Source organism: Streptomyces sp. NPDC048197 (genome assembly GCF_043202395.1).
Classification (GTDB): Bacteria; Actinomycetota; Actinomycetes; order Streptomycetales; family Streptomycetaceae; genus Streptomyces; species Streptomyces siderophoricus.
Window position 1 is genome coordinate 1 of the sequence record NZ_JBIDAJ010000001.1, and the last position, 56700, is coordinate 56700.

At 69.7% G+C, this 56700-nt stretch carries 58 protein-coding genes (1 of these 58 only partly in view); 32 read left to right on the forward strand and 26 right to left on the reverse strand.

Annotated features, from left to right (window positions below; all coding sequences use genetic code 11):
* Positions 1–226: 226 nt before the first annotated feature.
* Positions 227–1816: a D-alanyl-D-alanine carboxypeptidase/D-alanyl-D-alanine-endopeptidase gene (gene dacB, locus ACGF4C_RS00005; RefSeq protein WP_393561975.1), complete on the reverse strand. Its 1590-nt coding sequence runs from the start codon at positions 1814–1816 to the stop codon at positions 227–229.
* An 86-nt stretch (positions 1817–1902) separates the two neighbouring features.
* Here dacB and ACGF4C_RS00010 point away from each other — a divergent pair, with 86 nt between their 5' ends.
* The 9 genes from ACGF4C_RS00010 to ACGF4C_RS00050 all read left to right on the forward strand — a co-directional run bounded on the left by ACGF4C_RS00010 (position 1903) and on the right by ACGF4C_RS00050 (position 10733).
* On the forward strand, positions 1903–2394 hold the full coding sequence (locus ACGF4C_RS00010) for an inorganic diphosphatase (RefSeq protein WP_030414975.1): 492 nt from the start codon (positions 1903–1905) through the stop codon (positions 2392–2394).
* A gap of 428 nt (positions 2395–2822) precedes the next feature.
* Positions 2823–4790 (forward strand): ABC transporter ATP-binding protein, encoded by a 1968-nt coding sequence (locus tag ACGF4C_RS00015; protein ID WP_393561976.1) that lies wholly within the window; start codon positions 2823–2825, stop codon positions 4788–4790.
* On the forward strand, positions 4787–6271 hold the full coding sequence (locus ACGF4C_RS00020) for a phytoene desaturase family protein (protein WP_393562793.1): 1485 nt from the start codon (positions 4787–4789) through the stop codon (positions 6269–6271). The genes ACGF4C_RS00015 and ACGF4C_RS00020 overlap by 4 nt, the downstream gene beginning before the upstream one ends.
* Before the next feature lie 310 nt (positions 6272–6581).
* On the forward strand, positions 6582–7343 hold the full coding sequence (locus ACGF4C_RS00025; RefSeq protein ID WP_393561977.1) for a class I SAM-dependent methyltransferase: 762 nt from the start codon (positions 6582–6584) through the stop codon (positions 7341–7343).
* A 41-nt stretch (positions 7344–7384) separates the two neighbouring features.
* Positions 7385–7732, forward strand: coding sequence for a helix-turn-helix domain-containing protein (locus ACGF4C_RS00030; protein WP_362137173.1), 348 nt, complete (start codon positions 7385–7387; stop codon positions 7730–7732).
* A 72-nt stretch (positions 7733–7804) separates the two neighbouring features.
* Positions 7805–8818, forward strand: coding sequence for an alpha/beta fold hydrolase (locus ACGF4C_RS00035; RefSeq protein WP_393561978.1), 1014 nt, complete (start codon positions 7805–7807; stop codon positions 8816–8818).
* Positions 8819–8820: 2 nt separating this feature from the next.
* The gene (locus ACGF4C_RS00040) at positions 8821–9402 is read left to right on the forward strand and encodes a hypothetical protein (RefSeq protein WP_393562795.1); all 582 of its coding nucleotides are present in this window, start codon (positions 8821–8823) and stop codon (positions 9400–9402) included.
* Between the two features lie 127 nt (positions 9403–9529).
* Positions 9530–9712, forward strand: a complete 183-nt coding sequence (locus ACGF4C_RS00045; RefSeq protein WP_362137175.1) for a linaridin family RiPP — start codon at positions 9530–9532, stop codon at positions 9710–9712.
* A 142-nt stretch (positions 9713–9854) separates the two neighbouring features.
* On the forward strand, positions 9855–10733 hold the full coding sequence (locus tag ACGF4C_RS00050) for a hypothetical protein (RefSeq protein ID WP_393561979.1): 879 nt from the start codon (positions 9855–9857) through the stop codon (positions 10731–10733).
* Between the two features lie 70 nt (positions 10734–10803).
* Here ACGF4C_RS00050 and ACGF4C_RS00055 read toward each other — a convergent pair whose 3' ends face one another.
* Positions 10804–12486: a threonine/serine exporter family protein gene (locus ACGF4C_RS00055; protein ID WP_393562797.1), complete on the reverse strand. Its 1683-nt coding sequence runs from the start codon at positions 12484–12486 to the stop codon at positions 10804–10806.
* A 464-nt stretch (positions 12487–12950) separates the two neighbouring features.
* Positions 12951–13661 carry a DedA family protein gene (locus tag ACGF4C_RS00060; protein WP_393561980.1) on the reverse strand — a complete coding sequence of 237 codons (711 nt, stop codon included), beginning with the start codon at positions 13659–13661 and terminating at the stop codon, positions 12951–12953.
* 221 nt (positions 13662–13882) lie between these two features.
* On the opposite strand from ACGF4C_RS00060, the gene ACGF4C_RS00065 reads away from it, so the two are divergent.
* A complete protein-coding gene (locus ACGF4C_RS00065) occupies positions 13883–14251 on the forward strand; it encodes a YbjQ family protein (protein ID WP_030414965.1) in 369 nt (122 codons plus the stop codon).
* Between the two features lie 64 nt (positions 14252–14315).
* On the opposite strand, the gene ACGF4C_RS00070 is transcribed toward ACGF4C_RS00065, so the two are convergent.
* Positions 14316–15074: a MerR family transcriptional regulator gene (locus ACGF4C_RS00070; RefSeq protein ID WP_393561981.1), complete on the reverse strand. Its 759-nt coding sequence runs from the start codon at positions 15072–15074 to the stop codon at positions 14316–14318.
* Positions 15075–15188: 114 nt separating this feature from the next.
* Here ACGF4C_RS00070 and leuE point away from each other — a divergent pair, with 114 nt between their 5' ends.
* The 4 genes from leuE to ACGF4C_RS00090 all read left to right on the forward strand — a co-directional run bounded on the left by leuE (position 15189) and on the right by ACGF4C_RS00090 (position 18839).
* Entirely contained in the window at positions 15189–15890 is a 702-nt protein-coding gene (leuE, locus tag ACGF4C_RS00075) for a leucine efflux protein LeuE (protein ID WP_393561982.1), read from the forward strand.
* A 291-nt stretch (positions 15891–16181) separates the two neighbouring features.
* Positions 16182–16811, forward strand: coding sequence for an NAD(P)H:quinone oxidoreductase (wrbA, locus tag ACGF4C_RS00080; RefSeq protein ID WP_393561983.1), 630 nt, complete (start codon positions 16182–16184; stop codon positions 16809–16811).
* Between the two features lie 16 nt (positions 16812–16827).
* Positions 16828–18243, forward strand: a complete 1416-nt coding sequence (locus tag ACGF4C_RS00085) for a glutamate decarboxylase (protein WP_393561984.1) — start codon at positions 16828–16830, stop codon at positions 18241–18243.
* 119 nt (positions 18244–18362) lie between these two features.
* Entirely contained in the window at positions 18363–18839 is a 477-nt protein-coding gene (locus tag ACGF4C_RS00090; protein WP_393561985.1) for an SRPBCC domain-containing protein, read from the forward strand.
* Between the two features lie 56 nt (positions 18840–18895).
* Here ACGF4C_RS00090 and ACGF4C_RS00095 read toward each other — a convergent pair whose 3' ends face one another.
* From ACGF4C_RS00095 to ACGF4C_RS00110, 4 genes are all read right to left on the reverse strand, one after another.
* The gene (locus ACGF4C_RS00095) at positions 18896–19537 is read right to left on the reverse strand and encodes a PadR family transcriptional regulator (protein ID WP_393561986.1); all 642 of its coding nucleotides are present in this window, start codon (positions 19535–19537) and stop codon (positions 18896–18898) included.
* Between the two features lie 177 nt (positions 19538–19714).
* Positions 19715–20263, reverse strand: a complete 549-nt coding sequence (locus ACGF4C_RS00100; protein WP_393561987.1) for a DinB family protein — start codon at positions 20261–20263, stop codon at positions 19715–19717.
* A 538-nt stretch (positions 20264–20801) separates the two neighbouring features.
* Positions 20802–22259, reverse strand: a complete 1458-nt coding sequence (locus ACGF4C_RS00105) for an aldehyde dehydrogenase family protein (protein ID WP_393561988.1) — start codon at positions 22257–22259, stop codon at positions 20802–20804.
* 104 nt (positions 22260–22363) lie between these two features.
* Complete coding sequence (locus ACGF4C_RS00110; RefSeq protein ID WP_393561989.1) at positions 22364–23227, reverse strand: helix-turn-helix domain-containing protein; 864 nt, start codon at positions 23225–23227, stop codon at positions 22364–22366.
* 313 nt (positions 23228–23540) lie between these two features.
* Here ACGF4C_RS00110 and ACGF4C_RS00115 point away from each other — a divergent pair, with 313 nt between their 5' ends.
* Positions 23541–24035 carry an ATP-binding protein gene (locus ACGF4C_RS00115; RefSeq protein WP_393561990.1) on the forward strand — a complete coding sequence of 165 codons (495 nt, stop codon included), beginning with the start codon at positions 23541–23543 and terminating at the stop codon, positions 24033–24035.
* Positions 24036–24182: 147 nt separating this feature from the next.
* Here the strand turns inward: ACGF4C_RS00115 and ACGF4C_RS00120 are convergent, their stop codons facing one another.
* From ACGF4C_RS00120 to rpmG, 5 genes are all read right to left on the reverse strand, one after another.
* Positions 24183–24422 (reverse strand): DUF397 domain-containing protein, encoded by a 240-nt coding sequence (locus ACGF4C_RS00120; RefSeq protein WP_030801570.1) that lies wholly within the window; start codon positions 24420–24422, stop codon positions 24183–24185.
* 275 nt (positions 24423–24697) lie between these two features.
* Positions 24698–24961, reverse strand: a complete 264-nt coding sequence (gene rpsR / locus ACGF4C_RS00125) for a 30S ribosomal protein S18 (protein ID WP_362137190.1) — start codon at positions 24959–24961, stop codon at positions 24698–24700.
* Between the two features lie 80 nt (positions 24962–25041).
* Positions 25042–26190, reverse strand: a complete 1149-nt coding sequence (locus tag ACGF4C_RS00130; protein ID WP_393561991.1) for a CobW family GTP-binding protein — start codon at positions 26188–26190, stop codon at positions 25042–25044.
* The gene (locus ACGF4C_RS00135; protein ID WP_310728319.1) at positions 26190–26441 is read right to left on the reverse strand and encodes a type B 50S ribosomal protein L31; all 252 of its coding nucleotides are present in this window, start codon (positions 26439–26441) and stop codon (positions 26190–26192) included. Before ACGF4C_RS00135 ends, ACGF4C_RS00130 begins: the two co-directional genes overlap by 1 nt.
* A 5-nt stretch (positions 26442–26446) precedes the next feature.
* A complete protein-coding gene (rpmG, locus tag ACGF4C_RS00140; protein ID WP_030801565.1) occupies positions 26447–26611 on the reverse strand; it encodes a 50S ribosomal protein L33 in 165 nt (54 codons plus the stop codon).
* A 120-nt stretch (positions 26612–26731) separates the two neighbouring features.
* Here rpmG and ACGF4C_RS00145 point away from each other — a divergent pair, with 120 nt between their 5' ends.
* Positions 26732–26959 carry a hypothetical protein gene (locus tag ACGF4C_RS00145; RefSeq protein ID WP_393561992.1) on the forward strand — a complete coding sequence of 76 codons (228 nt, stop codon included), beginning with the start codon at positions 26732–26734 and terminating at the stop codon, positions 26957–26959.
* 55 nt (positions 26960–27014) lie between these two features.
* Positions 27015–27224 (forward strand): Sec-independent protein translocase subunit TatA, encoded by a 210-nt coding sequence (gene tatA / locus ACGF4C_RS00150; protein WP_393561993.1) that lies wholly within the window; start codon positions 27015–27017, stop codon positions 27222–27224.
* Between the two features lie 24 nt (positions 27225–27248).
* Here tatA and ACGF4C_RS00155 read toward each other — a convergent pair whose 3' ends face one another.
* The 9 genes from ACGF4C_RS00155 to ACGF4C_RS00195 form a co-directional block, all read right to left on the reverse strand.
* Positions 27249–28094: a nitrilase-related carbon-nitrogen hydrolase gene (locus tag ACGF4C_RS00155; RefSeq protein WP_393561994.1), complete on the reverse strand. Its 846-nt coding sequence runs from the start codon at positions 28092–28094 to the stop codon at positions 27249–27251.
* 170 nt (positions 28095–28264) lie between these two features.
* Positions 28265–28528 carry a hypothetical protein gene (locus ACGF4C_RS00160; RefSeq protein ID WP_393561995.1) on the reverse strand — a complete coding sequence of 88 codons (264 nt, stop codon included), beginning with the start codon at positions 28526–28528 and terminating at the stop codon, positions 28265–28267.
* The gene (locus ACGF4C_RS00165) at positions 28525–29136 is read right to left on the reverse strand and encodes a chaplin (RefSeq protein ID WP_393561996.1); all 612 of its coding nucleotides are present in this window, start codon (positions 29134–29136) and stop codon (positions 28525–28527) included. Before ACGF4C_RS00165 ends, ACGF4C_RS00160 begins: the two co-directional genes overlap by 4 nt.
* Positions 29137–29284: 148 nt before the next feature.
* A complete protein-coding gene (locus tag ACGF4C_RS00170) occupies positions 29285–29680 on the reverse strand; it encodes a rodlin (RefSeq protein WP_393561997.1) in 396 nt (131 codons plus the stop codon).
* A 475-nt stretch (positions 29681–30155) separates the two neighbouring features.
* Positions 30156–30557: a rodlin gene (locus tag ACGF4C_RS00175; RefSeq protein WP_393561998.1), complete on the reverse strand. Its 402-nt coding sequence runs from the start codon at positions 30555–30557 to the stop codon at positions 30156–30158.
* A gap of 342 nt (positions 30558–30899) precedes the next feature.
* Entirely contained in the window at positions 30900–31187 is a 288-nt protein-coding gene (locus tag ACGF4C_RS00180; protein ID WP_393561999.1) for a hypothetical protein, read from the reverse strand.
* Positions 31188–31454: 267 nt separating this feature from the next.
* A complete protein-coding gene (locus tag ACGF4C_RS00185; RefSeq protein ID WP_393562798.1) occupies positions 31455–31715 on the reverse strand; it encodes a chaplin in 261 nt (86 codons plus the stop codon).
* 362 nt (positions 31716–32077) lie between these two features.
* Positions 32078–32476, reverse strand: coding sequence for a rodlin (locus ACGF4C_RS00190; RefSeq protein ID WP_393562000.1), 399 nt, complete (start codon positions 32474–32476; stop codon positions 32078–32080).
* Positions 32477–32719: 243 nt separating this feature from the next.
* Positions 32720–32965, reverse strand: a complete 246-nt coding sequence (locus tag ACGF4C_RS00195; RefSeq protein ID WP_393562799.1) for a chaplin — start codon at positions 32963–32965, stop codon at positions 32720–32722.
* 260 nt (positions 32966–33225) lie between these two features.
* On the opposite strand from ACGF4C_RS00195, the gene ACGF4C_RS00200 reads away from it, so the two are divergent.
* From ACGF4C_RS00200 to ACGF4C_RS00210, 3 genes are all read left to right on the forward strand, one after another.
* Positions 33226–34296: a DNA glycosylase AlkZ-like family protein gene (locus tag ACGF4C_RS00200; protein WP_393562001.1), complete on the forward strand. Its 1071-nt coding sequence runs from the start codon at positions 33226–33228 to the stop codon at positions 34294–34296.
* Positions 34297–34463: 167 nt separating this feature from the next.
* The gene (locus ACGF4C_RS00205) at positions 34464–36146 is read left to right on the forward strand and encodes a bifunctional 3'-5' exonuclease/DNA polymerase (RefSeq protein ID WP_393562002.1); all 1683 of its coding nucleotides are present in this window, start codon (positions 34464–34466) and stop codon (positions 36144–36146) included.
* A 71-nt stretch (positions 36147–36217) separates the two neighbouring features.
* Positions 36218–37393: an alpha/beta hydrolase gene (locus ACGF4C_RS00210; RefSeq protein ID WP_393562003.1), complete on the forward strand. Its 1176-nt coding sequence runs from the start codon at positions 36218–36220 to the stop codon at positions 37391–37393.
* Between the two features lie 337 nt (positions 37394–37730).
* On the opposite strand, the gene ACGF4C_RS00215 is transcribed toward ACGF4C_RS00210, so the two are convergent.
* Positions 37731–38327: a TetR/AcrR family transcriptional regulator gene (locus ACGF4C_RS00215; protein ID WP_393562005.1), complete on the reverse strand. Its 597-nt coding sequence runs from the start codon at positions 38325–38327 to the stop codon at positions 37731–37733.
* Positions 38328–38501: 174 nt separating this feature from the next.
* On the opposite strand from ACGF4C_RS00215, the gene ACGF4C_RS00220 reads away from it, so the two are divergent.
* A complete protein-coding gene (locus ACGF4C_RS00220) occupies positions 38502–39413 on the forward strand; it encodes a spheroidene monooxygenase (protein ID WP_393562006.1) in 912 nt (303 codons plus the stop codon).
* Positions 39414–39803: 390 nt separating this feature from the next.
* On the forward strand, positions 39804–40196 hold the full coding sequence (locus tag ACGF4C_RS00225) for a RidA family protein (RefSeq protein ID WP_388964553.1): 393 nt from the start codon (positions 39804–39806) through the stop codon (positions 40194–40196).
* 243 nt (positions 40197–40439) lie between these two features.
* Here ACGF4C_RS00225 and ACGF4C_RS00230 read toward each other — a convergent pair whose 3' ends face one another.
* Complete coding sequence (locus ACGF4C_RS00230) at positions 40440–41282, reverse strand: arylamine N-acetyltransferase (protein WP_393562007.1); 843 nt, start codon at positions 41280–41282, stop codon at positions 40440–40442.
* A gap of 301 nt (positions 41283–41583) precedes the next feature.
* On the opposite strand from ACGF4C_RS00230, the gene ACGF4C_RS00235 reads away from it, so the two are divergent.
* Positions 41584–41763, forward strand: a complete 180-nt coding sequence (locus ACGF4C_RS00235; RefSeq protein ID WP_393562009.1) for a hypothetical protein — start codon at positions 41584–41586, stop codon at positions 41761–41763.
* A 55-nt stretch (positions 41764–41818) separates the two neighbouring features.
* Here ACGF4C_RS00235 and ACGF4C_RS00240 read toward each other — a convergent pair whose 3' ends face one another.
* Positions 41819–43072 (reverse strand): acyltransferase family protein, encoded by a 1254-nt coding sequence (locus tag ACGF4C_RS00240; RefSeq protein WP_393562801.1) that lies wholly within the window; start codon positions 43070–43072, stop codon positions 41819–41821.
* A gap of 13 nt (positions 43073–43085) precedes the next feature.
* Here ACGF4C_RS00240 and ACGF4C_RS00245 point away from each other — a divergent pair, with 13 nt between their 5' ends.
* Complete coding sequence (locus ACGF4C_RS00245; protein ID WP_393562011.1) at positions 43086–43214, forward strand: hypothetical protein; 129 nt, start codon at positions 43086–43088, stop codon at positions 43212–43214.
* A gap of 444 nt (positions 43215–43658) precedes the next feature.
* On the opposite strand, the gene ACGF4C_RS00250 is transcribed toward ACGF4C_RS00245, so the two are convergent.
* Positions 43659–44543 (reverse strand): glycerophosphodiester phosphodiesterase, encoded by an 885-nt coding sequence (locus ACGF4C_RS00250; protein ID WP_393562013.1) that lies wholly within the window; start codon positions 44541–44543, stop codon positions 43659–43661.
* Positions 44544–45339: 796 nt separating this feature from the next.
* On the opposite strand from ACGF4C_RS00250, the gene ACGF4C_RS00255 reads away from it, so the two are divergent.
* The 8 genes from ACGF4C_RS00255 to eccCa all read left to right on the forward strand — a co-directional run.
* The gene (locus ACGF4C_RS00255; RefSeq protein ID WP_393562014.1) at positions 45340–46071 is read left to right on the forward strand and encodes a response regulator; all 732 of its coding nucleotides are present in this window, start codon (positions 45340–45342) and stop codon (positions 46069–46071) included.
* Positions 46068–47489: a sensor histidine kinase gene (locus tag ACGF4C_RS00260; RefSeq protein WP_393562016.1), complete on the forward strand. Its 1422-nt coding sequence runs from the start codon at positions 46068–46070 to the stop codon at positions 47487–47489. The genes ACGF4C_RS00255 and ACGF4C_RS00260 overlap by 4 nt, the downstream gene beginning before the upstream one ends.
* A gap of 297 nt (positions 47490–47786) precedes the next feature.
* Entirely contained in the window at positions 47787–48080 is a 294-nt protein-coding gene (locus ACGF4C_RS00265) for a hypothetical protein (RefSeq protein ID WP_393562018.1), read from the forward strand.
* An 877-nt stretch (positions 48081–48957) separates the two neighbouring features.
* Positions 48958–49446, forward strand: coding sequence for a hypothetical protein (locus ACGF4C_RS00270; protein WP_393562020.1), 489 nt, complete (start codon positions 48958–48960; stop codon positions 49444–49446).
* Positions 49447–49699: 253 nt separating this feature from the next.
* Entirely contained in the window at positions 49700–49978 is a 279-nt protein-coding gene (locus ACGF4C_RS00275) for a hypothetical protein (RefSeq protein WP_393562021.1), read from the forward strand.
* 173 nt (positions 49979–50151) lie between these two features.
* Positions 50152–51507, forward strand: coding sequence for a type VII secretion integral membrane protein EccD (gene eccD / locus ACGF4C_RS00280; protein ID WP_393562023.1), 1356 nt, complete (start codon positions 50152–50154; stop codon positions 51505–51507).
* Positions 51508–51564: 57 nt separating this feature from the next.
* Positions 51565–52800 carry a MinD/ParA family protein gene (locus ACGF4C_RS00285; RefSeq protein WP_393562024.1) on the forward strand — a complete coding sequence of 412 codons (1236 nt, stop codon included), beginning with the start codon at positions 51565–51567 and terminating at the stop codon, positions 52798–52800.
* 57 nt (positions 52801–52857) lie between these two features.
* Positions 52858–56700 carry the 5' portion of a type VII secretion protein EccCa gene (gene eccCa, locus ACGF4C_RS00290; RefSeq protein WP_393562026.1) on the forward strand. Its footprint extends 132 nt past the window's final position, so only the first 3843 of its 3975 coding nucleotides appear in the window; it begins with the start codon at positions 52858–52860; the stop codon falls past the right edge of the window.

Sequence of the window (56700 nt, forward strand, 5' to 3'; positions counted from 1 at the left end):
CCCCAACGGGAGGGGACGGGCCGGAGGGGCCGGTTGTGTGGACGTAAAGCGTCAGCAGTCCACACAACCGGCCCCGGAGGTCCGTCACCGCACCCGACACCCACCCAGCCCGCCGCAGGCGCAACGGCGAGCAAGCCCGACGGCGGGACAGACAGCTACGTACGGAGACGCCGCAAAGCGCAACGGCGAGGCACCACCACGGCGCTGCAGCCGAGTACGTGGGAAGTCAGCGACACCCGCAATTGGCCACGGCGGAAGCCAAGTTGTCCAGTGCCCGTTGCGCGCCCGCCGCATCGGTCGTGCCGGTGGTCATGAAGGAGAAGACCAGCAGGCGGCCGTCGGCGTCGACGACCGTGCCGGCGAGGGTGTTGACGCCGGTGAGCGTGCCCGTTTTGGCGCGGACCGCGCCGGCGCCCGCGCTCTGGCCCGTGTAGCGGTTGCTGAGGGTGCCGGTGAAGGCCGCCACCGGGAGGCCGGTGACCACGGACCGCAGGGCCGGGTGGTCGGGCGCGGCGGCCTGCAGCAGGAGGCGGGAGAGCAGCGCGGCGGACACCTTGTCGTCGCGGTCCAGGCCGCTGCCGTCCTTGAAGACCGCGCCGGCCAGCGGCAGATGCTGGCGGGCGAGGGCGTGGTGGACGGCCTCGGCGGCGCCGGCGAAGCTGGCTGGCCGGCCGGAGCCGAGTGCGGCCTGCCGGGCCAGCGCCTCGGCGATGTCGTTGTCGCTGTAGGTGAGCATCCGCTCCACGAGGGAGGAGAGGGGGAGGGAGTGGACGGCGGCCAGCCGCTGGGCGTGGGCGGGGGCCTTGGTGCCGTTGGGGGTGCCGTCGACGGTGATGCCGCGCTCGTGGAGGAGGTCGGCGAAGGTGCGGGCGGTGGCCCCGGCGGGGTCCGCGTCGCGGGGCGCCGGGCCGTGGTCGCTGTCGTCGAGGCGGGCCTCGTCGGTCATCAGCGCCGTGACCGGGGCGAGGTTCTCGTTGGGGCCGATGGGGTGCTCGACCGGCCCGGAGTAGGCGGAGGCGTCGTACCCGAGGTGCACGGTCGTGAGGTGCCGCTGCTTGAGCGCGCGGGCGGTGGCGTCGGCCAGGGTGCGGAGGTTCGCGGGCTGCTCGGCGGCGGTGGGCTGCGGGGCGCGGACGGTGAGCGTGGGGTCGCCGCCGCCGACGAGGACGATGCGGTCCTTGCCGGCCGTGACGACGGAGGTGTCGATGCGGTGCTCCGGACCGCGGGCGGACAGCGCGGCGACGGCGGTGGCGAGCTTGACCGTGGAGGCCGGGATGGCGGCCTTGCCCTGGCCGGACCCGAAGACCTCGCGGCCGGCCGCGACGTCCACCACGGAGGCGGTGCGCAGCGGGCCCAGTGCCGGGTCCTTCAGCAGCGGTGCGAGGGCGTCGGCGAGCCCGGCGCCGGTCGGTACCGGTGCCGCGCCCCGGCCGGTGCCCGCGGCGGGGCGGACGCCGAGCGCGGGCAGCACGGGCGCGGCGCTGGGCGCCGGACGGTCGGGCTCCGCGGCGTGATGCTCACCACTGGATCCGTCGACCACCGCCGCCTCGGCGCGCTCGGCCGTACGCTGACCGGAGTCCCACGGGCCGGCCGCCGCCACCGCGACGAGCGCGACCGTCAGGCCGGTGGCTGCGGAGACCGCCGTCAGCCGCCAGGTCTGCTGGGTGTGCCGCGGGGTGTCCTGCCAGGCCTGCCGTACGGTGCCGGCCGCCGCCCGGGCCGAGCGCCCGGCCGCGTCGGCCGCGTCCCGTGCGGTGCGCTGCGCCGAACGCTGCGCCGACTGCCATCTGACCTGCCATTTCCTGGTCTCCGGCACCTCGGACCAGCCCCTTTCGCCACCACACACCTGCGTGGGGGACACTTAATCACCAGACGTATGTGTTGATCATGGAGGAGCCACCCGTGGAGTTCGACGTCACCATCGAGATCCCGAAGGGTTCGCGGAACAAGTACGAGGTGGACCACGAGACCGGTCGGATCCGCCTGGACCGTCGACTCTTCACCTCGACCAGCTACCCGGCGGACTACGGCTTTGTCGAGAACACCCTGGGCGAGGACGGCGACCCGCTGGACGCCCTGGTCATCCTGGATGAGCCGACCTTCCCCGGCTGCCTCATCAAGTGCCGCGCCATCGGCATGTTCCGGATGACGGACGAGGCCGGCGGCGACGACAAGCTGCTGTGTGTCCCGGCGTCCGACCCGCGCGTGGAGCACCTGCGTGACATCCACCACGTGTCGGAGTTCGACCGCCTGGAGATCCAGCACTTCTTCGAGGTCTACAAGGACCTGGAGCCGGGCAAGTCCGTCGAGGGCGCCAACTGGGTCGGCCGTGCGGACGCCGAGGCCGAGATCGAGGCCTCGTACAAGCGCGCCGAGGCGCACGGCGGGCACTGATCGAAGCACCCGGGCGCCGGTCGGCGCCCGGTGATTTTCGTACGCGAACGGGCGGCATCCATCCGGGTGCCGCCCGTCGTCCGTTCGGTGCGCGCCCCGCGCCGGGTCCGCGCCGCAGTGCGCAACACGCCGGCGGCCGGCGAAATTCCCGATCACCGGTAAAAAGCGGGGAAGGAAAAGTAAAGTCTGCGTGCGGCGGCCGTCCACTCGGCGATTCATTACGAAATAAGCGCGAGATAAATTAACTTACGCCGGCCGCGTCCGCGTCCCGCCTATTCCGCGCATCGCGCTCCCGGCGGCCAATTAACCCATAACTTGACAGTGCACGGCGGTGCTAGCTTCGCCGTCTTGACGAGAGCACCCCAATAGGCAAGGCGGTTCTCTGGGTCGCGCCCGGCGCGACCGTCGTCAAAGCGGGGGGAGCACTCATGGCAGATCGCGTGGGCCGCGCAAGCCAGAGGAGCAGGAACAGACCACGCGACGGCAAACTGGTCGCCACGGTCTTCCGACAACACACGAAGTTGCTGGTCACAGGCGTGGCACTGGGCCTGGTGGGAGTGGCCGCCTCGCTCACCCAGCCGGTGGCCATCGGCCGCCTGATCGAGGCGGCGGGCCGCGGCGAACCGCTGGGCACCCCCATCGCCTGGCTCGTCGCCCTTTTCCTGGCCGGCGCGCTCCTCACCTCGCTCCAGGCCTATGTCATCGGCCGGGCCGGGGAGAACATCGTCTTCGACGTCCGCCGGCTGCTGACCGAACGTCTGCTGCGCGCCGATCTCACCGCATTCGGGAAACGGCCGCAGGGCGATATCTTCACCCGCACGGTCACCGATACCTCACTGGTGAAGATCGCCCTTTCGCAGAGCCTGACCCAGCTGATCACCAGTGGCGTCACGGTGCTCGGCGGCGTGGTGCTGATGTTCACCATCGACGTCGGACTGATGGTCATCACCCTGGGCTGTCTCGGCGCCGCCAGCGTCGTCTCCCTTCTACTCGCCCGGAAGCTGCGCAAGGTGGCGATGGAGAACCGCGACGACATCGGCGCGTTCGGCACCGCTGTCCAGCGCGTGCTCTCCGCCCTGCCCACCGTCAAGGCGTCCCGCGCCGAGTCCCGGGAGGCCGGCCGCATCGGCATGCTGGCCGGCCGGGCCCGGCGGTCCGGCATCCGGGGCACCGCCTACGGCGCCCTGCTGACGCCGGCCATGAACGTCGGCACGCAGGGCGCGCTGGCCGTCGTCGTCGGGGTCGGCATGGCCTGGGTGGCCCGCGGCGAGATGACCATGGCCGCCCTGACCACGTTCATCATGTACCTGTTCCAGCTGGTCTCTCCGCTGGTGATGTTCTTCATGGCGGTGGGCCAGTTCGTCCAGGGCCGGGCCGCCATCCAGAAGGTCGACGAGCTGGCCGCCATGCCCCAGGAGGGCAGCGGAACGGTGGACGCCTCCCGGGCCGCGCCGCTGGCCCTGCCGGCCCACAGCCGGGCGGCGGTGGAGTTCCGCGACGTCCGCTTCGGCTACGAGCGCGGCGACGACGGCGGACGGACCCAGGTCCTGCACGGCGTCTCGTTCGGCGTCCCGGCGCGCGGGCTGACCGCCGTCGTCGGGCCGTCCGGCGCGGGCAAGACCACCCTGTTCCAGCTGATCGAACGCTTCTATCCGGCCGGCGGCGGCACCATCCTGGTCGGCGGCCGGAACATCGAGGCCCTGCCCCTCGACTCGCTGCGCGGGCTGGTGGGTTACGTCCAGCAGGACAGCGCGGCGATGCGCGGCACCGTCCGGGAGAACCTGACCTACGCCAGCCCCGACGCCGGTGAGGACGACATCCGGCGGGCGGTGGAGATGGCCGGGCTCGGCAAGGTGGTGGCCAATCTCCCGCAGGGCCTCGACACCGAACTCGGCGACCAGGGCAGCGGGTTGTCCGGAGGTCAGCGCCAACGCCTGTGCATCGCCCGCACGTTGCTGCAGAAGCCGGCGGTCATGCTGCTGGACGAGGCCACCTCTCACCTCGACTCCGACTCCGAGCGGGACTTCCGTGACGTCCTGCAGCGGGTCTCCCGGCACTGCGCGGTCATCGCCATCGCCCACCGGATCTCCACGGTGATCGACGCCGAGCAGATCGTGGTGCTGGAGGACGGCCGGGTCCGGGCCACCGGCCGGCACCAGGACCTGATGACGCGCGATCCGCTCTACCGCCGGCTGGCCGGCTCCCAGCTGCACGCCGACTCCGGCGGCCGTGTCCCCGCCCAGGCCCAGGCCCCGGCCCGCTACCCGGACCGCACGGCGCCCCGCGACACGGAGACCACGCTCTCCCTCTCCCTGGCCTTCGGCGGGCTGCCGCCGGCCACCCTCAACGAGCAGACCATCCGGCTCCGTCCGATCAGGAGCGACGAGCAGTGGTGAACGGCACCGACGTGGCGATCGTGGGCACCGGGCCCAACGGACTCGCGGCCGGGGTGGTGCTGGCCCGCGCCGGCCTGCGGGTGGCGCTGTACGAACGGGCCGACACCATCGGCGGCGGGCTGCGCACCGCTCCCCTCTTCGACAGCGGAGTGCTGCACGACCTCTGCTCCGCCGTCCACCCGATGGCCGCCGCCTCCCCGTTCTTCCGGGCGTTCGGCCTGGCGGAGCGCGGCGTCGAGCTGCTGCAGCCCGAGATCGCCTACGCCCATCCGCTCGACGGGGGCCGCGCGGCCCTGGCGTACCGGTCGCTGGCCGAGACCTGTGCGCACCTGGGCGCCGACGGCCCGCGCTGGCGGCGGCTGATGGCGCCGCTGGTGGAGCACAGCGACGGCATCGTCGGCCTGATCATGAACGGGCAGCGCCGGCTGCCGCGGGACCCGGCGGCGGCCCTGCTGCTGGCGGCCCGGGTGGCGGTGCACGGCACCGCGCTCGGTGCGAGGTACTTCCGCGGTGCGGAGGCGGCCGCCCTGCTCACCGGGGTCGCCGCCCACGCGGTCGGCCGGCTGCCGAGCCCGGCGGGCGGCGCGGTGGCCGTGCTGCTGGGCCACCTCGCGCACGGCTCGGGCTGGCCACTGCCCCGCGGCGGCAGCGCCCGCATCGCCGAGGTACTGGCCGCGGACATCACCGCGCACGGCGGCGTCTTCCACACCGGTCACGAGGTGACGGACCTCGGCCAACTGGACGGCGCCCGCGCGGTGTTGCTCGACACCAGCCCCAAGAACCTGCTGGCGCTCGCCGGCGACCGGCTGCCCCGTTCCTACGCGCGCGGCCTGGCGCGGTTCCGGTACGGCCCGGGCGCCGCCAAGGTCGACTTCCTGGTCTCCGAGCCGATCCCCTGGGCCGATCCCGCGGTCGGCCGGGCCGGCTCGGTGCATCTGGGCGGCACCCGCGCCGACATCGTCCGGCAGGAGACCGCGACCGCCCACCGGATCCGCACCCGGGAGCCCTTCGTGCTCGTCGTGGACCCGGCGGCGACCGATCCGGGACGCGCACTGCCCGGGAAGCGCCCGGTGTGGGCGTACGCGCATGTGCCGAACGGCGATCCCACCGACCCGTTCGAGCTGGTGCGGGCCCGCATCGAGCGCTACGCCCCGGGTTTCGGGGACACCGTCCTCGCGCACCGCTCCGTGCCCGCCGCGTCGTACGAGGCCTACAACCCCAATTACGTGGGCGGGGACATCGGCACCGGCGCGATGACGCTGTACCAGAGCATCGCCCGGCCCGTCCCGCGCCTCGATCCGTACCGCACGCCGCTGCCCGGCGTCTTCCTGTGTTCCTCGGCCACCCCGCCGGGGCCCGGCGTGCACGGCATGTCCGGCTATTTCGCGGCGCTCTCCGCGCTCCGGCATTGTTTCGGTATACGCAACGCAGCCGATGTGTCACTCTCGCCGACACCGCGCCAATTCAGCCCTGCGCACTAATGCAGGAACACTCATCTGTTTCGTCGTCAACCACCCCCAACGGCCCGTGCAGGCATGGGGATTGCGCCAGATAATCGATTGCCAGCCCGCAGACGTGGCTGATATTGTTCGTTCTAAAGTTACTCCCCCCACACTTCGTTGAGACGTCATCAGGGGATCGGCATCAGCTGCTGGTCTGACCAACCATGCAGACGGCTGCGGTTCTTCCGCCCGGCCGCCCTTCGCTGGCGTATCACGCCTTGCCTCGCTCTTCGTCTTCTTGACGTTCCCCGGGCATCGACAGTGGGGGCAAAAGAGAGGGGAAGCTCGGGTGGAAAACGGGGTCCAGGACATAGGCTACGGGCGGCAGTTCGAGGGTTGGTACGACCGGCTGATCCCGGACGACGCCATTACCGCCGCCGCCGTCGAGGGGCTGGCGGCCCTCCATCCCGATCCCGAGGGGGGAACCCTTGAGTTCGGCGTCGGCACCGGCCGCATTGCCCTCCCGCTCTCCGGGAAGGTCGGCCACATAACGGGCGTGGACTCCTCGCCGGAGATGCTGGACACGCTCCGCGTCAAACTGAACGACGGCGCCGGGAACGTCACTCCGGTGCACGGCGACATCCGCACCTACACCTCGGAATCCCGCTATGCGCTGGTGTACTGCGTGTGCGCGACGCTTTCGTGCCTCACCACGCCCCAGGACCAGCAGCAGGCCGTCCGGCGCGCGGCCGATCTCGTCGCCCCCGGCGGCCGGCTCGTCATCGAGACGCACAACAAGCCGCCGATCCTGGCCATGCACGAAGGCCTCACCCGCACCACCTACTTCCTGCCCCACCCGGAGCCCGGCACCGGCGTGCAGACCCACTCCACCCTGCTGGAGGGCGGTCTGTGGCACTGCTCGCACATCCTGTACCAGGCCGACGGGACCACTCGGGTCGGCTCCGAACTCACCCGGCTGACCACGCCCGAGGACATCGACGGCTATGCCCTGGCGGCCGGGCTCACGCCCGAATCCCACCTCGCGCACTGGGACGGAAGTCCCTACAGCGAACGCGCCCCGATGTTCATCTGCAGTTACCTCAAGCACTGAGGGCAGCACCCAGAAAAACGGATGACGAAAGAGGATCGCACGTGGGACGTCCTCCGATATTGCCGGCAGACAAGAAATTCGCTCTGGTACTGAGAGTGGTGACCGGCGAACTGACCGCAGCCGAAGCAGCTCGCGAGGCAGGAGTCTCCGAGCAGTCCGTCTCGAACTGGCGCCGGCAGTTTATTGAGGGGGCCCGTAATGGCCTCGCCGGTGAGAGTGGCAAGACTTCTGAAAATGCCTCCCGGACAGCCGAACTCACCCAAGAGATCGCCAACCTGAAGGCCACGATAGGCGAGCTGTACATGGAACTCCGGAAGCACACCCGGAGCGCCGGGGTCCGTGTACCGATGCCCCGCGGGCGGACGCACCCCGCACAAAGAGTCAATTAACTCGTTATTTTATCCGGGAACCGCGTGTTAGGTTTCTCGGCAACAGCCACTTCGAATTCGGGGGAGGGGAATGTGGCGTCTCTTGAGCGCCAATTCGCCGTCGGCATGGCCGGTCTGGCCGGCGCCAGCCTTCTGACCGGTGCGGTAACGCGATTCACCGGTAAGCGCGAGCGTGCGCGCCGTTACCTGCTGCACGAGAGGCCGGACGGCAGCCTCGTCGAGGTTGACGTCCATATTCCTCCGCAGGCGCAGCGCGCCGTGCTGTTCGACAACGGTATGGGTGCGCCCCAGGAATACTGGGACTGGATCTGCGGCGCACTTCCCGCAGACATGGGATACGTGCGGTTCAACCGTCCCGGTTACGGGCTCAGCACGCCGTCCACCCAATACGGCCTGGAGCCGCACTTCGAGCTCCTGCAGGAGCTGCGCGACACCTACATCGCCGACCTTCCGGTCGTCCTGGCCGGCCACTCCCTGGGCGGATACTTCGTCGCGGCCTACGCGGCACGGCATCCGGACGCGGTGCAGGGCGTGACCCACGTGGTCATGATCGACGCCACCGAAGTGGTCAGCCTGCGCCACTCCCGCCGTACCGATGTCGACCGGTGGTCCCACCAGCGCATGCTGATGGAGCAGGTGTTCGCGGCGACGGGCCTTTCGGTCTTCCGCCCCGCCATGAACGCGCACCAGCAGTACCGCCCGGAGGTCAACCGCAGCTACACGGCATTCCTGGCGAACCCCCGCACCTGGGCCAAGGCCTACCGGGAGTACCGGGACGCCATGACCTATCCGGAACTGACCGATCTGGACTGCCCGTTGACCGTCGTCACGGCGGAGAACAACTTCGGTGACAACACCCTGCACGCCGGGATCCAGGCCAGGCTGGCCGTCATCTCGGACCGGGCCCGGCACCACTTCGTCAACGGCTCCGACCACGAGTCCATCCTCGCCGTGCAGCCGCACGCCGAAGAGGTGGCGGAGCTGATCGCCGGCGAACCGCCCTCCGGTCCGCTCGGACCGTCGTGGCAGCCGTCCACGTCCACCAAGAAGCGCCCGGCCGCGGAGCGGGAGGAGGAACTCACGTGATCATGAAAGTGAACACCGAACGGGTCAAGACCGTCGCCGTGACGGCGTCACTCGCCGCATGGCTGGCCGCGACGGCCGTGGCACAGATCCCCGAGCAGCGCTTCGACAACCTCATGCGCCGCGGCAAGGTCTGGATCCCGACCCCCAACTGGCGCTTCTTCGGGCCGAACCCCGGCACCAAGGACAACCACCTGCTCTACCGCGACATCGTGGACGGCAAGCCCGGTGAGTGGACGGAGGTGCCGATCGTCCGCGACCGGCCGTGGTACGCACTGGCCTGGAACGCCCGCAACCGGGCCCCGAAGGCCCTGTTCGACGCCACCCAGCACACCCTCGCCCAGGCGGTCGCCTTCGGCTCGGACGTGCTCCCCGTGACGACGGCGTCCGGATACCGGCTGCTGGCCCGCTACATCCAGCTCCACCTGCCCCACGCCGAAGGCACCACGCACAGCCAGTTCATGCTGCTGCATTCCTTCCCCACCAGCCCGGAAGACCGGCACATCGATCCCGTCTTCGTCTCCCTGGAATTCCCTCTGGACGGAGACGTCACCCCTGCCAACGCCCCATCTTTGCTAGCCGCATAGCGAGCCGATCAACCCTCTCGACTGGAAGCTGCGAGCTCACTCGGCACCTTTGCCGCGTGAGTCCGCGCCCTCCCGCCGAACGGCTGGAGAACTCGCTCTGAGATTTTCTGAGAGAAAGAGGAAACACATGTCCATCGTGGCTGACTTCGCCAACACCGAGCTGGCCGACGTGACCCCGGGCCGCATCGGCAACGACGCGACCCCGACCATGCTCACCCCGCTGGCCGCCCTCGCCACCCCCGAGGGTGTCGCCGTGACCTCCGCCACCGCTTACGCGCTGCACGAGGTCACCAAGGACATCCAGCGCTGACCATCCGACCGGCAGGCGATGCTGACCGGCATCGTTAGTCCCGTCCGATGAAAGATGCGGCGGCACGGTACGCCCGATACGCATACCGTGCCGCCGTTTTCCATACCCACCGTACTCGCATCACAATCGGGAGCACCCCACCATGTTCCTCAGCGCTCCGCCCGAGGTCACGGCACGCCGAGTGGCTTCGCTGGGTACGCTGGTCTCCGCACTGGAAATGCTGAGCCAGACGCGTAAGTTCGAAGACGGCGAAATGCTGAGCGGCCAGATTGCGAACATGCGCCCCAAGTTCGCCAAGCGCTTTCCCCGGCTGACCCGCGCCCTCGAATCCAAGAAGGCAGCGGCCGCCCTCTACGGAGTGCAGGCGGGTGCTTCTGCCGCCACGCTGATCTGGGGCCACAAGCGCGCGGTCCGCACCGCGGGCAGCGCCGTGCTCGCGGTGACCGGCGCCGCCGGGCGGCTGCGCTCCCCCTTCGGCGGGGACGGCGCCGACCAGCTCCAGCAGGTGATCAACATCGTCCTGGCCTCGACCGGCACCTTCAAGGACGGCGAGAAGGCCCGCGACGTGGCCATGCGGGCCCTGGCCCTGGAGACGACCATCTCCTACGTCGCGTCCGGCGTGGTCAAGCTCGTCTCCCCGGTGTGGCTCAGCGGCGAGGCGTTCAGCGGCGTCATCCGTACCCACAACTACGGCGACCAGCGCATCTACCAGCTCGTGCACAAGTACCCGATGCTGGGCAAGCTCATCACCTGGGGAACGGTCGCCGCGGAGGTCGGCTTCCCGCTGGTCTTCGTGCTGCCGAAGCCCGCCGCCAAGGCATGGCTCGGCTCGATGACGCTCTTCCACCTGGGCATCGGGCAGTTCATGGGCCTCAACCGTTTCGTGCTGGCCTTCGGCGCCACCCACCCGGCGCTGCTCTACGTCTTCGCGCAGAGCGAGCAGCCCGCCCTCACCCACAGCGCACGGCGCGCGCTCACCGACGGCGCGAAGTCCGCGCTGACGGCCAAGGCCGCGGCCTGAGGGGGGAGACACCCCAGGGGGGTGTCTCCCCCCAGGGGTCTCCCCCCGGAGCGCGGGACGGGGCCGCCCGCTAGAACCCGCGGGTCCGCTTGGCCGCGCGGCGGCCGGCGCCCGCCTCCAGCAACCCGGGCGCCCGCAGGAACAGCCGGGCGACCTCGGAACCGAGGTTGACCCCCACCGCGATGGCCAGCGCCAGCGAGGCCGCCTGCACCAACGACGTCAGCCCCTGCGGCAGATGCCCCTGGGCGAAGTTGAGCAGCCCGAAGTACGTGGCACTACCGGGCAGCAGCGGGCCGATCGCGGCGGTCACGTACGGCAGCGCGGACGCGTACCGGTACCGCGACAGCAGCTGCCCGAACAGGCCCACCAGACCGGCCGCGATCGCGGTGGCCGGCACCGGGTTGATCCCCGCCACGTCGGCGAGCGCGCCGTACACCACCCACGCCACCCCGCCGTTCAGCGTCGCGAACGCCACGGTGTGACGTTCCTGCTGGAGCAGGACGCAGAACGCCAGCGCCAGCAGCATCGCCGCGAAGGTCTGCACCAGCGGCGCGTTGTACGAGCCCAGCGCCTGCTCCGGATTGAGCCGCTTCAGGCCCGGACTCACCTGCAACCCGATGTACAGCACGCTCAGCACGCCGACGACGATGCCGACGATCAGATAGCCGACCTCCAGCAGCCGGGCCGCGGCGGTGATGTAGTAGCCGGTCAGCCCGTCGTGCACCCCGGCGACCAGCGCCCGCCCCGGGATCAGTGCGAACAGCCCACCGGTGATCACCGCGGACGCCTGCACGCTGGAGTGCGCCAGCCCGAAGGCCAGACCCACCGCGGCCGGCGGCATCGCGGCCACCACGAACTGGTAGAACTCCGGCAGCCCCCGCCCGGACGCCAGCCACGCCAGCCGGTCACCGAGCATCGAGCCCACCGCCGCCGCGAGGAACACCAGCGGCCCGCCGCCGACCAGCATCGACGCCGCACCGGACAGCAGCCCGGAGGCCACCGTCAGCGCCCAGCTCGGGTACGGGTGCCGGTTACGGCGGATCTCGGCCAGCCCGCGGTACGCCTCCTCCAGGGTGATCCCCTCGGAGGTGATCTCGTCGACCAGCCGGAACACCGCCGACAGCCGGTTGTAGTCCACCCCGCGCCGCCGCACCGTCCGGCTGGCCGTCACCGGGTCGTCGACCAGCGACGGCTGGTAAGAGATCGACAGCAGGGTGAACGTGACGGTCGGCTCGACCCGCTCCAGCCCGTAGGCGTGCGCCACACCGAACATCGCCGCCTCGACGTCCTCGGCGCCCTCACCGCCGGCGAGCAGGATCTCGCCGATACGCAGGGTCAGGTCGAGGACGCGGGGGACGGCCGGGCCGGTGTCCTCGTCGCCGCGCTCCCGGCGCTCGGGGACCGGCCGCTCCCCGACCGGCATCCGCAGCATCGTGCGCATCCGGTCCTGCCACGGCGCCTCCTTGGTGAGGCTGACCGTGGGGATACCGTGCGGCGGCGTGAAGGCCAGGCCCATGGCGGTGGCGCCCACCGGGGTGGGGACCGGGGTCTGGCCCGTGGTGGTGCCGGCCGGCGGGGTGAACGCGGAGCCCTCCTGCTCGGCGGGCGGCTCCGGGCGCAGGCCCGCGGGCAGGGCGAACTCGGAGGTGGGGTGCTCGTCCTCGGGCAGCGGCGGGTACGGCACGCCGAGCGGCGGCGTGAAGGCGCTGTGCGCCTCGTCGGAGGCCGGCTTGCGGTCCTCGATGGGGCCCATGCCACTGCCGCTGCCGCTCGGCCTGGTGTCGCTCGGCTTGGTGTCGCTCGGCTTGGTGCCGCTGGGCTTGGTGCCGCTGGGCTTGGTGCCGTTGTTGTCGCTGTCGGTGTTGCGCTGGCCGCGTTGTGGGTCCGACGCCACGGTGTTCGCTCCTCCTGTGCCGAATCGCTGCGCTCTGCGGGTGCTGCGCTGCTCTGGCCGCCTACCCACGATGCTTGCATGCCCGCCGTTGCGCTTTGCGGCGCCTCCCACGTAGCCGGCCGTCCCGCCGTGGGGGTTGCTCGCCGTGGCGCCTGCGGCGGGCTGGGTTTGTGGTGGGTGCGGTGACGGTCCTCCGGGGGCTTGTGTGTGGACTGCTTCGCTTTACGTCCACACACAAGCCCCCTCCGGCCCGTCCCCTCCCGTGAGTGGGTGGGAGGAAGGTCGGAGGGGGCTGGTGTCGGTGGTCCGGTTGCCCGTCGTGGTCAGCGCTTGGCGTGGCGGCCTCGGCGGGCCGGTTCGGCGGCGGTGGCGCCGTGCGGGCCGGGGCCGGTGGGTCCGGCCGGGGCTTCCTTCTTTGCCTTGCCGCGGGCGCGGAGGAACTCGATCACGATGGGCACGACCGAGATCAGCACGATCGCGATCAGGATCATCTCGATGTTCTTGTGGACGAACTTGATGTTGCCCAGCAGCGAGCCCATCAGCGTCACACCCGCACCCCACAGCGCGCCGCCGATGAGGTTGAAGGTGATGAAGGGGCGGTAGTTCATCCGGCTCACGCCCGCGATGATCGGCGTGAACGTCCGGACGATCGGCACGAAGCGGGCCAGGATCAGCGACTTCGGGCCGTACTTCTCGAAGAATTCATGGCCCTTGACCACGTTCTCCTGCTTGAAGAGCTTGGAGTCGGGCCGCTTGAAGAGCGACGGCCCCACCTTGCGGCCGAAGAGGTAGCCGGCCTGGTCGCCGAGGACCGCCGCGAGCACGATCAGCACGCACACCGCCCACAGCGGCTGGGTGATCTTGTTCGTCGTGACCAGCAGGCCGGTGGTGAACAGCAGCGCGTCGCCCGGCAGGAAGAAGCCGATCAGCAGGCCGGACTCCGCGAAGACGATGACCAGGACGCCGATCAGGCCGAACGTCGCGATCAGATAGTCCGGGTCCAGCCACTGGGGGCCGAGCGCGAGAGTATTCACGGGGTGAAGGCTCCTGGGTCGAGGGCGCCGGATCGTGCGGTGCGACGAGCGGGGTACGAGCGGTGGACGGGCCCGGGCGCCGGGTGTCGGCCCAAAGCTATCAACGCCCCGCGGCCCCCCTCGGTTCCAGGCGCCCGCCGCGGCCCCCACCCGACCGCTCCCCCACCGCTGGCCGCGCCCCCGGACCCGGGTGATCCTGGCCACTGAGGAGGTGCGCACCCATGGGCATCGAGGATTACGGCGGCGGACAGCACGCACAGTCCGACGTCCTGGTGGTGACGACGAACGACGTCCCCGGGTTTCACGTGGAACGGGTCGTCGGCGAGGTCTTCGGCCTCACCGTGCGCTCCCGCCACCTCGGCAGCCAGATCGGCGCCGGCCTGAAGTCGCTGGTCGGCGGCGAACTCCGGGGGCTGACCAAAACCCTCGTGGAGACCCGCAACCAGGCGATGGAGCGGCTCATCGAACAGGCCCGCTCGCGCGGCGCGAACGCGGTGCTGATGTTCCGCTTCGACGTCACGGAGGCGGCGGACGTCGGCACCGAGGTGTGCGCCTACGGGACGGCCGTGGTGATCGCCCCCATGGGCTGAGAGCGCGCTCGCACGGGCCGGGGCGCCCGGCGGGGAACCGCGCCGCCCGGCCCGTACGGCCGGATCACAGGTGGCGGACCGCGTTGGCCAGCATCGCGTCCCGCATGTACACGGCGAGCCCGGGCCGGATCGCCTCGTAGGTGGCGGTGAACCGCTCATCGGCGACGTACATCTCGCCGAGGCCGGTGTGCGCCTCGTAGGAGCACGCGTAGTAGCAGCGGCCGATGTACTGCCGGTGATCCTCCGCGACGTCCATCGCCGCCTCGGAATCCGCCGGCACGCCCTCGCCGAGCAGATCGGCCATCCGGCGGTGGAGGGCGTCGAATTCCGCCGTCAGCCGCTTCCAGTCCTCCTTCGTGTACGCCGCCGTCCTGCGCTGCGACTCCTTGTAGGCGTCCGTCCCGCCCCAGCGCTCCTCGGCCTCCGCGGCATACGCATCGGGGTCGAATTCCCCGAAGACCTCGAATTTCTCCTCCGGTGTGAGCCGTACGTTCATCCTGCGTGCCTCCATGGCGTGTTCGACGGCCGCGGCCATGTCCTGGAGCTTGCCGATCCGGGCGGTCAGCAGGTCGTGCTGGCGCCGCAGGTGTTCCTGCGGATCGGCGCCCGGATCGTCCAGGAGGGCCGCGACCTCGTCGAGCGGGAAGCCGAGCTCGCGGTAGAACAGGATCTGCTGCAGCCGGTCCAGGTCGTCGTCGCCGTAACGGCGGTGACCTGCGTGATTGCGTTCACCGGGCTGCAGCAGCCCGATCTCGTCGTAGTGGTGCAAGGTGCGCACCGTCACCCCGGCGAAGGCCGCGACCTGCCCTACCGAATAGCTCACTCCCGCTCCCTTCTCGGTACGCACCCAACGATGTGTCCTCACGCCGCGTGAGGTGCAAGTCCGCATCCTGAAAAACCGTGGGGCGACCGAATCGGGGGTGAGATCCTTCCGCCCATGCTGGGGATAACGGATCTGTCGACTTACTTGGCCGGGCTCGCGCTGATCATCCTGCTGCCGGGGCCCAATTCGCTGTACGTCGTCTCGGTGGCGGCCCGGCGCGGCCCCCGGGTGGCGTACCGGGCCGCGGCCGGAGTGCTGTGCGGCGACACGGTGCTGATGACGCTGTCCGCGGGCGGCGTGGCCTCCCTGCTGCAGGCCAGCCCGGTCCTCTTCGGCATCGTCAAGTTCGCCGGCGCGGGCTACCTCACCTGGCTCGCCGTCGGGATGCTGCGCGGCGCCTGGGCACTGTGGCGCGGCCGCGAGGCACGGAAGGCGACGCGCGACGCGGAGACGTCGGAGCCGGCCGGTGCTGCGGCATCTGCCACACCGGCGGCGTCCCGTAAGGAAGCCGCCGAACGCCCCTACCGCCGCGCCCTGATCGTCAGCCTCCTCAACCCCAAGGCGATCCTCTTCTTCATCTCCTTCTTCGTGCAGTTCGTGGACCCGTCCTACGCCCACCCGGTGCTGTCGTTCCTGACCCTGGGCGCCTGGGCCCAGCTGTTCAGCCTCACGTACCTGTCGATCCTGATCTTCAGCGGTACGTACCTGGCGGCCACCTTCCGCCGCCGCCGGCGCCTGACCGCGGGCCTGTCCGCGGGCGCCGGCGCGGCCTTCCTCGGCTTCGCCGCGAAGCTCTCCCTGGCCAGCGCGAGCTGAAGCCTTCGCTTTCCTTGCCGCTAACGCGCTTTTGCGGCCAACGCGCTGCCGCCGCCTTGTGCAGGACATCCGTGAGCCTGCGGGCCGTCTCGGTGTTGCAGTTCCCGAGCGCGACCAGCGGCAGCGCGCAACTCCCCCCGAAGCCCGGCAGATCGACGCGCGAGCCGGGCGGGACGCCGTCAAGGACGGCACCCTCGCCGACGCCTGAGCCATCAAGGCGGGCCGACCGGCCGACGGTAATGGCTACCCCCTCCTCATGCCCGTATTGTCGGGCATGAGGAGGTATGCCGTATGCACCTGCCCGTGCACGACGTGCACGTCGCCGTCATCTACTACTCGTCGACCGGCACCATCGCCACGCTCGCCCAGTGGATCGCGGACGCCGCCGAGCACGCGGGCGCGGACGTACGGCTGCGGCGGACCGCCGAACTCGCGCCGCAGACCGCGATCGACGCCAACCCCGCATGGGCGGCCAACGCCGCGGCCACCGCGGACATCCTCGAAGCCACCCACGAGGACATGCTCTGGGCGGACGCAGTGATCTTCGGGACACCGGCCCGGTTCGGGAACGTCAGCGCCCAGCTCAAGGAGTACCTCGACACCCTCGGCGGCCTCTGGCACCAGGGCAGACTGGCCGACAAGGTCTACAGCGGCTTCACCGCGAGCGCCACCCCGCACGGGGGCCAGGAATCCACCCTGCTGGCGCTCTACCAGACCGTCCACCACTTCGGCGGCATCCTCGTCACCCCCGGCTACACCGACCCGGCGAAATACCGGGACGGCAACCCGTACGGCACCTCCCACACCGGCGGCCCGGACACCCCGCTCGACGACGACGCACGCACCGCCGCCCGTATCCAGGCGCAGCGCGTCGTGAAGTTCACCAAAGCCATCAAGCACGGCCTGGCGCCGGCAACCTGACGCGAAGGGGCGACAGTTGACTCTGCACAAAGGCGCATCGACGTCCGACCAGAAGCGCACCGCACGCCCGGTCAACCCCTTCTACGGCGAGGCCGACCCGGTCTCCGGCATGGAAACCTCGCCACCCCGCACCACCCTCCCCGACGGGCCGGTCTCCCCGCACACCGCCTACCAGTTCGTCCACGACGAGCTGATGCTGGACGGCAACGCCCGGCTCAACCTGGCCACCTTCGTCACGACCTGGATGGAACCGCAGGCCGGGGTCCTGATGACGGAGTGCCGGGACAAGAACATGATCGACAAGGACGAGTACCCGCGCACCGCCGAACTGGAACGGCGCTGCGTGGCGATGCTCGCCGACCTGTGGCACGCACCCGACCCGTCGGCCGCCGTCGGCTGCTCCACCACCGGGTCGAGCGAGGCCGGCATGCTCGCCGGCATGGCGCTCAAACGGCGCTGGATGCGGCGGAACGCCGACCGCTACCCGGGCAGCGCCCGTCCCAACCTCGTCATGGGCGCCAACGTGCAGGTCTGCTGGGACAAGTTCTGCAACTTCTGGGAGGTCGAAGCGCGCCTGGTCCCCATGGAGGGCGAGCGCTTCCACATGGACGCCGCCTCCGCGGCCGCACTCTGCGACGAGAACACCATCGGCGTCGTCGCCGTCCTCGGCTCCACCTTCGACGGGTCGTACGAGCCGGTGGCCGAGATCTGCGCCGCCCTCGACGAGGTGCAGGAACGGACCGGCCTCGACATCCCGGTCCACGTCGACGGCGCGTCCGGCGCGATGATCGCCCCGTTCCTCGACCCGGAACTGGTCTGGGACTTCCGCCTGCCGCGGGTCGCCTCCATCAACACCTCGGGCCACAAATACGGCCTGGTCTACCCGGGCGTCGGCTGGGCGCTCTGGCGCGACATGAACGCGCTCCCGGAGGAGCTGGTCTTCCGCGTGAACTACCTGGGCGGCGACATGCCGACCTTCGCCCTCAACTTCTCCCGGCCCGGCGCCCAGGTCGCCGCCCAGTACTACACCTTCCTCCGCCTCGGCCGGTCCGGATTCCGCGCCGTCCAGCAGGCGACCCGCGACGTGGCCCGCTCCACGGCCGAACGCATCGAGGCCCTCGGCGACTTCACCCTCCTCACCCGCGGCGACCAACTGCCCGTCTTCGCCTTCACCACGGCCGACCACGTCACCTCGTACGACGTCTTCGACGTCTCCCGCCGCATGAAGGAACGCGGCTGGCTGCTCCCCGCCTACACCTTCCCCCCGAACCGCGAAGACCTCTCCGTCCTGCGGATCGTCTGCCGCAACGGCTTCTCCCACGACCTGGCCGACCTCTTCCTCACCGACCTGACGCAACTCCTCCCGGAACTCCGCCGGCAATCCGCCCCCCTCGACCGCCCGCAACGCCTGGCAACAGCGTTCCACCACTAGCCCGTCTCCCCCTCCCGCACCTACGGGAGACCACAGACGCGCTGCCAAGGCCTGACCAGGGCTGACAAGAGCTGACAGGGCCAACAGGTCCAACAGGGCTGACAAGGAGCGTGCACACCGTGGACCAGGAGAACGTGAGCGCCACCCTGACCGTCGCCGTGCCCGCCGCGAGGGTGTTCGCGGTGCTGGCGGACCCGACGACCCATTCCGCGATCGACGGCACCGGCTGGGTCCAGGAAGCGGTCGACCGGGCGCCACTGACCGAGGTGGGGCAGATCTTCCGGATGGCCATGTACCACCCCCACCACCCCGACGGTGACTACCAGGTGGCCAACAAGGTGCAGGTGCTCGACCCACCACGCGCCATCGGCTGGCTGACGGGGGAGGAGAAGGACGACGGCCGCCTGGAATTCGGCGGCTGGACCTGGCGTTACGACCTCACCCCGCTCGGCCCGTCCGAAACCGAGATCACACTCACCTACGACTGGTCGGCGGTGCCGCAGTCCATCCGGGAGTACCTCCAGTTCCCGCCGTTCGCCCCCGAACACCTCACCAACTCACTGCACCACCTGTCCGAACTCGTCTCCGACGGGTGATGTAGCAGGCGGCGGTCTTGGTTCTTACTGACGGTCTCAGTGCCCTGGTGACAGCCTCACTGAACATCCCCGGGGTGACGCTCCCCCGTCGCGTACGGGTTCTCCTCCCCCTCGGCGAGCACCCCGACGAACGGCTCCCCCTCGCCCGCGAAAACGTACGCCCCGCCCTCGATCCGCTCGATCAGCCCACGGGTCCACACCGCGCCACTGTCCGCCGAGTGCACCCACAGGTTCATGATCTCGCCGATGTGGCCGAGCTGCCCCGGCCCCTCCTCCGGCGTGTAGTACCCGGTGACCGTGGACCGCCACTCCTCCAGGGCCCGCACCCGCTGCTTGAGCAGCGCCACCGCCTCGTCCCGCGGGAGATCCACCACGAAGCCGATGCCGGCGCTGAGCACGTCGAACTTCTGGTCCGCCTGGGAGAGCGCCTCCCGCAGCAGTGAGAAATACTCCGCCTCGCCGGCCGGGGTCAGCTCGTACTCGGTACGCGGCGGGCCGCCGGCGGTACTGGGCGCGATGTCGTGCGCATGCAGCAGCCCTTGCTTGGCCATCTGCTTGAGCGCGTGGTAGATCGAACCGGGCTTGGCGTTCGACCATTCGTGGGCGCCCCAGTACTCCAGGTCGTTGCGCACCTGATAGCCGTGCGCCCGCCCGTGCTGCCGCACGGCGCCCAGTACCAGCAGCCGGATGGCCGACATCGCACCCCTCGCGTCCCGTCACCTCTGCGTCCGCCGCCCCGACGGCACATCGCCTCGGCAGCGCACCTGGTCGGGCCGCCACCGGACGACGCCCCGACCCCTCAAGGCCCAGCCTAGAACGCACAAGGAACGCTACCCCGCCCCCCTTCCCCGGCCTCCCCCTATCTCCCTGTCCCTCTATCCCTTCGTGGCCTGCAGCTCCTCATCCACCAGCCCGAAGGCGGTCTTACCGTCCAGCGACTCCCGGATGATGTCCGCATGGCCGGCGTGCCGGGCGGTCTCCTCGATCAGGTGCAGCAGCAGCCAGCGCATCGACTGCCGGGCGTCCTTCGGGAACCACGGCGCCTCGGGCAGCGGGAACGTGTCGTTCAGACTCGGCACGGACCGCACGAACTCCTCGGTCCGCCGGGCGACGTCGTCCCAGAACTTCAGCACCCCGGCCACCGTCTCGCCGTCCTCCAGCCGGAACGACAGGTGCCAGGTCTCCTGCGTCCGCTCGATCGAGTGCGGCCGCTCCTGCGCCGTCTCGACCCAGCCCTGCTCGGTCTCCGCGACGTGCTTGACCAGCCCGGCCAGCGACAGCTCACTCGCACTCGGCCGCTGGTTCGCCTGCTCGTCGGTCAGCCCCAGAACGGCCCGCCGCAACCCACCCCGCTGCGCCTCCAAAAAGGCCAACAGCGCCCCGATCTCGTCCCCATGAGCCTCAGCCACAACATGAGTAGGCATGCCATCCACCTTCCACCCCACACACCAAGGACACCCGACCCCACACCACCGAGCCGCCGCCCTCCAACACCCCCAAGCTAGCCCCCATAGAGGACAGCCCGCGTCCTCTTTCCCCAAACCCCCAACAACGCCAGCCACACACCCCCGCGCCGCCCCAACACCCCCAACCCGCCGAGGACCCGGCATACCACCCCCTCCCAACCCCCACTACTTTCTGTTACGCTCTTGGGAACAAAACTACTCTCCGTAATCGTTGCCGGAAAAGAAGGAGGCAGCCCCGGCCCAAGGCACCCGCGCACCACCCCACGCCACACCCCGCCCGCGCCCACAACCCCCACATGCCCCGAAACCGACGTACGCCCCGCCGACACCCCACCCCGAGCCTGCCCGCCCCTTAACCAGCCCAGCCCAACGCCACCCCGACGCCCAACCGCCCCGAGCCCACCCCAGCCCACAGCCCCCACCGAGCCGCCCGCCGCACAGAAACGCCGACCGCAAACGGGCAACCGCTCAGCACAGTTACGCCGACCGCCTCACCTCAGAACGGAAACGCCGACCGCCCGTGCTGGATGGAGATCCACTTCGTGGTGGTGAAGGCCTCCACCATCGCGTCCCCGTTCAGCCGGCCGACCCCCGAGCTCTTCTCCCCGCCGAAGGGGACGATCGGCTCGTCGTGGACCGTGGCGTCGTTGACGTGGAACATCCCGGTGTCGATGCGCTTGGCGAACCGCACCCCGCGCTCGATGTCGCCGGTGTGCACCGCGCCGCTGAGCCCGAAGGGCGTGGCGTTGGTGATCCGTACAGCTTCCTCCTCGCCGTCGAACGGGACGAGTAGCGCGACCGGGCCGAAGATCTCCTGGCTGAGGAGCGGGGAGTCGTCGGGGAGACCGCTCAGGACGCTCGGGGCGACGAGCGTGCCGCGGGTCTCGCCGTGCAGGAGCGCCGAGGCGCCCTCGGCGACCGCGCGGTCCACGAGGGAGGCCACCGCCTCGGCCTGGCCCTCGTTGATCAGCGGGCCGATGTGGGTCTGCGGGTCGGTGGGGTCGCCGACCTTGAGGGACGCCACCTTGGCGACGAACTTCTCGGTGAATTCCCGCTCGACGGCGCGGTCGACCAGGATGCGGTTGGCGGCCATGCAGACCTGGCCCTGGTGCACGAAGCGGCTGAAGACGGCGGCGTCCACGGCGTAGTCGATGTCGGCGTCGTCGAGGACGACCAGCGCGCTGTTGCCGCCGAGTTCCAGGATCGAGTGCTTGAAGTGGGCGGCGGCGACCGTGGCGACGTGGCGGCCGACCTTCTCCGAGCCGGTGAAGGAGATCGTCTTGGGCACGGGGTGGTCGATGAGCGCGTCGCCGATCTCGGCGATGTCGGTGACGACGACATTGAGCACGCCCGCCGGCAGCCCGGCCTCCTCGAAGAGCTTGGCGACCAGCCCGCCGCCGCAGATCGGGGTGTTCTGGTGCGGTTTGAGGACCACCGCGTTGCCGAGCGCGATGGCCGGCGCGACGGACTTGAGCGAGAGCAGGAACGGGAAGTTGAAGGGGCTGATCACCCCGACGACGCCGACCGGCAGCCGGTAGAGGCGGTTCTCCTTGCCGTCGATGGGCGACGGGAGGATGCGGCCCTCGGCTCGCAGCGCCAACTGGATGGCCTCGCGCAGGAATTCGCGGGCCAGGTGCAGTTCGAAGCCCACCTTGGTGAGCGTGCCGCCGACCTCGGCGGCGATCGTCTCGGACAGTTCCGCCTCGCGGTCGTCGATGATCCGCAGGGCCCGTTCGAAGACCAGTCGTCGGGTGTACGGGTTGACCGCGCCCCATTCCCGTTGCGCACGCTCGGCGGCGCGGTAGGCCTGGTCGATTTCCTCGACCGTGGCGCAGGGTATGGAGGCCAGTTTCTCGCCGTTGTAGGGATTGAAATCGACGATGTCCCACGAGCCGCTTCCGGAGCGCCACTCACCGTCGATGAACTGATAGGCCAACTCGTCGAAGTAGGACATGCCATCCCGATCTGGAGAACAGGGCGCGCAGGGCGCCTAGTTGGGGGGTGCTGACTCCTGATGGGGCGCATCCTACCGACGCGTCACATGAGAGGGGATAGACGTCACATAAGTTGGAGTAGACCACGCAAAAGGTCTCTGGTCTCCGCCGGACTGGGTCCCTCTTCCTGGAGGCGGTCCATCACTCGTGCGTATTGGGCCACTTCTTCGGGCTTGTCCACATACAGTGCGCTGGTGAGCTGTTCCAGGAAGACGACGTCCGGGAGCCCCGATTCCTGGAATCCGAGCATGGTGAAGGCGCCGAATTCCCCCGCGTGCCCGCCCAGGCTGAACGGCATGACCTGGAGGCGCACATTGGGGCGTTCGGAAACGTCGATCAGATGCCGCAGCTGCTCGCGCATCACCTCGCGTTCGCCGTACGGGCGGCGCAGCGCTGCCTCGTCGAGTACGCAGTGGAATTGCGCGGGCCGCTCGGCGATGAGCAGTTTCTGGCGTTCCATGCGGAGCGCGACCCGGCGCTCTATGTCGGCGGGCGCGGCGTCCGGCATGCCGCGCCGGATGACGGCCTGTGCGTAGCTCTCGGTCTGCAACAGCCCGTGTACGAACTGGACTTCGTAGACCCGGATGAGCGAAGTGGCTCCTTCCAGGCCGACATACGTCTGGAACCAGCTGGGCAGCACATCGGTGTAACTGTGCCACCACCCCGCGACGTTGGCCTCGCGTGCGAGGGAGAGCAGCGCCTCACGCTCCTGCGGATCGCTGACTCCGTACAGCACGAGCAGGTCCTCGACGTCGCGCGCCTTGAAGCTGACCCGGCCCAACTCCATGCGGCTGATCTTGGATTCGGACGCACGGATCGAGTAGCCGGCCGCCTCGCGGGTTATTCCACGGGATTCACGCAGGCGGCGAAGCTGCGACCCGAGCAGGATCCGCCGCACCACCGACCCGCTCGACTCACTTGCGGACACCTCTCTGACCCTCCTGTGACCCACCCCGTCCAATGGTGGGCCGCAGTCTGCCACGTTCAGGCTTCGTTGAGTGCTCATCCGGTTACTGATATGAGCCGCCCTCGCAAGCCCTCCACAAGAACCGGTGGCAATAATTGCCGCCAAACCGGGGTGATCCCCTCCAATCGCGGCGCGTGCACGTGCATCTGCCCTTGCATCTGTCTCGCACATTGGGAACCATAGGCGGCGCACGCATGCACGCTCGTGAAAGATCCGCCAGATCCGGCCGAACCGGCCAGGGTCATGACGTCCGCGAACGCCAGGAGTGCCTCGCATGGGGACCAAGGTTTTGACCATGCTCGAGCCGTTATGGCAGGGCTTTCCTCCCGTCGACCCGCTGGCCGTCTCCGGATCCGCGTCGTGCACGCTCCCCCCGCGGTACGAATCGGTGTGCTCCGCGCGGAAGTTCACCCGTGACACGCTCCAGGGCTGGGAACTCGACGAGCTCTTCGACTCGGTCGCACTGGTGGTGTCCGAACTCGTCACCAACGCCCTGAGACATGCGGTCCTCGCCGCCCCCGAGCACGCCGACGCCCCGCCGCCCACCCGGCTCCACCTGATGCGCTGGTCGCAGCGGCTGATCTGTGCGGTGCGGGATCCCAGTGATGACTCACCGGTGGCCGGCGAGGCGGATTCCGCGGCGGACTCGGCGTCCGAATCGGGGCGGGGGCTCTATCTGGTGGACTCGTTCAGCGACAGCTGGGGCTGGCACCCGCTGTCCGGCGTCACCCACGGCAAGATCGTGTGGGCGCAGTTCCGGCTGCCGTAGCCGGCCGTGCCCGCCACCCGTCGCACACGAGGAGCGCCCGCCCTGCCGGCGGGCGCTCCTTGCATATGCATGTGCCGACGACGCCTGGGCATGTGCAGGCGGCGCGGGGTGCCGCTCGGCGCCGTGGCCGCTCGGTCGTGTGCACGCTCAGTCCGGTACGAGGTGGTCGAACTCCCCGTCCTTGACGCCGAGCAGCATGGCCCGTACCTCGGCCGGGGTGTAGACGAGCGCCGGGCCGTCCGGGAAGCGGGAGTTGCGGACCGCGATCTCACCGCCGGGCAGTTTGGCGAACTCCACGCAGGAGCCCTGGGAGTTGCTGTGCCGGCTCTTCTGCCAGGTCACGTCGCGGAGCTCCGTTGCGGCCATGCCGTTGTATGCGTGGGGCACAGGGCTCTCCCGGTGAGAAATGGTGTCAACTGCCCGGGATCATAGCTGCGTTCACATGCGGATGCATGCGCAGATGCACGTGCACGACAGCCGGTGCCGCTCCCGTCACAGCTTGTCGAGCCCCTGGCCCATCGCTCCTCCACCATCGATCGCCGGCCACCGCCCCTGATGCGGTGCGCCCTTACCTGGTACGGATGGTCCGGTTCTAACCCTCATGGGCGAGGAAGAGACGTGTGCCACGCCGCTCGGGTTCCGGGTCCGGGTGAGGGTCCCCCTCACCGTGAGGCGTACGGAAGCAGCGCCATCTCCCGTGCGTTCTTGATCGCCCGGGCGATCTGCCGCTGCTGCTGCGCGGTCACCCGGGTGACGCGGCGGTGGGGGCACCTCCCGGCCGAAGGCTGGGGGAGGACCTTGCCGCGGTCCGAGAGGAACTTCCGCAGCAGATCGGTGTCCTTGTAGTCGATGTACGTGATGCCGGCCGCGTCGAGCGGGTTGGGGCGGGGCGTGGTCCTGCGGCGCGGGTCGTGCCGTCGGGGCATGGGGCTTCCTTGTGACGAGGGTGGGCGGGGTGGGTGGGAGGTGCGGCGGGCGGCGGGCTGCACCCCGCGGCACCGAGGGGCTACGAAACCGGATCGAGGAGCTCGTCGAAGGCGGCCGGCAGGGTCTTCCAAGCCGGTGGGCCGCCCGCGTACTCGGCGTCGGTGAGCAGGCAGGAGTCCAGGAGGGAGGTGAGCCCGTCGCGGTCGAGTCCCGGCGAGGTGAAGACCAGGTGCTGGGCGCGGTCGCCGTGCTCGGGGTGCCAGTCCAGTGCGGCGGCCGCGCGGCGCATCGGCGGGACCATCTCCCAGGCGGCGTCCGGCAGCGCGGCCAGCCAGGGCCCGGCGTTCTCGACGCAGAGCGCTCCGCCGGCCGCGTCCCAGGAGAGCAGGGTGTCGGGCCGGTCGGCCAGCCAGAAGCGGCCCCGACTGCGCGCGGCCGCGCAGGTCAGGTCCTCCAGCGCGGTGTAGAGCCGCTCGGGGTGGAAGGGCCGGGTGTGCCGCCAGACGAGGGTGCCGACGCCGGCCGCGTCGGCCTCCTGGGGGAGCAGCGCGCAGGCCGGGTGCTGGCGGGCGGCGGCCGCCTCGACGTCGAATCCTGCCGTGGCGGCGGCCGCCAACTGGGCTGATTCTACGGGCACTTGGCGGGCGGTGGGGTGCAGTTGGGCGAGCAGTGCCAGGTCGGCGGGCTCGGCGGGCTCGTCGCCCGCGGCGATGGCCAGGACGGGTGCGTATTCCAGCTGCCGGGCCCAGGTGTCGGCGACCGTGCGCCGGTCGGTCGCCGCGGCGGCCAGTCCGGCCTCGGCGAGGTCGTCGCCGCAGCCGAGGTAGGGCAGCAGCAGTGCGGGGTCGACGGCGGTGATCACCTGCGTCAGTGCGAGGTGTTCGCTGCCGCAGGTGGTGATGACCTCGGCCATCGCCTTGGGTTCGACGGAGTCCCACAGTTCGACGACCGCCAGCCGGCAGGTGCGGCCGGCGGCCAGTCGTTCCAGCTCGGGCACCAGGTCCTCGCGCAGGGCGCAGCAGGCGCAGTCGTTGACGAGCGGTGCCTCGCCGGTGGCGAGGGTGCCGCCGGCGTCGCGGATGGTGCGACGGACGGTGCCGTCGGTGGCCGGGGCGAGGTCGTGGTGGAGGGCGACGCTGCCGGGGACGGAGTGCAGCAGCCGCTCGACGGTGGCCCGCCGGGCGTCCGCGTGCACTCCGCCCACCAGCACGATGTTCAGCCGGTCCATCAGCGGGCCCGCTTGCCGTAACGCCGCTCGAACCGCTCGACGCGGCCGGCGGTGTCCAGCACCCGGGCGGTGCCCGTGTAGAAGGGGTGGCTCGCCGAGGAGGTCTCGACGTCGATGACGGGGTAGGTGTGACCGTCCTCCCACTCGATGGTCTTGTCGCTGGTGGCGGTGGAACGGGTGAGGAAGGCGTGGTCCGCGGCCCGGTCGCGGAAGACGACCGGCCCGTAGGTGGGGTGGATTCCGTGCTTCATGGGGCTCAGCGCTCCTCTCGGAAGGTGACGTGCCGGCCGGCCACCGGGTCGTACTTGCGCAGGTGCAGGCGGTCGGGGTCGTTACGGCGGTTCTTGCGGGTCACGTAGGTGTAGCCGGTGCCGGCGGTGGACCGGAGTTTGACGACCGGGCGTAGTTCGTTGCGGGCCATGCCGGCTAGTATACGGAAATGGTTTCCATTTTCAATAGGCTCTGACCTGGGCCTCTACCGGAAGGAGCGCTGTCGATGCCGTCGATACCTTCGACGCTTTCAATGCCTTCGATGCCTTCGATGCCTTCGATGCCTCATCAGGGCAGGATCGCGGGGAACGCGCGGCGCCGGGCCGCCGTCGCCTGTTACGCGGCCCGCCGGGCCGTTCTGCAGGCCGTCATCCGTAGTTGCCGTACGCCGGCGGAGGTGCGCGCCGCCGGCCGCGCCCGGCCGGCCCGTCGGCGGCCCGCTCAGCAGTCCGGCGCCGGCGACGCCCCCCGGACCGCACCGCCCGGCACGGCCGGGTAATACTGGACAGAACGCCCGCCGGCCCCTGGCGGCCCCCCGACGGAAGCGAGTGCGCATGCTCCGCAACGCCTTCGAACCCTGGCACCTGTTCCTGATCATCGCGGTCCTGGTGCTGCTCTTCGGCTCGAAGAAGCTGCCCGACATGGCGCGCGGCCTGGGCCGCTCGATGCGGATCCTGAAGTCCGAGGCCAAGGCCCTCAAGGACGACCGGGCCGCCGAGGCGCCCCGCGCAGAGGCCCCGGCGGAGTCCGCCGCCGGCCGCTGACCCCGGCCGGGCGGCCGACCGTGGTCAGTGGTCGCCGCCCTCGTCGATCAGCCGCCGTACCTCGCGGTCGATCAGACCCAGCCGGGCCTCGGCGACCAGCGGCACCGCCCGGCGCTGCCGGCGCGCCTCGGCCAGGTCGATCTCGACGGTGACCAGCGCCGGCTCCCACTTGGGCGCCTGCGCCACCACCGCGCCGCGCGGGTCCACCACCCGCGAGCCGCCCCAGAACGTCGCCCCGTGCTCGTTGCCGACCCGGTTGACGAAGACCACCCAGCACTGCAGCATCTTCGCCGTATAGGACAGCAGGGTGTCCCAGTACAGGCCGGTGTCCATCGCCTCCGGGTCCAGGCTCGCCGCACTGTTGGTCGGCACGAACAGCACCTCCGCCCCGTCCTGCACCGCCAGCCACGGCAGCACCGGCTGCCAGGCGTCGTTGCAGACCAGCGTCGCGCCCCGGCCGCCGCGGGCGGACCGCTTCAGCTCGTAGGCGCGCAGCGACTGTCCGGGGCTGACGTGCTTGCGCTCCTCCCAGGCGAGGTAGTTGGGCAGATAGAGCTTGCGGTGGGCGTGCAGCAGCGCGCCGGCCGCGTAGTGGGCCGCGGTGTTGTACGCGCGCAGGCTGGTGTGCTCGTGGAAGCCGACGAGGACGTCCGGGCCCAGGGTGCTCAGCTCCAGCAGCCGCGGGTCGTTCGCCTCGATGGACTCGTCGCGCTTGAGCGCGCCCAAGTGGTAGCCGTGCAGGCTCAGTTCGGGGAAGACGACGAGATCGGCGCCCTGGGTCGCGGCCTGCTCGATCTGCTCATGGGCGGTCTTCAGGTTGTCCGCCACCTCGCCCAGCACGCAATCGGTCTGCGCCAGCGCAATGAGCATGACCCCACCTCATCGACTCATCACTTTTGCGGCTTTTCCGCCATTTTGCCAGAGGCGGAACGGACCGGCACCACCCCGCGGAACTCCCGCTTCCGCGCACTTCAAACGCCCGGCGAGGCAGCTCCCACCAATGAGCGAAAGAACGATCCTTCCCGTGCCGGAGCGTGTGCTCAGGCGTTGATCCGCACGATCCGTCGTACCACCGGAAGGGCGGCTTCCAGCCGCAGCCCCGCCCGCCGGAAGCGCTGCGACGGCCCGCGGTCGAACCGTCCGGTGATGCCGACGGCCGGATCGACCGGGCGGCCCAGGCCGAGCGGCCCGCCGGACCCGCTCGGCCGGCCGCCTCGCCCCCGGACGCCCCGGAAACCCCTGGCGCCACCGGCCCGGCCGGCCCCCTCCCCCACTCCGTGATCCTCGTGGTCCGCGCCGCTCACCGGCGTCGCGTACGGGCCCTGCGCAGCAGCAACGCCCCGCCCAGCAGCAGCCCCCCGCCCGCACCGGCCGCCGTCCCCAGCTCGCCGGTCCCGGTGGAGGCCAGCAGCGCCGAGCCCGCGGACGCCCCGGCCCGCGCCACCGCGCCCATCCGCTGATCCGGTACGGACCGCGGCGCGGGCCGGTGCGCGGCCTCGTGCACGGCCCGGTGGCCGGCCGGCGGCGCCTTCTCGGGCGCCGGCTTCACCGGTGCCGCGGCCTCGTGCCGCACGTGTGTCTTCTCCGGGCGCCGCACCGGCCCCGCCGGCTTCCCCGGCGCCACGGGCGGCCGCTGTGCCACCGGGGGAGGCGGTACGGCCGGCGCGGGCGCCGCACCATTCCCGCAGGAGTTGCCCATGGCGGGGTTGAGCGCCGCGGCCCCGTCGACCGAGTTGCCACACGCGTTGACCGGGGTGTCCACGGTCACCTGGACGCTGTTGCCGGACAGCACCCCCGGGGAGTCCGAGGCGCCTCCCCCGGCGCCGGCGTCCGCGTACGCCGTCCCGCCGCCCGCGCCGAGCATGCCCGACGCCGCGGCCATGAGCACGCAGGTCTTCAGGCTCTGTCGCATCTCTCATCCCTCGTCTGCAGTCGTTGCGTACGGGCCCAGGGGCCCGCTCCCCCCGTGGTGCGAATACGGCCGGGCGGCCGACAGCGCATACGCGGCGCCGGCCGCCCGGAAACGCAAGCGGTGCAACGGCCGGAGCCGTCGGCCGTCCTCAGTGGTTGGCGACACCGTTGCCCGAGAGGATCGGGATGTCGTCGATGATGTGCGACAGCGTCTCGTCGCCCTTCGCCTGGGTCGAGTTCTGGACGCACTGCTGGTTCTGCGGGTTGGACAGCACATTGATGTCCTGGATCTGAGCGCCTGCGAAGCCCTGGATCGGCACCTTGCCCACAGCGACGCACAGCTGGTTCAGCGAGCCCTGGACGAGCCCGAGCTGGGTGCTCAGCTTGCCGTGCGTGGTGGAGTTTCCGTAGACCGACGCCGCGCCGTTCCCGTTGACCGTCCGGGTGCCCTTCTGGTCACCGATCGCCATGGCCTGCGGAGCGGCCGCAACGGAGATACCGACGAGCGATGCCGCCAAGGCCGCGCCCGCAAAAATCTTCTTCATTCACGCAAACCCTTCAGGAGATGGAACTCCCGGCCCGGGAGCCCTATTTGAACAACCCGCCACGCGGCCGCGAGTTGCGCAGCATCACCCGAATAGCTGGCCGGATTCTCCGGAAAAGAGGCCGCTCACACCGGTCCGAAAACGACAATGCGATGAATGCGCCCGGAGTTTCGCCGTCCCGGCCCCGTCCCTCTCCATCGGGTCATCGGGGCCCGGTCCACGACACAGGGCCCGCGCCACCGTCCGAACGGCTGCGCAGACCCTGTTCTCGTTTCCGTCCGGCATGCCAATGCCCTGGCAACCCCATCAATTTCGCAAGGGCATTGGCATGCTTCCCTCCACACACCCTTCCTAACGACCGGATGCGCCGGAGTTCAGTCACGAGCGAATAACAATTCCCGGCCCCGGGGTGGGCAGCAAAAACCCGGGCCGCCCGGAAGAAGGAGGGCCGGGCGGCCCGGGTTTGCTCAGCCGGTCAGTGGTTCCCGGCGCCGTTGCCCGAAAGGATCGGGATGTTGTCCAGGATGTGCGACAGCGGCTCGTCGCCCTTGGCCTGGGTGGAGTTCTCGACGCACTGCTGGTTCTGCGGGTTGGACAGCACGTTGATGTCCTGGACCTGGAGCAGCAAGCCCAGGACCTGGACGGGCACCTTGCCCAGGGCGATGCAGGGCTTGTTCAGCGAGCCCTGGACAAGCCCGATCTGCGGGCTCATGTAGCCGTACGTGGTCGAATTCCCGTAGTACTGCGTCGCACCGTTGCCGTTGACGGAAGACGTCCCGTGCTGGTTACCGATCGCCATCGCCGCAGGGGCAGCGGCGCTGGCTACGCCGACAATGGACGCAGCCGCTGCTGCGGTCGCCAGAGCCTTCTTGATCATTTTGGTCCTTCGTGTTTCGGGATACCCTTGGGCCGGGCAATCTGCCCAACTGACTGGGACGTTTTTGGTTGTTCTCATTCACTCAAACAGCGGGTGGCCCGATGCGCTTTGCCGAACGGCTTCGCAACCGGCACCCGGCACACGGAATCCGGTACGAAAAATGTCCGGAGTGCGGTCCAGCTTCGTGAAATCGAACGCCGCGATCCGATGAGAGGGGAATTTTACTTCCCGTCATATTCCACCGGAGGGCGGCCGAGGCACCGTGCGATGCGGAATGCGTCGCGGCTCTTGCCGAGCGGTTCCGATGGTCGCCGGCCGGCGGCCGACGTCACGCGTCAGGAATTACTTGAGCGGAAGACCACCGAGCAGCTGCCCCTTCTTGGCGGCGCCGTTGAGGCCGCCGAGCAGCTTCTTCGCGCTGGTCGACTTGACCTTGTCCCGCGCGGTCCTGACCGTGTTGAAGAGCGGCCCGAGCTGGTGGCCGTCCAGCTGATCGCTGCTCAGCGTGTCGTTCACCGCGCCGTTGAGGCTCATGGTGGGAGCTCCGGGCTGCGCGGCGAAAGCGGGCGCGGCGGCCCCCAGCGCCAGGACGGAACCGGCAACAACCGCAGCAGACTTTGCGTACTTCACTTCAACTGTCCCTTCTCGGGCGGTGCTTGACGGTCCCGGGAGATCAGCGCCGCATAAGCGATCACTTCGCTGCTCGGATCACCTCGGATCACCGCTTTCAGCGTGATTAACGAGGGCCGCCGTCCGAAGAAACCCTGAAGTTTCACCTTTCGCGGCCGGTCCACCCGAAAAGTACGGGGCTCTAGGATTACTACTCGCCAAAACGAATGGCGACCGGCCCCGATGCGCAGGGGATCGCACACCGGGGCCGGGTCACAAGGACACAGCTCAACGTGCTCGTGCTGCTTGCGAGATGTCGCCGTTGATGCAGGTGTTGCCGAACGCCGGGTTCAGCAGTGCGACGAAGTTGATGGTGTTTCCGCACAGATTGATCGGGATGTGGATCGGAATCTGGATGTTATTGCCCGAGATCACACCGGGGGAGCCCTTGGTGCCGCCCGCGGCCCCCGCGTTGGCGAACGCCGGCGCCGCCGTGCCCAGTGCCATGAGCGTGCCGGCAGTGATCGCTGCGACCTTTGCGTACTTCACTTTCTGCCCTTCCTGCAGCGGGTCCGTAGCGAACACGACCGTCGTGCCGCTCGGACGCTGATCTGCTCGCCCGTAACGCCGCTGCCGATATTGGTAACGATTGCCCGTCGTGGATGAAACCCTTGACCGGTGGTTTTCGGGGAAATCGCTCGAAGGGTGCACGACCGTTTCGAGAGATTGCCACCGCGCATACGACGCGGAAAAAACACCGGACTTCGAACAGGCTCGGTATCCGCCGAATACGAATTCCTACCGAAAGGGGGATCGAGAATATCTGTCCCTACGGTCCGTAAGGGACGCCGCAGGACCGGACCGCCCTGGAAGTGAGAGCCGGCGGTCCGGACCTGCGGCCGTTGGCCGGCTCAGTGGTTGCCGACGCCGTTGCCGGACAGGATCGGGATGTCGTCGATGATGTGCGACAGCGTCTCGTCGCCCTTCGCCTGGGTCGAGTTGTCCACGCACTGCTGGTTCTGCGGGTTGGACAGCACGTTGATGTCCTGGATCTGGAACAGGGCCAGGACCTGCACGGGCACCTTGCCCACGGCGAGGCAGGGCTTGTTCAGCGTGCCCTGGATGAGCTCCAGCTGCGGGCTCATGCTGCCGTGCGTGGTGGAGTTGCCGAACGCGCTCTTGGCTCCGTTGCCGTTGACCGTCGACGTGCCGTGGTGGTTGCCGATCGCCATCGCCTGGGGCGCGATCGCCGCCGAAATTCCGACGACGGACGCGGCGACAGCCGTCGTGGCCAGGACCTTCTTGATCACGATTTACCCTTCTCGAAGCGGAGTGCCCGTATCCGGAGCGCCCTGGTCAACTCGCTTCTTTGGGTGCGGTTTCGCCCATTCACCCGAATGCCGCGGAACGATAGACACATATCACTGCATCCGGGCGGCCTTTCGGCCACGGATGCGTGGTGGGCGGCACAAAGGCCGGTACGGGAATGCGTACCGGCCTTTGTGGCGGACCGCCCGCGTCAGCGGCCCGAGGCATCAACCTCTGTACAGCGCTCAGCGGTTGATGCAGATGTTGCCGAACGCCGGGTTCAGCAGTCCGAAGATGTTGACGGTGTTGCCGCACACATTGATCGGAATGGAGATCGGCACCTGGACGAGATTACCGGAGAGGATACCGGGGGAGTTGACTGCGCCACCCGCAGCGGATGCACCGTCGGTGGCGCTGGCCATACCGGCTGCCCCCACCACAGCGACACCCGCGGCGGCGGACACGACGACGGCCTTCGGAACAAACTTCACGGTGAACCTCTTCACTGAGCAGCATTCAGGTATGTGCGCGCCGCGTGGGGCGACAAGCAGCTCAACGCATCAACTGGGGCAAAAGTAGCGGCTCAAACGGGTGAAAGGGTCGTCTCGCACATTAGGCGGCAGTTGGCCGTTCGGCAGCTCGGCCTATCGGGCGTCCCGTCGTCATCGTCGCACGCGGTGCGGCTATGGGGGTCGCGCCAAACTAGGCCCGGGAAAAGCCCGTTGTCAGTGGCGTACGGTCCAATGGCGATATGAAGGTGACACTTGCGCAGGTGCTGGCCTGGCGACTTCGGCAGCAGAGTCTGTCACCGCGGACGACCGCCTCGGTGGAGCAGCTCGTCGGGCAATTGGCCGGCGTACAGGCTCAGGTCGCCTCGGCGGCCGAACTCGCCCTGGCAATACGGCAGAAAGAGCCTCACCCCCGCGCTGTCCAGGAGGCGCTCGTAGCCCGTTCCCTGGTCAGGACCTGGGCGATGCGGGGCACGCTCCATCTGCTGCCGGCCGACGGGGCGGCGGCCTATCTCGCCCTGCTGGGCGCGGCGCGTACGTGGGAAAAGCCGTCCTGGCAGCGGGCGTTCGGGTTGAGCCCGCAGCAGGTGTCGGCGCTGGGCGAGGCCATCGACGAAATCCTCGACGGGCGGGTGCTGACCCGGCAGGAGTTGATCGACGCGGTGCTGGCGCGGCCCGGCCTCGAAGGTCTGGGCGAACAGTTGGCGTCCGGCTGGGGCACCGTGCTCAAACCGCTGGCCTGGACGGGCCGGTTGTGTCAGGGCCCGCCACGGGGGCAGAACGTCACGTTCACCTCGCCGCGCTCCTGGGTGCCCGGCTGGCGAGGAGTGCCGGACCCGGACGAGGCCGCGCCGGCGGTGATCTCGGCGTACCTGGCGGCCCACGGCCCGGCCACACCGGCCACGTTCGACGCCTGGCTGCTGCGCGGCGCGACCCGTAAGGCCGTGCTCCGCGGGTGGTTCGAGTCGCTTGTGCGGAGTGAGGACGTGACGGCGCTGGCGCGCATCAAGCCCTCGCAGGAGGTGCGGCTGCTGGCCGGTTTCGATCAGTACGTCCTCGGGCCCGGCACTTCCGATACACGACTGATCGCGGCCGCGCGGCGCACCGCGGTCAGCCGCAGCGGCGGCTGGATCTCGCCGGTGGTGGTGCATGAGGGGCGGGTGGCGGGCGTATGGGAGTTCACCGAGGAGACGGTGGATGTGACGTTGTTCGCGGAGCACGGCGCGGTACCGACCGCGGGCCTGGAGGCGGAGGCCGCCCAACTCGCCCGCTGCACGGGCAGCGAACGGCGGCTGGTGGTGCGGGTGGGGTAGGTCGTGGTCGGCGTCGGGGCGGGGACGGGGGCGTAACTGTGCCTGTGCCCGCGCCCGCGCCCGCGCCCGCGGTCTTGGCGTAGCCGCCACGGGAGGTTGCGGCTGCTGTTGTGTGGCGAACTTGCAGGTCAGGGCGATTGTCAGACCCTGGTGCAAGACTGAAGGACATGAGATGGGCGGTGGTGGAGACGGGCGACGGGGGTGCTCGTCTCTGCCCGCTCACTCCGGATGGCCGGGTGGCGGGGCCGGTGGTGAGCGAGCCGTCGCTCGCCGAGGCGGTGCGGTCGAGACCCGAGGTCGAGCGGTGGGTGTGGCGGTCCACCGCCGAGACCTACCGGCGGCTGCTGGCTGCCGGGGTGCGCGTCGAGCGGTGCTACGACGTGGAGGCCGCCGAAGCGCTGCTGATCGGCCATGAGGAGGGCCAGTCGGGGCAGCCGCGTTCGCTGGCCGCCGCCTGGGCACGGCTGCACTCCCTGCCCGTGCCCCCGGACGCTCCCCCGCGTACGGCGGAGACCCAGCCGTCCCTCTTCGAACCGGGCCCGGTGCCGTTGCCGCCCGGCACGGACGAGTTGTCGGCGCTGACGGAGGTCTACGCCGCGCAGGTGGCGCGTACGGCCCGGGCCGAGCACCCGGAGCGGATGCGGCTGCTGCTCGCCGCCGAGTCCGCGGGCATGCTGGTGGCCGCGGAGATGGGGCGTACGGGGGTGCCGTGGCGTGCGGATGTGCATCGTGCGCTGCTCGACGAGCTGCTGGGCGAGCGCTTCCCGGGAGGGCTGGAACCACGGCGGATGGCGGAGCTGGCGGACGAGGTGTCCCGGGCGTTCGGGCCCGGTGCCCGGGTGCGTCCCGATCTGCCGAACGACATCGTCAAGGCGTTCGGCCGGGCCGGGATTCCGCTGACCTCGACCCGTAAGTGGGAGCTGCAGAAGGTCGATCATCCCGCCGTGGCGCCGCTGCTGGCGTACAAGACGCTCTACCGTCTGCACACCGCCCATGGGTGGGCGTGGTTGCAGCAGTGGGTGCACGACGGCCGGTTCCGTCCTGAGTACCTGCCCGGTGGCACGGTCTCCGGCCGCTGGACGACGAACGGCGGCGGTGCGTTGCAGATCCCGAAGGTGATCCGCCGGGCGGTGCTCGCCGATCCGGGGTGGCGCCTGGTGGTCGCCGACGCGGACCAGATGGAACCGCGGGTGCTGGCCGCGGTCTCCCGCGACCGGGGTCTGATGGAGGTGGCCGGCAGCGGCGAGGATCTCTACGCGGACCTGGCCGCCCGTGCCTTCGGCGGCGACCGGGACCGGGCCAAACTCGGGCTCCTGGGGGCGATTTACGGCCAGACGTCGGGCGACGCCCTCAAGCACATGGCCGATCTTCGCCGCCGCTATCCGGCGGCGGTGGCGTATGTGGACGACGCGGCGCGTGCGGGCGAAGAGGGACGCCTGGTGCGTACGTGGCTGGGCCGCACCTGCCCGCCCGCCTCCATGGCACCGCCCGACGAGGCGGGTCTGCCCCAGGAGGAGGAGCCGTCCACGGGGTACGGCGGCAGTTCGGCGGCCGCCCGCGCCCGCGGCCGGTTCACCCGTAACTTCGTCGTGCAGGGCAGCGCCGCTGACTGGGCGTTGCTGCTGCTGGCCGCGTTGCGCCGGGCGCTGTGGGCGGGCGGTCTCCGCGCCGAGCTGGTGTTCTTCCAGCACGACGAGGTGATCGTGCACTGCCCCGCGGAGGAGGCGGCCGCGGTGTCCGAGGCCATCACGGCAGCGGCCGCGACGGCAGGCCGGACGGCGTTCGGTGAGACACCCGTCCGCTTCCCCTTCACCACGGCGGTGGTGGAGTGCTACGCGGACGCGAAGTGAGGCCCTCGGTGCGGCGGCTCCGGCTTCGCCATATCGCCGCATCCGCACGCCAACGCTGGTAGGAGACGTATATGGCTGAGAAGAAGCTTCCTGCAAAACTTCCTGTGACGGTCCCGCCCGGATTGACCGTGCATCCCGAACTGGTCCCTTATCTGGCGAAGTTGCAGCCGTTCTCGGATCCGTACGAGGACATCGAGGCCACCCGCGAGAGGTTCCGCGGGCTGCTGGCGCTGCGCCCGGCCGATCGGACCGGGGTGAGCAGCGAGCGGTACGACATCACGCGGCCGGACGGGAGCGCCCTCACGGTCGAGGTCTACCGGCCGGAGCGTGCGGAGGCTGAGGGGAACGAGGAGGGCGAGGAGGGACAGGAGGGCGAGAAGGTCAGGGAGTCCAGGGAGGCTGGGGCGGCTGGGGCGGCTGGGGCGGATCTCCTGCCCGCCGTGTTGCACTTCCACGGTGGCGGATATGCCATCGGCCGCTCGCTGCCCGGTCAGGACCGGTCGGCGATCGCGCTCTGCCGCGAGTTGCCCGCCATTGTCGTCACCGTGGAATACCGTCTCGCTCCGGAGCACCGGTACCCGGCCGGTGTGGAGGACTGCTATCTGGCCCTGGAGTGGACGGCCAAGCAGGCGAATGATTTGGGGATCGACGCGGAACGGATCGCCGTCACCGGGAATTCGGCGGGCGGTGGGCTGAGCGCGGCCGTCGCCTTGATGGCCCGCGACCGCGGCGGCCCTGCGCTGGTCTACCAGTCGATGTGCGTACCGGACGTGGACGACCGCGCCGCCGAGCAGCCCGTCCCCGCCATGCCGGAGGACGAGGGCGCCGACTCCGAGGACGGGTCCGGGGCAGGGGCCAAGGAGGGGGCCGGGGCCGGTGCGCCGCCGAATCCCTGGCTGAACAGCCTTCGGACCGTGCGCCTGGCCTGGCAGCACTACCTCCCCGAGGGGACGACGGTGCCGGACGCCTACGCCTCGCCGGCCCGTGCCGCCGATCTCTCCGGCCTGCCGCCCGCGTACGTCATGGTCTGCGACCTCGACCCGCTGCGCGACACCGGCCTGGCGTACGCCCGGCGTTTGATGGACGCGGGCGTGCCGGTGACGGTTCACAACGTCCCCGGCGCCTGGCACGGCTTCGAACTGCACGCCCCGGACACCCGCCTCGCGAGGGAGACGAAGGCGCACTGGAAGGGACAGTTGCGGTCGGCGCTCTGTCCGGAGCGGGCGGAAGGGGCGGTGGTGGCCTGAGTGGGGGGGGTGGGTGGGGGCTGTGGGGCGCGAGCAGCTGGTCTGGGCTGCGGGTGTGGGCGGGGTGTGGGCTGCGTCGAGCCGCCTGGGTTGCGCGGCCTGGGCTGTCTGACCTGCGCCGTGTGTGCTGGGATGTGTGGCCTGCGTCGAGCGGCCTGGGCTGTCTGACCTGTTCCCTGCGCGTCTGCTCCCTACGGGTCTGCTCCTGCGCGTTTGCTCCCTACGGGTCTGCTCCTGCGCGTCTGCTCCCTACGGGTCTGCTCCTGCGCGTCTGCTCCCTGCGCAGCTGCCCCTCCCCCAAGGGCCCGGGAGGAGCTGCCTCCCGCCCGTCCCCCGACTAACCCACGGTTGCCATCAGGCCACGGGTGATCCGGGTCATCGCCGACACCAGTACTTCCCGTGGCTGCTCGGGCTGGTCCAGCCACCACAGGGCGAGTCCGTAGAGCGAACTGCGGATCGCCTCGGCCAGCGGCTCAAGTTCACCCTCGGGCAGCCCGGGGGCGAACTCCCGGAGCAGCGCCATGTCCGTCTCACGCTGTCTGCGCTGCAGTTCACGGTGGAAGTCCTGCACCTCCGCGTCCCCGGTAGTGTCCCGGAACATCATCCGCCAGGTGTACGGATGGCTCTGCACATATCCGAACCATGCGTCGTACATCGCCCTCATACGGCTGTCCAGATCCCCCTCCCCGTGCAGGAGTTGCTGGATCGGGGCCGCCGCCAGCTCATCACGGTGCCGCTCCAGCAGCGCCAGGTGCAGTTCCTGCTTGGAGTCGAAGTGCCGATAGAGCATGGGTTTGCTCAGACCGGCCTCGGCGGCGATCTCCCCGATGGTCGTGCCCGCGTAGCCGCGCTCGGCGAACAGCCGGGCGGCGGCGTCCTCGATACGCGTCCTGGCCTCGGCGCGCGCCGCGCGCCCCCGATCGATCTCCCTCATACGACCCTCGCCACCCCTCCGTTTGGCCGATTCGGACTGCTCGATTCCTCTGGCAATCGTCGCTGCGATGAAGAATACTAGATCGTGTACCACTCGGTATACGCATGAGTAGCTTACTGAGTAACAACGCTTACGGGTCGACTCACCGTGAGGCGACCGGATACGGGGGTCGCTGTGATCATTTCCTTGCATGTCGCCGACGTGGGGGCGCGTGCCGTGCCCGCCCTCCTCCGCGAGCGTCTGCACCCGGGCGAGGTTCCGGGGCTGCGCTCCGCCCGGACGACACTGACCGGGGCCATCGAGGCCGGCCTCCTGCCCAAGCTGCGTCCAGGCCGGGTCGCACTGCTCGCTTCCTGGGAGGACGACGCCGCACTCGACGGCTTCCTCCGCACGGAGCAGAACCCGCTGGCGGAACGACTGGCAGGCGGCTGGCACGTACGACTACGGCCCATCCGGATGTCCGGATCGTGGAGCGCGATGCCGGTGGAGGTCGCACCCGGCACAGCGGCGGATGACGACCAGGAATACGGCGGGCAGCGATACGGCGAGCAGGAATATCGGGAGCAGGACGGCCAGGGGCGGGACGGCCAGGAGCGGGACAGCCGTGGGCAGGACGGCCAGAGGCAGGCCAGTCGTGGGCAGGACGGCCGTGGGCTGGAGAGCGGCGAGCGGCACGTCGAGGTGGTAGCCGGTGCTCCCGCCGCCCCGGTCGCCGTGCTCACCCTCGGACAGCTCCGCCTGCGTCGCGCCCTGCCGTTCCTCCGCGCCAACTCCCGGGCCGCCGGGCGAGCGGCAGCCGATCCCGCGCTGCTCGCGTCCCTCGCCCTGGCCAGACCGCCCCGCTTCGTCAGCACGTTCTCCATATGGCAGAGCGTGGACGCCATGCGCCGCTACGCCTACGGCTCCGCCCAGCCCGATCACAAAGCAGCGATCCAGGCGCATCAGGCAGCACCGTTTCACCACGAGGCCGGATTCGTACGCTGCCTCCCTTATGCCGCCCAAGGCACTTTGGACGGCCGGGACCCGCTGGCGACTGCTGGTTCGACAGCGGCCACTGCTGCTACCAGCCACAGGGAAACGCGCTGATCAAGCGTGTGCTGATGGCCGCGGCTCGGAGCAGCGGTGCGATGGTGGACCGCCTCGCCCCTGTCCCGATGGCCGGCTGACTGCCACTTGTCTTCCCCGATGGGCGGCTTCCCTGGAGGGGCAGGACGGGCTTCAATCCCTGGAGTGCGTGTGCGGGTACGAGTGCGAGAACGAGGACGAGGACACGTGTGAGTACGTGTGCGGGTACGAGTGCGCGTGCGCGGCAGGTGCGCGTGCGCGGGGGTGCCGTGTGCGGCGGGTGCGGTACGAGTGGGCGGTGGAAGGGAGTTCGTGCGGATGAGTGCGGAGACTGAGATGAGCGGTGAGCCCGAGCAGACGGCGAGCGACGCCGGTGACGCGCTTCGGGAGGCCGTGGGGGGTGCCGGGGAGATGGAGCGGATCAATCCGCCGCACCTTGCCCCGCCTACCGGATTCAGTCACGCCGTCCGGGCCGCGCCGGGAACACTGGTCTTCCTCGCCGGTCAGACCGCGCTGGATGGTGCGGGTCGGATCGTGGGGAACGGGATCGTCGAGCAGTTCGAGCGTGCGCTGACGAACCTCCTGGACGTCGCGGCCGCATCCGGAGCCGCCCCGTCGGACCTCGCCAAACTCACCGTCTTCGCCGTCGATATCGCGGACTACCGCCGGCACGCTCGGGAGATCGGCCGGGTGTGGAAGCGTCTGGTCGGCAGTGACTACCCGGCGATGGCCGTAATCGGCGCCACCCGCCTCTGGGACGAGGCGGCTCTGGTCGAGATCGAGGGGATCGCCGTGATCCGGTAGCTGGCAACGGGTGGGTGGCACTGAGTAGTTGGTGGCGGGGAGGGGATGGAAGGTCGGAGGGACAGAGGGGCGAGTGGGCGAGTGGGCGAAGGGGCGAAGGATCAACGTGGGCTGTCCGTCTGGCCGTCTGCCCGTGGGCCGGCTGGCCGTCTGTCCTTCTGGCCATCCGGCCATCCCGGCATCCCGGCATCCCGGCATCCCGGCATCCCGGCATCCCGCCAACCATCCAGAGGGCGTCTCTCCCTAGCGTTCGTGGAACGTCACCACTGCTTGCGCGTCCGCTGCCGACAAGGTGATGCCGAATTCGGTGGCCAGGAGGTCCGGGAGGTCCTGGGGGCTCACCTCGCGTGCTTCGCGGGTGCCGTCCGGGCGGGTGACGGCGTACTCCCGGCCGATCAGTGTCCTGCGCAGGTCGCGGCTCGGGCGCTGCACCACCATTTGGCCCGTGAACGGCGAGCGGGGGTGGGTGGATATGTAGTGGTTGAAGACCGCGTAGTCGACGGGGAAGCGCCGTTCGGTCCCGAAGGCGTAGAGGTCGAACCAGTCGTCTGCGTGGCGTGTTCGGAGTACCCAGGCCTCGGGGGCCGTCTCCGTCCCCTTCTCATGGACCAGGCCGAACGTCCACTCCCCCTGGTGGGACTCGACGCCGTCCCGTAGCGGAAGGGGTTCCAGGAGTCCCTCGGCGCCGAAGCCCACGTCGGTGATCCAGTCCTCACCGTCCAGCCCGACCTTGAGCAGCGCGTGAGTGGCCGGGCGGATGCGTCGTTCGCCCATACGGGTCCGGGCGCAGAGGCCGGAGATCCGGAAACCTAGGCGGTCCAGAGCGGCGGCGTAGAGCAGGTTCTGTTCGTAGCAGTAGCCGCCGCGGCCCTGCTCGACCATCTTGGCCTGCAACGACTCCAGGTCGAGCAGGACGGGCCGGCCCACCACGATCTCGAGGTTTTCGAAGCCGATCGAGGACAGGTGGGCGGCGTGCAGTGCGCGCAGGGTTTCCAGGGTGGGCCGGCGGTCGCCCTCGTAGCCGATCCGGGCGAGATACGCCTCCAGATCCAGCTGGTCCCCGCCCCAAGCGGCATTGGTAGTCACGCTGCACCCTCCCCGTTGACCTGGGCCTTTCCCTTCCCGAGCGTAGGAGATCTGCCGCCGCGGCGGGATCGGCTATTCGTCCTAAGGCTTGTCCCCGAGGCGACCCCGAGGCGACCTAGGTCCGTCCTTGACCAGTCTTAGGGTCCCGGACCCGCCTCAGGGCCCCTGATCAGTCTCAGCGCCCCTGACCGACCTCAGGAGGGTGGGGGGAGAGGGTCAGGGCCACGCCAAAGCCGGGCGCCAGGGCCAGTACACGCAAGGGGCCGGGACGCGCAAGCGCGTACGGAGCACCGATGCTCCGGTGCTCCGTACGCGCCAGGGGCGCCCGCGCGCCGGTTTCCCGGCCGTGCAGGCGCCCCTGTTGACGGTGCTGGTGCTGTTCTCGCCGCTGACTGTCGCTCCCTACGGAACGCTGGTGGCCGTCCCGGCCACCAGGGCCCCGCCGACCGTGGTGGGCGCCTGCCGGGCGTGGTGGCCGTAATGGCCGCCCTGCTCGCCGTAGTGGCCGCGGTGGCCACCACGGCTGACCGTGGCGGTCAGGTGCGTTCGCGGGCCATTCCCACCGGGTCCTTCTTGAAGGCCCAGGTCATCTTCGGCTCCATGGCCCAGCGGAACATCCGTTGGACCGGTGGTGTGCAGAGCAGCGTGACGATGGTGCCGGCGGCGAGGGTGAGCAGCACCGCGCCCCACGGGGTGTGGATCCAGCGCACGTCGTACCAGTCCCAGAAGCGCGATCCCTTCGCCAGGAAACCGTGGAGCAGATAGCCGTACAGGGTGCCCGCGCCCAGCGCCGTGCACCACATCGTGCGGCCCGGTATCCACGCGAAGAAGCACGCCACCAGTACCAGCGAGCACCCGAACATTGCCAGCGTCATCACCGCACCGCTCCACCACGGAGCGGCCAATTCCTGTGCCGCGTCCCGGTGGTAGAACCAGGCGGCGTTCATACGGGGCGCAGCCCAGTACGCGAAGACCAGGGCGCCCGCGAAGACGGGGACGGCCAGGATCCGGGCCTTCTTGCGGCGGACCAGCTTGAAGTGTTCGGGCTTCAGCGACAGCCCGATCACGAAGAACGGAAGGAACTGCAGCACCCGCTGGAGGTCCAGGTCATCGCCGATGTCCGGGGAGATGGACGCAAGGACGGCGATGGTGAGCGCCAGCGGTACGGGCCAGCGCACGATCTTCCACAGCGGAGTGGTAAGCCGCCAGATGAACAGGGCCAGCAGGAACCAGGTCAGATACCAGGGATCCGTAAGGCTTATCGGGTAATGCGGGTCGTCATCCGCCCACCTCTTGAAGAAGGTATAGGCGACTTCGAAGAGGATGTACGGCACCGCGACGCCGGTAATCAGCCGCTGCAAACGGTCCTTGCGCATATCGAAACTGCGCGAGAAATAGCCGGAGATGATGATGAAGGCCGGCATATGGAACGCGTAGACGGTGATATACAGCGCCGCCGCCGACCGGCTGCCGTCACGGAGCGGCTCCCACGAGTGCCCCATCGCGACCAGCACGATGGCCAGGTACTTCGCGTTGTCGAAGAACGCGTCGCGCGGCTTCGCCTTGGCGCCGCCCGCGGCGTTGGCACCGGTGCCGGCCTTGGTGCCGGCCTTGGTGTCAACGGCGCCGTCGTTCGCGAGGCTGCCCCGCCCCCGTCCCCGGCCCCTGGCGCGGCCCCGGGGCCTGGCGTGCGAGGCCGAGCCGGAGGCCCGTCCACCCGCCGGTGCCGCAGCACGTTCCGCCACGGATCCGTCGGCCATTGCCCCCTCGCTCAGGGCCCGTTCACCCATGGACCGTTCGCCCATGGAGCGTTCGGACACGGACGTCCCCGTGTCGGCCGGCGCCATCGTCGCAGCGGCCGTCGTCATGTCCGTGGTCCTCGTCATGTTCGTGGTCGTCGTCGCGGCCGTTGCTGCTGCCGGGGACGCGTAGGAGGACGCATACGAGGGCGAGGGCGAGGACGAAGGGGAGTGCGGCGAGGAGTACGAGGAGGAGGACGAAGAGGAATACGGGGCGCCGGAGCCGGCACCGTGACTCGTGCCGTTCGGCGTCTGCCGCGGCGGTGGGAGTGGGACCCGCCGTTGGCCGTATACCGGAAAATCGTTGTTCAAGAAGCCTCCCGGAACGGGACCACGGGAGGAGCCGGACGCTGGCCCGCACCGGGCCGCAAATCGGAACCCAAAAGCCAAATCCTGCGTCTTAGTTCTTTTACGGGAAGGGTGGCGGCGTCGAACATCTCAGGCACCTTAGCTCCGCGGCGGGAATCACGTAAATCCCCTCCTGTCGCTGCCACCCGGCGCCCATCCACCCTCCACAGCACCTTCACGCACCGTCAGGGGCCGGAGCCGGCCGGCGGACCGTCGGGGACGCCACCCGCTATTCAATAACACCTTCGATTCCCCGGGCACGCACGGACCGCGCGTTGGTGTTCTTCGCCACGTCCCAGGCGTAGACCTGCAAGGGACGCCCATGCGGGCCGTGCAGTCGGTGGACCGCCGCCAGCCATCGCGAACTCAGCGCGGACATACGGGGGTTGATCTGGTCGGCGAAGCGGGCATAGGCCGCCAGTTTGCGTACATCGGGCGCCCCCAGGATTCCCGTACGCACCTGTGGCACCAGTGCATGCACGGTCTTCACGGTGGTCACGCTGAAGCTCTGCACCACCAGCCGGCTCCGCACATGGTCGCGATCCAGCCAACCGTGGGACCGCAGTTCCCGGACGACCTGGGCCTCGATTCCGGGATAGTCCTTAGGGGACTTGATCTCCAGCAAAAGCCGCTGCCCGTTACGGTCCAGACGCCGCAGATAGTCGGCGAGCATCGGCACCCGCTCCCCCGTGAACCGCTTGCCGAACCAGCTCCCGGCATCCAGCCGAGCGATCTCGGCGGCCGTGAAATCCCCCACCCGCCAGGGCGCCCGCCCGGGAAACAGCTTCGCGGCATTCGTGGTCCGCTTGAGCGTGGTGTCGTGGATCACCACCAGCCGGCCGTCCTTGGTGCGCTGCACGTCGTTCTCGACCCATATGAGGCCGCGGCGATGTGCCGCGTCCACGGCGGCCAGCGTGTTCTCCGGCGCGTAACGGGAGGCGCCGCGGTGCGCGATGACCATGGCTGCGGGGGTGCCGGGACCGGCCCGCGCCCCGCTGCTCACGGCGACGTCCGCGTACTCCTCCGGCCCCGACGCCATGGCCGACGACGACATCGCCGCCGTCACCAGGTACGCGACTCCGGCGGCCGGGATCCGCAACGATCTCCGAAGCATGCGGCAGCCTCCAGGTCGGTCCGGGCACGTGGGCCCCTCACATAGGCGCGTCGGGCCCGTCGTCACGCAGGTGTCCGGCCTCACTCACCACGCAGGCCCCGTGTGCCCCCGCACGGCCTCGTGCGGGGGCACACGGGCTCCCGTAGGGCCTCACTGGGGGCTCGGGCGCCGCTGGGGCTCGCTCGACTCGGGCCCTGCCGGTGGGCCTTGGGCCTTTCTGTTCAACGTGCCTGCGGGCCGGTGAGTCGGCCACACGAACGGTCCGGCGACGCCCGCGCGCGAGCCGCTGCGCCCCTGGCTCACCTCAGCCCCTTTCCGCAGCTTTCCGCAGGTCAGGGCAGGGCCGGGAGGGTGGAGCGAGGTGAGCGGAAAGCCCGGCGAAAGGCTTGCGAACACGCGTCCATTCCGGTGACCCGCCAGCCGTACCCATGAGGCCGCGCCGGCCGCCTCGCCAAGCGCCGGGGGCTGCAGTATCCGGGAGCGGTGCCTTATAGCGTTATGGCGCGTTTGGGGCCGCAGCGGGACGCCCCAGACCCGCCACGTACGCCAAGACGTCGGAGTGCCGAGCCGTGACGGGCCCGCCCCGGTGGCAGCCTGGTGTCGCAGTGCCCCCGAGGATCCGATCACCGCTGCCCGTTTCCGGAACGCAGAACTCCAGCACCGCAGCACCCCAACCCTCCAGCACCCCAACCCTCCAGCACCGCAACACCGCAACACCGCAACGCCCCAACACCGAGCAGCGCAGCACGCCGATTCAGACCCACCTGCTCTCCCCCGTCCGGCAGAATTCCTCCCCGTGACCATTCGCTTGCTGATCGCCGACGACCAGGAGATGGTCCGCCGGGGGATACGCCGCATCGTGGAGAGCCAGCCCGACATGGAAGTGGTCGGCGAAGCGGCGAACGGAGTGGCCGCCGTCGAGTTGGGCCGGGCCCTCGCGCCGGATGTGGCGCTGGTGGATATCCGTATGCCACGCCTCGACGGCCTGGAAGTGACCCGTCGGCTGGCCGATCCCGCCTCCGCGCACCCGGTACGTGTCGTGGTCGTCACCACCTTCGACCTCGACGAATACGTCTATCCCGCACTGCGTTTCGGCGCCTCGGGCTTTCTGCTCAAACGGGCCGGGCCGGCAATGCTGATCGAGGCGGTTCGGGCGGCGATGGCCGGAGACAGCCTGATCAGCCCATCGATCACCGTACGACTTCTCCAGCACGTCACGGGAAGCACGGCGGACCGTCGTACCCGGCACCGGGATTCCGTGCTGACCGAACGGGAGCGGGAAATCGCCGGAAAGGTCGCCGAGGGAAAGACCAATTCCGATATCGCCGGCGAGTTGTTCATCTCCGCGGGCACGGTCAAGACCCATATAGCCAGCATTCAGCGGAAGTTGCAGGTCCGCAATCGGGTGGGGATCGCGGTACGGGCCTGGGAACTGGGCTACGCCACCGGCCGCACTCCGGGACCGCCAGGACCCCCGGGACCGCCGGGACGGCCAGGGCTGCCGGGACCGCTGGGACCGTCGCGGTGACCCCGCCCATCACCCCTCCCCTGCAGCCCCGGGGCGCAGAGCGAGGTCCCCACACACCGCACCAAAGCCAGCCGGCCCGACGGAATGGCCGCTTCCGCCAGGCATGGGCAACGACCGCCGCGGTACTGCTGCTCGCCCCCGCCCTCCTGACCCCGCCCGGCGCCGCCCCACTCGCCATCCTGGCCGCACTGACCACTGTCGTCTCACTGCTCTCCTGGCCGATACGCCGGTACGACCTCGCCCACGTGGCTGCTGGCACGGCACTGCTGTCGCTCATCACCGACCTCGCGTACTTCGGACCGCCGAAACTCGTCGTCCTCTGGTTCCCCTTCGAGACGGTGGCACTGCTCGTTCTCCTGGGGCGGGCAGTACGCCAGGTGCACGGCTCCCGGGTGGGCCTGGTCGGCGGCCTGACCGGCGTCGCTGCGGTGCTGCTGCCCCTGCGCTACACCCTGCACGCGCCACACACCGGGCTCAAGGAATCGATCTTCGTCGCCGCGCTGGCCTTCTTCCCTGCAGCCTGCGCGGCCGGCGTCGGCCTCTATTTGCGGTCGCTGGACACCCGCCGTGCGCACGCGGTGGCCCTGGCACGCCGCGAACAACGCCTCGAAGTCGCCCGCGACCTCCACGATTTCGTCGCCCACGAGGTGACCGGCATCGTCCTGGAAGTACAGGCAGCCCAATTCACCGACCCCCCACCCTCGACCTCAACCACCAATCCCCCCAATCCACCCCACCAACACCAACAGCACCAGCACCAGGAACAGCAGGAACAACACCGCGCCCTGCTCGAACGCATCGAGCAGGCCGGGCTACGGGCCCTGGAATCCATGGACCGTACGGTGGCGGCGCTACGCACCGCGGAAAGTCACGAGCGGAGCGATGCGAAAGAGGGAAGCGCCGGGAGCGAACCCCCACCCAATGGGAACGAACCTCCACCCATCCGCCCCCACGGCCTGGCCGACCTGCCTGAACTCGTCGACCGTTTCTCGTCCATGACACCCGCCGAGGTCACACTGGAGCTCGCCGAGCTCACCGGTCCCGGTCCCGGGACCGACACCGACACCGACACCGACACCGACACCGACACCGACACCGACAGCCTCACCCGAGAGGCCGAGGACACCGCGTACCGAGTGGTGCTGGAGGCGCTGACCAACGTACGCCGCCACGCCCCGCGGGCAGACCGGGTCGAGGTCTCCGTCGGCCGGACCGCCGACCACACCCTCAAGATCTCGGTCACCAACACCGCTGGTCGAGCCACATCAGCCCGCAGCCCCCGCCAGGGCGGCGGCACCGGCCTAGCCGCTCTCGCCGAACGCGTCAGCGCCCTCGGCGGCACCCTCGAAGCCGGCCCACACGCAAACGGAAAGGGCTGGCACGTGCGCTGCCTCCTGCCCACGCCGCCCACCCGCTGAGGAGATCTCTCCTCACAAACTGCCGTCCACTCCCTCCTCCATATCTACCGATCGGCAGATGTGCCTGCCGCCGCCCCCCGGAATCCTCTTCTCGGAGCCACCGCTCCCCAGCCGAACACGCACCAACCGGAGATTCCGATGTCCGAAGGCGTCCCGTCCCCCGCCCCAGCCCCCGCACTCACCCCCACGAACACCCCCACCACCCCCTCCACACGCCCACCCCGCACCGCCGCATCCGTCACGGCGACCGCCGTTGCCTTTGCAGCTGTCGCTGCGCTCGGCCTCACCGGCTGTTCCGTGGACGCCAAAACCGTGAAGCCGGAATCGAAGCGCTTCCCGTACGCCGGCACGTCCCTGAAGCTGCTGACCCACGAGGTCGCGACGAAACTGGTGGCGACGGACCGCAAGGACATCAAGGTCACCCGCTGGTTCGACTCCGCCGCGGGCACCGTGCACCTGAAGTGGACGCTCAAGGGCGACACCCTCGACATCGACGCCGGCTGCAGCGGACTCGCCCTCTGCGACGCCAGATTCACGGTCGAGGTCCCCAAGCACCTCACAGTCACCAAGGACGGCCACCAGGCCCTCTAGGCTCACGAGACCCACCAGATCCCGAGGACCTGACGCTCCGTCTACCCCTGCCCCACTCGCCCCCTTGGCCCTTGGGCCCATTGGTCCTATGGCCCTTTGGCCCCTCAGCTCCTTGGCCCCACGGCGCCGGCTCGCCGACTTCCGCGACCGGACCGCCGGCCCCGAGACGCCGTCGCCGTAGTCCTGCCCGCCGCCGCGCCCCGGGCTACCCGGCCGGACCGGGCTCGGACGCCCGCTGGTTGATCATGCAGACCAGTGACTCGGTGACCACCGCCGCTCTGCCGACCACCGCCTTCACCACGACGGCCCTCCGCCGCACGACCACGGCTGAGACCACGACTGAGCCCGTCGCCGGCCCGCCAGACATCGCAAAAAGCCCAGGCCACATAACGTGACCTGGGCTTTTCCGCGGAGCCGCCTTCGGGATTCGAACCCGAGACCTACGCATTACGAGCACACTAGTACTCATGCCGGGCTGTGCTGAGCGGTCATGCCAGATCCCGTTTTCCCAGATCAGAGCACATGTCGCGGTCCCGCTGGTCGCGTCCCGTGTTGCACCGTCCAAAGGCGTCCGCGCTCCCCTTGCGCTCCCCTGGTCGCCTCCGGTGACGCTCCAGCCCCGGACAGCGACGCTGGGCGCCCACTCTATGGGCTGTTGTATGTATCGAACAGGTGCTATCCGGCGTCGTCATCGTGTCTCACCGTATCCGCAGTCCTGCCGGTGATCTCGATAGCGACCCTGTTCAGGGCGGCGCGCCTAAGGCATCGCCCGCGGTAGGACATCAAGCTCACCGTCTCTACGAGGCGACCGGCCTACTCGCCATGATGCGGCAGCCCCCGTGACCACGCGTTGAGACTCGGCCTACGCTCTCGGCCCATGTCATGGATCGCGTTAGTGTCCACTGTTGTTGGAGCCGTGGTTGGCCTGGGCTCAGCCCTGCTATCGGACGGCGTGCGCTGGAAGCGGGAACGCAACGACCGTCGGCTCAGCGTTCAGAGGGAGATTTACGTTGCTTACCTGAGCTCCTTGCATCGGGCCAGCCAGTCCCTGCGCGCGGTTTCGCTGGGTGATCACCCGGAGGATGTCCCACGAAATCTGGCTGCCAGGGCGGCCATGCGCGATGCGGGACTGGTCGAAACCCGGGAACATCTTGTGCTCACCGCCCCTGAGAGGGTCGTTCAGGCAGCAGATAGCGCCTTCCAAAGTCTGCGCGTGCTACGCGACCGCATCGCCCGAGGCCAGGGCATGGGTTCCCCGGAATACGAAGCCGACCTGTCGAGCTACAACCTCCACCTCCACACATTGCGCAACGCCGTCCGAGATGATCTGCAGGTCGACTCCCTGCGCAGCGACATCGCCCTCTGACCAGACCCTCCTGGGCTGGAGCAGAACTCCACCAAAGGCGTTGTGCGTGCATCGGCCAGGCGCGCAGGCGAGGGACAAGGTGCGTACGCACGGCGAATGACGGTGCTGGACAAGCTGGCTTCGCGGCGGCAGACGCGGAAGTGCGCCATCATGCGGGAGGACCTCGGCGTGACGGTCGGCGCGTGACCGCCGACGATCGAGGGTTCATCGACTGTGACTGAAGTGACGGACGACTGAGGCGACGGACGACGAGATGGCGCGGGATTACGACAGTCAGCTGCTGGAGTCGGTGGCGGTGCGCCGGCGCAGGATGCGGGATGCCCTGTTGTTCGGTGCGCAGCGGGGGCGGCGCACGGCGGATGAGCGGCTCGGGAAGGTGTTCGCGGGGATCGCGATCACAGCCGTTCTGTGTGCAGGGTGCGTGGGGTGGTCGTTCCTTCAGCACACGCTGGCGCAGCAGAAGGCTGAGCAGGAGAAGCAGCAGCGTCAGGTCCAGCAGTACGAGCAGCCGACAAGGCCGGCGAAATCGTAGAAGCCGAAGGATCAGATTCGAACGGAGTTTGCAGCATTTCCGGGGGAATGCGCGAGGAGCTGGCCATGACGGGAGATGGATTCCCTGACGCGGGTCCGGATAGAGGCCAGCAGCACGGGCATGTCCCGTTTGGCCCGAGAGTTCGTCAACGCCGCGATGATAGGTTCCCGTAAGTGGTGAGCAGAGCAACGACTTCCCGGGGGCAGCTGAGCCGAGTGACGTTGGTCGGCGAGCGACGCCGGGCTGATGTCGTCCTGCTCTCCGATACGCCGGTAGGGCAACTGATCCCGGAAATCTTGCAGCTGCTGGACGACCGGCCGGCATCGCAGCCGATGACACGGCAGTTGGTTACGGCCGACGGCTCCGTCCTGCCGCATGACAGCACGCTGGCGTCGGCCGGGATAGCCGACGGCGCTGTGCTCCGGCTCGTCACGACGCACTCCGCGCCGCCCGCCCCCGTAGTCCATGACGTCACCGACCAGGTGGCTGACGACCTCGACCTGCGGGCCTGGCGCTGGCGTCCCGCCGCGCGCCGGGCCAGCGCGGGCGTGGCGACTGTCACCTTCGCGGTGATCGCTGCGCTGCTCGCCCGCCGTGAGTTCCCCCTCGGCGCCCTCGTCGGTGCCTTCTTGGCTGTCACGGTCGTGCTGCTGGCGGCTGGTGCGCTCGTCGCCAAGGTGGGACGGGGAAATCGGGGTTTGGCGACCGCGCTTCTGGTCGCCTCCGGTGGGCTTGGCGTTCTCACCGCGTGGACAGCGGCCGATGCGTACGGCTGGCCGGGGACCGCGCGGCTCGCCGCCGTCACGGGCGCGTTGGTCGTAACGCTTATGTTCCTTGGTTACTTCTCGCCGCTCGGCAAGGGCGGGCTCGTTGGCGCCGTTACCACCGCCACGATCACCATCGTGTGGGAGGCAGTCGCTGCCGTCCAGGATGATCCGGCGCGACTCGGCGCTGTGATGGCTGTCTTCTCTCTCGTGCTGCTCGGTGTGCTGCCCCGGCTGGCCCTGATGGCATCGGGTCTCACCGCGCTCGACGACCGCCGCTCGGGCGGCGTCTCTGTCAGCCGTCACCACGTGGGTACCGCTCTGGCAGCGACGCACCGCGGTCTTGCCCTGTCGACGACGGTCACTGCGGTGTCGGCAGTCTGCGCCGGCTGGCTGCTCACCCTGGCTGAGATGCCGACCGTATGGACAGTGATGCTGGCATCGCTCGTCGTGGTGGTCCTGGTGTCGAGGACACGGGCATTCCCACTGGTCGCCGAGGTCGTCGTGCTCTTCCTGGCCGCATCGAGCCTCATCGTGCGTCTCGTGATGATGTGGATGGAGCACGCAGGGGGTGGCGGGCCGCTTGCGGTGCTGTGCGTGGCTGCGGTGCTGCCGCTGGTCGCCTTGGCGGTGCAGGTGCCCGAGCATGTGCAGGTGCGATTGCGGCGCATGGCCGATCTGGTCGAGTCCGTTGGCATGGTGGGGCTCTTTCCGCTCGCCTTCGGAGTGTTCGGTGTGTATGGGCAGCTGCTCAACCAGTTCTGAGTCGATGTGCCGACGGTTTGGGCCCGGCAGCAGCAGGTTTGGGGGTGAGGGGCAGACATGCCGAACGGAGACGGCTGGCAAGGGGATGTGCTGCGCGACCTGAGAAGCGGTGCCCAGCAGGGTGCTCAGGGCCCCGGCGGACAGGCGTACCACGCTTCCGCGTCGGGTCCGGACCTGCCTGCACAGAGCGCCCAAGCGCCGGACGCCGCCCATGGGAGTGGTGCGCCCCGGCAGGCCGGCTACCCGCACCCGGGGCAGGAGCACCAGGCGGGCCATCAGGGCGGCTGGCCGCAGCAGGTCAGCTCCCAGGGGCAGAAGCAGCAGAGTCCCGCCACGACGTACGCTCCGAGGCCCCAACCACCTCACAGCGCCCCCGGCTCTCGGCCTGTGGTGGACGAGGGCCTGGCTGGCGCGGTGCGGGTCAAGCCGCAGCACGGCGAGTCCTTCACCGCGCGTGCCGCACGCGCCCTGCGGCGGACGCTTTCCTCGTCAGCGGCGCGCGAGGTCGCCGAGGTCACCCGCACCGCTCAGGTTCTCCAGCAGCCCGTGACGACCGGGCGGCAGATCGCGGTCACCTCCATCCGGGGCGGCTCGGGCAAGTCGACCGTCGCTGCGCTGCTCGGCACCACGTACTCGCACTACCGGCAGGACCCGGTCCTCTTCCTGGAGGCCGATCCGGCACTCGGCTCGCTGCCGCTGCGTCTCGGGGCCAACACGCGGCGCTGGACCACTAGCGATATTGCGGACATCGTCAAGCCGGACATGTCGCTGCTCGACGTCACCGGCTATCTCGTACAGCTCCCCAACAACGCCTGGTTGCTGCCCGCGAGCCAGGGCGAGATCGGCGTGATGCTGGACAGCCGGGCGTACGAGCGGGCCGTGGTCGCGCTGCGCCGATACTTCGGTTTGATGGTGATCGACTGCGAAACGCTGCCTGCCGAGGTCGCCCGGGTCGCACTCGCCGCCGCCCATGGCCGTGTTCTGACCACGCCTGCCACGCCGGAAGGCGTCACCAGTACGTATTCGGTGCTGCAGTGGATGCAGGGGCTGCCCCGGCATGTGATCGCCGGCACGATGGTCGTGCTCACCGAATTGGTGCCCCACTCGGGACTCGACCTGAGCGAGGCCGTTCAGAAGCTCCAGTCCACCGGGGTGAGCGTCCAGGTCCTGCCGTATGACAGGCACTTGGCGGCCGGCGGACCGGTCCGTACCGAGTTCCTCGCCGCCCCGACCAGGGAAGCCGCCGCGCGGATCGCCGCGGACGTCTTCCAGCTTTCCCAGACACGCTACTGACCGGATGCCGAGCCCGACCGTGAACAACGGACGACGAACCGTGAATGACGGACGCCGATGAGTACCCGACTGATCCACCGCCCGGCCAGGACTACCCGGCCCACAGCCGCCTCCGAGGCGCGCATCATCGAGGCCCCGCCCAACCTCCCCGAGGGCAAGGCGGGCAACATCGCGATGTCGCTGCTGCCGGTTGCCGGTGTCATGTCATCGGTGGTGATGATGACGGTGGTGCGCAACAGCCAGTTCGCCGGGCTCGGGGCGATCATCCTCGTCGTCACCGTCATCGGATCCGTCGCCCTGGTCTTCTCACAGCGCGGCAAGGCCCAACGCACCCGCCGCACCCAGCGCGAGGCGTATCTGGCCTATCTGGAGGACCTGCGCGAGGAGCTTGCTGCCGAGGAACGTGACCGGCGTGAGCGCGCGGAGGTGCTCAACCCACAGCCGCCCGCCCTGTACGACGTCGTGCGCGATCCGGCGCGCCTGTGGGAGCGCCGTCGTATCGATGGCGACTTCCTGCGCGTACGCGTCGGCACGGGCGAGATGCCAGTGCGCGATTTGCAGATCGCCCAGCAGGGCTCGTCCGTCCTCACCCCACCTGACCGCTTCATGCTCAACGAGGCGTCGGCGCTGATGGCTCGCTTCCGCACCGGCACCGAACTCCCCCTCACCGTCCCGCTCGACCGCGTCGGCAATATCAGCGTCATCGGCCCCCGCGAGGACTGTCTGCGCGTCGCCCGCGCTCTGCTCGTCCAGGCCGCGGCCCTGCACGCCCCCGACGATGTGGCGATGGCGCTCGCGGTGCCCGGCGACCAGCTCGCCGATTGGGAATGGGCGAAGTGGCTGCCGCATCTGCTCGATGCCGAGCAGCTCGATGGCCCTGTCGCCGCTCGCCGTATCGCCCCCTCCGCGCCGCAGCTCGCTCGGCAGCTCGGCCCCGAACTGCGCCGCCGAGCGTCCTATGCGGCCGAGGTACGCCGCGGCCTGTCCGACAACGACGCCCTGTCCATGACATCACGGCTGCTCGTCGTCGCTGACGGACACGGCGAGGACGCCGTGGACCTGCCGCGTCCTGACGAAGCAGTCGGGCTGCGGGATATGGGTGTCACCGTGCTGCATCTGCTTGAGCAGAGGGTGCAGGAGCCGGGGCATGTCTCCGTCCGGATCACCGTCGACAGCGACCAAATAGTCATCGAGGATCTGCGCGGGCAGGAGCCGATCAGCGCGCACGGCACTGTGGACGAGGTCGCCATCCCGTTCGCCGAGGGGCTGGCCCGGATGCTGGCCCCGCTGCGGCTGTCCGCCGAATCGCTCACCGACGCGCCGCTGACCGGGCCCGTTGACTTCGCCGAGCTGCTCGGTGTCGACGACGTGGCGCGCCTGGACCTCCCGCACCTGTGGGCGCCGCGCGGCGAACGTGCCTTCCTACGCGTACCCATCGGCATCAACGACTCCCACGAACCGGTGCTGCTGGACCTGAAGGAGTCCTCAGAGCTCGGCATGGGCCCGCACGGCCTGTGCGTCGGCGCCACCGGCTCCGGCAAGTCGGAACTCCTGCGCACCATCGTCCTCGCGCTGGTGGCCACCCACCCGCCGGAGGACCTGGCCCTGGTCCTCGTGGACTACAAGGGCGGTGCGACCTTCGCGCCGTTCGCCGACCTGCCGCATGTCGCCGGTGTCATCACCAATCTGGAGAACCAGGCGGGCCTGGTCGAGCGCGTCCACGCCTCACTCGCCGGCGAGGTCAAGCGCCGCCAGCAGGTCCTCAAGGACGCCGGCAACGTCGCCGACATCGGTGACTACGCCGCGCTGCGCGCCAGTCGGCGGGCCGACCTGGAGCCACTGCCGCACCTGTTCGTCGTCATCGACGAATTCGGTGAACTCCTCACCGCCAAGCCGGACTTCATCGACCTGTTCCTGTCCATCGGCCGCATCGGCCGCTCCATCGGCGTGCACCTGCTGCTGTCCAGCCAGCGCATCGAGGGCGGCAAGCTCAAGGGCCTGGACACCTACCTCTCGTACCGACTCGGCCTGCGGACCTTCTCCGCCGACGAATCCCGTACGGTCCTGGACACCGCGGACGCCTTCCATCTGCCGCCCCTGCCCGGTTTCGGCTACCTCAAGGTCGACACCAGCCACTACGACCGCTTCAAGGCAAGCTACGTCTCGGGCGCCTACCGCGGCCCCGTGCAGCGCTCGGAGGAAGAGGACACCGGGCCCCTCGCCTTCCCCTACGAGACCTTCAACACCACCGTCGATGCGGATGATCCGAGCACGCAGGAACCACAGGTGCGGCGTCGCGAGATGGGGCCGACGGAGCTGGGTGTCATGGTGGAGCAGCTGGCGCACGCCGCCGGGCCGGTGCGCCGCATCTGGCTGCCCCCGCTGCCCGACGCGATCTGCCTCGACACGGTCGCCGGTCGCCTGGATGTCGGCCCGCGCGGGATGCAGCTGACCAAGCGCCGCGGCCCGCTCGAAGTACCTCTCGGCCTGCTCGACGACCCGACCCGGCAGTGGCAGGGACCGTGGTATCTGGACCTCACGCTGGCGGGCGGCCATGCCGCCGTCATCGGCGGCCCGCAGTCCGGCAAGACGACGCTTCTGCGCACCCTCGTCCTCTCCCTGGCGCTGACCCACACTCCGCAGGAGGTCGGCATCTACGGCCTCGACCTGGTCGGCGGCGGACTGGCGGCGCTGTCGGGCCTGCCGCACGTCGGCGGCATCGCGAGCCGCGCCGACCGCGAACGCGCAGCCCGCACCGTCGAAGAAGTACGGGCCATGCTCGCGGCGCGGGAGGAGCTCTTCCGCGAGCATGGCATCGACTCCGTCGAGCAGCTACGCACCCTGCACGCCGCGGGCCGGCTGCCGCAGCTGGCCTCCGCCGAGATCGTGCTCGTCATCGACGGCTTCGGCGCGCTGCGCGACGACTTCGAGGAACTGGATGACGACGTCACCGACATCCTCAAACGCGGCGGCGGTTACGGCATCCACGTCGTGGCCGGGATGCTGCGCTGGAACGACGTACGCATCGCCGTCCAGTCGAACTTCGGCACCCGCGTCGAGCTGCGGCTGAACGACCCCAGCGAGTCGAGCATCGACCACAAGCTCGCTGCGACCCTGTCGCCCGACGAGCCCGGCCGCGTTCTCACCGATCGCAAACTCTTTGCGCAGGTGGCGCTGCCCCGTACGGACGGACTTGCCGACACCGCTGATCTCGGCGCTGTCCTGGAGCGGGCGGTCCGGACGGTCCGAGCCACCTGGAACGGCGAGGTCGCCCAGCCGGTACGGGTGCTGCCGCACGTCGTGGAGCCCCACCTCCTGCCGGGCCCGGTCGCCGAACCCCTGCGGGTGCCCATCGGCCTGGACCAGACAGCGCTCAATCCCGTTGTGCTCGACTTGTTCCAGCATGACCAGCACCTGCTGATCATGGGCGACAGCGAGTGCGGCAAGACGAATCTCCTGAAGACCATCGCCGGCGGCCTCATCGAGCGCTACAGCGAGGACGAGCTGGTCTTCGCCGTCATGGACCCCCGACGCAGCCTGCGCGGCGCGATCCCCGAGGAGTTCAACGGCGGCTACGCCTACAACGCCAAGATGTGCGCGGGTCTGGCCACCGGTATCGCCACCGTCTTGGACAAGCGGCTGCCCGATGACGCCGCGGGCCCCCAGGACCTGGAACCCGGCAGCTGGGGTGGCGGCCCGCGGATCGTGGTCCTTGTCGACGACTACGACGTGCTCACCACTGCCGGCCAGGAACCGCTGGAACCATTCCTTCCGTATATTCCCTCCGCGTCGGACATCGGCCTCCACTTCGTCCTGACCCGCCGCGTGGCAGGAGCCTCACGCGGCATCTACGAACCCCTGGTGCAGGGCTTGCGCGAGTCGGGATCCTCAGCGCTCCTC

What these genes read in the sequence shown, in the direction of transcription:
- ACGF4C_RS00170 (WP_393561997.1), bottom strand. Translation starts at nt 29,680, where the DNA reads ATGAAGAAGATTTTTGCGGGCGCGGCCTTGGCGGCATCGCTCGTCGGT.
- wrbA (WP_393561983.1), top strand. Translation starts at nt 16,182, where the DNA reads ATGCACCTGCCCGTGCACGACGTGCACGTCGCCGTCATCTACTACTCG.
- ACGF4C_RS00250 (WP_393562013.1), bottom strand. Translation starts at nt 44,543, where the DNA reads ATGCTTCGGAGATCGTTGCGGATCCCGGCCGCCGGAGTCGCGTACCTG.
- ACGF4C_RS00245 (WP_393562011.1), top strand. Translation starts at nt 43,086, where the DNA reads ATGGAGCGTTCGGACACGGACGTCCCCGTGTCGGCCGGCGCCATCGTC.
- ACGF4C_RS00135 (WP_310728319.1), bottom strand. Translation starts at nt 26,441, where the DNA reads ATGAAGCACGGAATCCACCCCACCTACGGGCCGGTCGTCTTCCGCGAC.
- ACGF4C_RS00210 (WP_393562003.1), top strand. Translation starts at nt 36,218, where the DNA reads ATGGCTGAGAAGAAGCTTCCTGCAAAACTTCCTGTGACGGTCCCGCCC.
- ACGF4C_RS00145 (WP_393561992.1), top strand. Translation starts at nt 26,732, where the DNA reads ATGCCTTCGATGCCTCATCAGGGCAGGATCGCGGGGAACGCGCGGCGC.
- ACGF4C_RS00165 (WP_393561996.1), bottom strand. Translation starts at nt 29,136, where the DNA reads ATGCGACAGAGCCTGAAGACCTGCGTGCTCATGGCCGCGGCGTCGGGC.
- ACGF4C_RS00215 (WP_393562005.1), bottom strand. Translation starts at nt 38,327, where the DNA reads ATGAGGGAGATCGATCGGGGGCGCGCGGCGCGCGCCGAGGCCAGGACG.
- ACGF4C_RS00040 (WP_393562795.1), top strand. Translation starts at nt 8,821, where the DNA reads ATGAAAGTGAACACCGAACGGGTCAAGACCGTCGCCGTGACGGCGTCA.
- ACGF4C_RS00205 (WP_393562002.1), top strand. Translation starts at nt 34,464, where the DNA reads ATGAGATGGGCGGTGGTGGAGACGGGCGACGGGGGTGCTCGTCTCTGC.
- ACGF4C_RS00175 (WP_393561998.1), bottom strand. Translation starts at nt 30,557, where the DNA reads ATGATCAAGAAGGCTCTGGCGACCGCAGCAGCGGCTGCGTCCATTGTC.
- ACGF4C_RS00065 (WP_030414965.1), top strand. Translation starts at nt 13,883, where the DNA reads ATGGGCATCGAGGATTACGGCGGCGGACAGCACGCACAGTCCGACGTC.
- ACGF4C_RS00275 (WP_393562021.1), top strand. Translation starts at nt 49,700, where the DNA reads ATGGCGCGGGATTACGACAGTCAGCTGCTGGAGTCGGTGGCGGTGCGC.
- ACGF4C_RS00270 (WP_393562020.1), top strand. Translation starts at nt 48,958, where the DNA reads ATGTCATGGATCGCGTTAGTGTCCACTGTTGTTGGAGCCGTGGTTGGC.
- ACGF4C_RS00240 (WP_393562801.1), bottom strand. Translation starts at nt 43,072, where the DNA reads ATGGGTGAACGGGCCCTGAGCGAGGGGGCAATGGCCGACGGATCCGTG.
- ACGF4C_RS00050 (WP_393561979.1), top strand. Translation starts at nt 9,855, where the DNA reads ATGTTCCTCAGCGCTCCGCCCGAGGTCACGGCACGCCGAGTGGCTTCG.
- ACGF4C_RS00105 (WP_393561988.1), bottom strand. Translation starts at nt 22,259, where the DNA reads ATGTCCTACTTCGACGAGTTGGCCTATCAGTTCATCGACGGTGAGTGG.
- ACGF4C_RS00225 (WP_388964553.1), top strand. Translation starts at nt 39,804, where the DNA reads ATGGAGCGGATCAATCCGCCGCACCTTGCCCCGCCTACCGGATTCAGT.
- ACGF4C_RS00015 (WP_393561976.1), top strand. Translation starts at nt 2,823, where the DNA reads ATGGCAGATCGCGTGGGCCGCGCAAGCCAGAGGAGCAGGAACAGACCA.
- rpsR (WP_362137190.1), bottom strand. Translation starts at nt 24,961, where the DNA reads ATGCCCCGACGGCACGACCCGCGCCGCAGGACCACGCCCCGCCCCAAC.
- ACGF4C_RS00130 (WP_393561991.1), bottom strand. Translation starts at nt 26,190, where the DNA reads ATGGACCGGCTGAACATCGTGCTGGTGGGCGGAGTGCACGCGGACGCC.
- ACGF4C_RS00115 (WP_393561990.1), top strand. Translation starts at nt 23,541, where the DNA reads ATGGGGACCAAGGTTTTGACCATGCTCGAGCCGTTATGGCAGGGCTTT.
- ACGF4C_RS00055 (WP_393562797.1), bottom strand. Translation starts at nt 12,486, where the DNA reads ATGGGCCCCATCGAGGACCGCAAGCCGGCCTCCGACGAGGCGCACAGC.
- tatA (WP_393561993.1), top strand. Translation starts at nt 27,015, where the DNA reads ATGCTCCGCAACGCCTTCGAACCCTGGCACCTGTTCCTGATCATCGCG.
- ACGF4C_RS00155 (WP_393561994.1), bottom strand. Translation starts at nt 28,094, where the DNA reads ATGCTCATTGCGCTGGCGCAGACCGATTGCGTGCTGGGCGAGGTGGCG.
- ACGF4C_RS00095 (WP_393561986.1), bottom strand. Translation starts at nt 19,537, where the DNA reads ATGTCGGCCATCCGGCTGCTGGTACTGGGCGCCGTGCGGCAGCACGGG.
- ACGF4C_RS00045 (WP_362137175.1), top strand. Translation starts at nt 9,530, where the DNA reads ATGTCCATCGTGGCTGACTTCGCCAACACCGAGCTGGCCGACGTGACC.
- rpmG (WP_030801565.1), bottom strand. Translation starts at nt 26,611, where the DNA reads ATGGCCCGCAACGAACTACGCCCGGTCGTCAAACTCCGGTCCACCGCC.
- ACGF4C_RS00285 (WP_393562024.1), top strand. Translation starts at nt 51,565, where the DNA reads ATGCCGAACGGAGACGGCTGGCAAGGGGATGTGCTGCGCGACCTGAGA.
- ACGF4C_RS00100 (WP_393561987.1), bottom strand. Translation starts at nt 20,263, where the DNA reads ATGCCTACTCATGTTGTGGCTGAGGCTCATGGGGACGAGATCGGGGCG.
- leuE (WP_393561982.1), top strand. Translation starts at nt 15,189, where the DNA reads ATGCTGGGGATAACGGATCTGTCGACTTACTTGGCCGGGCTCGCGCTG.
- ACGF4C_RS00200 (WP_393562001.1), top strand. Translation starts at nt 33,226, where the DNA reads ATGAAGGTGACACTTGCGCAGGTGCTGGCCTGGCGACTTCGGCAGCAG.